Raw genomic sequence first — 53,840 nt, 5'->3', positions numbered from 1 at the left:
GTTTGAGTAGCTTATTTATGTTTGGCATGGTTCCTAAAAAGTTATGAGTGTCTTCCTATTTTAATTCCCTTTGCTACTTTTGCAAGAGGTCTATTCACTATGTGTTGTAGTCTTTTGAATGTTCCAACATGATCTGGAAGGTTAGCAGCATTACTATTATTCTTTAATAAAAGGTAGGCGTGGTTAAGAATTTCTGTCGATAGTTTTTTCGGGTGAGTGTCAGAGGTAAGTTCTTGTAGGGAATAAAACCAACGCTTTAACACTAAAAGTTCAGCAACAAGCTTTTGTGGTGAAACATTACCGTTAGCTTGGCGATAACTGTACACTAGCATGGCTTTACAAAATTCTTGATACTCTTCAGATATATTTATATTTGACAGCCCTTTTACTTTGCTTGTAGAAAAAAACCTGAGGCTTAGCTTGTTTCTTGATAGTAGCCAGCTTGAACCCACACCAGTCTTTAACCAAAAACCATCTTCCCATAAGGCATCATTTGGTTTGTATAAGTTGTTTTTAAAATATACTTTTTGCTCATCAATGAATTTACTGTAATTAGTCATCTGCATTTTTCAACTCACTATTTAACTTACAGCGCTTAATGACTGACTGTATTTCAAATTTAGTAGCTTCATTAATAGCAATAATCGGGTTTGATGAGTTATAAACAGCATCAGACATATATATGATCGATTCTAGTTCATATTGAACACATTCTAAAACCTCTTTATGATTACCATTTATATAAGGATGAAAATAGACACATCCATAGCAACTACGCACAGGTTCAAGGAAACAGTTGGCTTTATAGCTACATTTACCTATATTGATGTGGATCTTATTATTAATAAATCCTATTACATTCTTTCCATGATCTTGCTCATGAGTAATAATATCACCAGTCATTAGCATGGCTATTATTTGTTGGTAAACAGGATTTCTACCGAGTGCGATAGCTCGAATTTGAGCAAGATTGGGCGATGAAAAAATATAATGTCTAGCTGTAACTAAGGATGAATGGCCTAAAATGTAAGCAATGTCTTCAGCACTTGATCCTGACAGTGCCATTGAGTAAGCTACATGATGGCGGAACTGAGAACTTGTGTATTTAATTTGGATTAATTCACCATTTGAAACTCGTTGTTGATATTCCTGTGGTGAGAATTCAAAGAGTTGTTCATTGATAGCAGTAGTACAGTAAGTAACTGCATAATTACCTAAATCAAAAAGCTGATTGTTTGTAGGTAATTCAAACTGTTTGATATATTGTAAAATAACTGTAGCAATTTCCTCAGGTAGTTTTATAGAAACTTTAGCATGATTGAATCGCCCTTGTTTTGCATAAGGTACAACTATGCTGTAGCGCATATTTTCACCTGCTTCCGTATAAGTGTCTATCTTTATATCTTCAACAGAAAGTTTTGATAATTGAACGGGTCTCATACCAGTTACATAGATAAGACCAAGGATAGAGGCATTTTTAATGACATTGTCTGCTATTGATTGTCCCTCCAAAATTTCTAAATTCAATTTTGCAAAGCCATTTTGTATCATTGTGATCGTAGGTTTACTAATAGGATCTTCAAACTCTTGATAGAACAATTTTGAGTTAAAAGATTTTGGTCTTTCTAGTATTTCAAGATCAAGTTCATCTTCTTCACTAAATCCTTCAAAACCTTCAGCTATCAATAATCTGACAAAGTTCTTTAGTGTATAGTATTCTCTATGTTTAGATTCATCTACGGCTAAATCTAAAAGCACTTCTTTGAAACTTAGATAACTAAAAGAGTTGTTGCTTTTTATTAACTTATGAAATTCAGACCTGACTTGTTTAAAGTATCTTGATAAATAAGCAGGGCTATTAATTTGGGAGTAGTAAGCTAAAAAGAACTTTAATAACTTAATCTCATGCTTATCTAGATAATTTTCTTCAGTAAAGTCTATGTACTCTTTTCTACCGGAGTAGAAAAACTCCCAAGTACTTGAGGTAGAATTGATAAATTTCGTTTCATATCTATCAGCAAGCATAAATCGAATTATAGTAGGAATATGTAGACTTTCAATTTTACTTATCTGAGCCTCAGAAAATAAACGATGACTCGAGTAGTTAGGAAACTCTAGTGCTAAATTATTATTAGTCATAGTGTGCACCCACTTTTGTAATTCGATGTATATTAGATAAGTTAGCATTTTCCGAGATAAATCGGCTAGCATATAAGTATGGCATAGTACTGTTGAGTGACCACCCTGCCATCTTTCTTAAACTTTCAATAGCATTCTCCATTGCCTGCGCCTTGTTGTAACTGTCCAAATATGATTGATAACTATGTTTAAGCATCATATACGCCCATGTATGACGAAGAATATGAGCTGAAATTTTATCAATTGAATCTACATAATTTTTGTCAAAAAATTGAGGATGCTTGCTTTTTATCTTCTCATTTATCGTAGCTATGAGCTTTTTAAGACCTGATTTACTAAGAGGTGCGTAGGGTGCTTGTAACGATAGAAATAGCATGTGACTTTTAGAATCTCGAGATCTGATATTGTTGATATACATGTGAATAAATTGAGCATCACGTTTTTCTAATAATATGGTTCGAACGGATTGAACGTTTTTCATCTGCGGCTTCGATATACGGTTATCTGTTCTATCTTGTGTATCAGTTATAACGAGATAAGTATTACATGTTTTTAAATCAGTCTTAATTGAGTTAAGAGTTAAAAGTAACAGCTCGCCAGTCCTCAAACCGTAGTTTAAGAGCAGATGTACAATGAGAAAGTTTCTTAACTGCGCTTCCTTACTCTTAAATAAAGGTTCTAGTGCTTTTGGCGAAATAATAGAATATAGAGCTTCTTTTATTTCCTCTGTAAGGCTTTTAAAGTTTGTCCCATTTTTATGGGCTTTATGGTGATTAGAGGACAAGTTTTTGACAAGATCAGACTTTTGGGAAAGTGTAGATTTATATCTAACTATTTGAGGGCTTATAGATTTACCGTGTACTTGACTAAAGGTATCTAATAAATAGTTTAAATAGCTGAGGATAGCCCGCAAACGATGTGCAAGCGTATTGTAATTAATTGAAGGATTGCTCCCTAATCTAATTAGCTTTTGGTCAACTACCCGCATATTTTCCAAATATAATATAAAGCTGTCTATTTCTTTAATCATCAAATTAGGGTTAGATTTATGTTCACGGAAATACTTGCAGAATGACTGATTATGTTTTTCTTCCCAGAACTCGTACCACTGCTTAATGCCCTGCAAGTAAGCTCGTTGTGTTGATTCACTTTTAAACTTCAATGAGCTATTAATATAAAGCATAGGATATAAGCAGGGAAGTGTAGTAGTGCTATCAAACAATAGACTAAGCTGAGCTGAGTTGTTTAGAGTAATAGATTTTATTTTCAGCATTTGAATCAAATCCTACGAATATATGAACTTTTATATAGGTGTCTCTTATGATTTAATATTATATTAATACTCTCTACAAAGCAATGAAAATTGAATGATATAATCAGCTTAAAGTAGTTTTCATACAGAGTCTCGCAGCTTATCTATATAGTCAGCCCAATCTTGCATCATGAGTATTCGAGTATCGATTTCATCCAATCGGTTATAAGCGCCACCATGCGTATCCTTTATTCGATGTCCTAATTGCAGCTCAGTCACAATATCTGAGTAACGTAGTTCAGATTGTTCCATAAGCAATGTTTTGGCCGATGCTCGAAATCCATGAGCACACTGAACATCTTTGTATCCAAGCCTATGGAATATCTGTACTAGAGTCGCTTTACTAATATAGCTATTGCTTGAGGCACGCATCGATGCAAACACATATTCTTTATGACCTGTAATTGCTTTTATTCTTCGTAAGCGTTCAATAACCTGAGTGGCTAGAGGTACAACTAAGTGCGATACCATATCCTCACGACCTTCGCCTTTAGTAGGAGAAAACTCCCATAGCTTGTTATCCCAATCTATATCTTGCCATCGCATAGACCGCAAATCGATACTACGCACAAAAACATATGGTAATAAGTTCATTGCTTCCAATGTAATCTTACTTGCACCTTCAAAATTAGACATATCGTTTAGGAGAGTGGCAAACTGATCAGGCTTAGTGATGGCTGGTAAATGGTTGCCTGAGCTGGCAGGTGCGAGCTCGCCACGCGTATCAATAGCTATGTTTCTATCGCATAATCCTCTTGCAACAGCGAATGAGAAGACTTTTTCAGTATAAAGCCGAGTGCTTGCACCAACGAAGGTTGCTTGATTTTCATTATTCTGAATCGCCTCACACACACTTAATATCATCTCGCTCGTGATATCGTTCATTCTTAAGTCGCCAATCTCGCGACACATATATCCTAGACATAAATCCCAAAATTTAAGGGTAGATTCACTAAACGCACGCTTTCTAGAATTGCTACGATTACGACTTGATGTTTTGTGGTCTCGCCACGCTTGTGTAATTTCAGAAAATGTGGCGTTCTTTAGATGAGCATACTTATTGACTTGTTCTTTTTTATGGATAGCTTTAGGGTCAGAGCCTTGTGCGACCATCTTAAGTATACTTTCTGCTTTATGCTTAGCTTCATATAGACTGATTTCTTCGACCTTACCTAGCATCATTCTAGGACGCTTACCATCGATATGCGGATGAGCGTACCTCAAGTAATATTCTTTTTTACCATTTGGATAAATACGAATACTTAGGCCCGCAATACCTGAGACACTAACCGAGTAATCTTTATCTCGGCATTCAAGTATATTAATATCATTTAAATTGTCGACAGCCATAATGCACATCCGTAAGTTTTATAAGCAAGGTAAATTGTGAATGTTAATCTATTAACTCTATACTGAGATTTAGAATAATCTTTGCACATACTTTATAAATTCTGAAAAAGTATCTTTTGGAAAATATAGATAGTTATTGGACACTGAAATGGACACGGTTATTAATCTATTAAGACATAAAACCCTTTAAAATTAAGTATTTTAGGTACAATTATCCCCAAGTGAAGGTTGGGGATAATTATAGTATAGTGGAGAAAGAGGGAGTAAGCTATTTTTTTTGTTGATATATATGGCGTTTGAAGGAATAAACTTCATATAGATTAAAAGTAAGAGTGCTGTTTGCTATTGGCAATAGAGTCCTTCGACATATTTGCACGAAAAACCGTGCTCCTGTACTCGCACAGAATACCTTAATCAGGGTGATAGTACTGTTCTGTGCAAATTTGGAAGGTATCAACTCAATGCTTTAGATTAAGATATCTCAGTAAGAACGAGAGATGTTAGAAAAGACCAATGAATGTTTCACTAATCAGGAAGGCTGTTTTGGTGACTCTAAATGGAAACGTAGTTAGCTATGATAATAGCAGCTATAAGGTGTATATAGACTTGGACTTACTGAGATGCCAAGTAGGAGTATTATCAGAGCTTGTATACGTTCTTATCAATGATATAGAGTAATAGGCATTCAGAAGGGTTATTGCTTTTACTTTGAGCTGATTGTCACTTGGTGGCTAATACTTCTGTACCTAACGTAGTTCAAGCACATTCGCATTAATCAGGAAGTCGGCTAAGCTACCAACAATCGATTGATGAGTGATTTGTTTATTAGGTGATGATTAGGAGTGACAGATTATTCAGAGGGCTTATTGTGCAGTATGAAGGTAGTAAACTTAGCAATGATGAGTAGAACAAGTTTATCAAACAGGTTAACTAGCGACATGGTTTAATACGTTAAGCTCGATTACAAATACAATAGGATTAATGATAGCTCTGTACATTAACTCCTTAAGACAGCTCAGCTAGTAACTGTATTAGTGGTGATGAAGATGACTTTATGAATAGGTAATACGTATGAGAATTAATCAATCATCAACCAATCTTTATAGGGATTTATCATATAATTATAATCCCATGAACTTATTGTATGGTACCCTTAGTTTAACATAATATACATTATGCGAAAACATACCGGCGGTTTCAGTATAAGAGTAAATATCAATCTGCGTCATATCGTTTCTATATTTAACTGCGTATTTTTAAATTTAAAATAGCTTGGCGCTGACATTTTTAATATCAATTCAGTTTTCTACTAACGACAAGTTTCAAGCAAATGCTTACTCAAAGTTCCACCATCTTCATTTAAGCTAACATCTGCGATTTGGCAATCTTTATCATTGCATGTCAAATCATAATAAATATTGCTACCTTGCGCCAAGCTGACTTTAACCAATCCTTTATCAGTCATCGAAAACTTCTTGTCTTGAGTATAATCAGGGTCTTGAGAATCCCACAGCACATCATAATCAACATTGCAGGACGTTTGATTTTTATCAAAGTAATCTTGTTCTAGCTGCATGGCTGCTTGTAAATCAGCATTGGCATATTGCTGTAGCACTATAGGATTACTCATACCTTGGTCATCGATATCTTGTTGGTACATTTTTGTGATGGTCGTGATTTTCATATCAGCCACAGCAGCTTGTTTCTGAAATGCTTTTGTCACATCTGCTGTGGCAGTACCGACAGTTGTCAGTGCTATGGTTGATAGTAATATCAGCGATTTGTATGTTGGCATGTCGTTCTCTACGAGCTTTTATCTTATAAGTGTTACGGTCTATTACATCATAGCCATATAACGACTCTGCTGTATTATCGTATCATTCAGGTTCACTCATCAAAATTCCGATTACATAGCGCTTTTATGCTCTTTTATCTATTGTGATGACAACTTTTAGTGGCTTATCGTGACGTTTATTTCACTAATAACTGTGGTAAGGATGCTTTTATGATAATACTACCTACCTTTTTCAAGGAGAAATCTGCGGCATTGGCCTCTAGTAGCCTTTTATTGCTTGCTTTGACCGCGACTGGCTGCCAGTCCGCTTCTGAGTCCAGCGAAGCGATTGTCGCTCAACCTACCAGCACCTCAGCAACGGCTATAAGTACTGATATCAGTCAACAAACCCTAAAGCAGCAAGCGTTGCGTATACAGCGGGCACTCGCCAATAAGGATTTTGCTAGAATTACTGATGATATTCATCCCACACGTGGCGTCCGTTTTTCGATGTATGCCTACGTGCGCCCTGAGTCAGACAAGGTTTTTAGCCGCGCGCAATATGCACAGTATTTGCAGCAGTCCAAAATCCGCTTTACTTGGGGTGAACGTGACGGCTCTGGTGAGCCATTAATCATACCGCTACCAGAGTACCTAGACACTTGGGTAAAGGCCAAAACCTTTAATGACGCTACCCTTAGCGTCAATGAGTTTCAAAAAAGTGGCAATAGCATCAATAACCTAAATAAAATATATCAAAACTCTGATGTCGTTGAGTTTTACTATAAAGGTAGTGATGAATACAGCGGTTTAGACTGGCGGGTGTTGCGCTTGGTGTTTGATGAGTATCAGGGTAAGCGTTATCTCGTCGCTGTCGTTAACGATCAGTGGACGGTTTAAATAACAGCGTAAGCATCTTTATGGTCAGATAAATTATATTAAACAAGGGCAATGCGTCATATATGAAGCACTGCCCTTTTTGTCTCTTTATCATATTGAATTATATTTAATTTTTGATATATATTTTACTTTATGCTTTTGGCTGAAGTGGACTTTGCTTAAAAAACTTCACCATAATATCGTAAATGTCAGGATAAGCATCCACTAGCTTTTGCGGCGTCTCAAAAAATACTTCGCTCAATACCGCAAAAAACTCGGCAGGATTGGTCGCACCATAACGATCTAAACCTGACTTACGATGCGTTTGAAAGTCTTCGAAATCTCGCGACATGATTTGTGTCCAACGTGCAGGATCCATGTCAGGCTGCATCGGTGGAAAGCCATTAGCGCGGCCATTCATCATATCAAGCTTATGCACAAACTCGTGAATCACCACATTGTGTCCGTCACGCTCACCTGAGTGCTTGGCATCCTTCCATGAGAGAATGACAGGACCTCGCTGCCATGCTTCCCCACTACGGTGCTGACTGCCCTCATGGACGATACCAAATTCATCTACCGTTGTACTCTCACTTTTGTACGAACCTTGATAAATAATAATAGATGACCAACCGCTATACCACTCAAGGCTGAGGTTTAAGATAGGCAAGCACGCCTGTAGTGCAATGGATTGTCTGACCGCATTAGTAATCTCAAAACCTTGTGCACCCACAATCGACTTATCATCCAAAAACAAAGTCGCCAAGTCAAACAAGCGGCTTAGCTCGTCTTCAGTCAACCTATCCAATATCATGATACACTCAGCCGCCCGCGCCCAGTCTTCATGCGTGAACTTGCTGTTGTCCAATATACGCTGCTCACGCCAGTCTTTTATGATGTCAAACATACACTTTATCCCTATTCTTCTTAGTATATAGGCCAGCCGTTCTACGTATATTATAGCGATAACCAGTAGCACGCCATGATAATTACTATATTAAAATGTATAAAAACGCCGCTCATAAATACATTACTGAGCGGCGCAGACTGTCATCCATACATTATGTTTTAAAATTGATATTGTAAGCCTAACTGTAATGACAGTTTAATCTTACCCAAAGGTCGCCGTATTGATGAGGGTGATGAGTACTTTAATACCATCCGTCATCAATGGTCAGATGCGTTGCGTCGCACGTTAGTTGAATTGCCCAAATGCCCTGATAATTATTGGGGATACCCTTCACTCTTAGACCCAATTTGAAAACTGGTCGTCACATCAATAAAATCACACCAATAAAAACGGTGCGGTGCGACTGTCTTCTGATTGGGCCACGTCTTCTGGCGTACCTTGAGCGACAATTAACCCGCCCTCATCACCTGCCCCTGGCCCCATATCAATCACCCAGTCGCTATTGCTGGCCACTTGCATATCATGCTCAACCATGATGACGGTGTTCCCCGCATCGACCAAACCGTTTAATTGCGTCATCAGCATGGATACATCAGCAGGATGTAAACCTGTGGTTGGCTCATCTAAGATATAGAGCGTATCGCCTCGTTGCGTGCGTTGTAGTTCAGTGGCAAGCTTAATACGCTGTGCTTCACCCCCTGACAACTCAGTGGCGGGCTGCCCCAAACGTAAGTAGCCAAGCCCCACTTGCAGCAACGCATCCAATGCGCGCAAGATAGGCGCTTCATCAACAAAGAACTCATGAGCCGCTTCAACGGTTAAATTTAATACTTCAGCAATGTTTTTATCTCGATACGTGATGGTAAGTGTTTCTTCATCATAGCGTTGCCCGTGACAGACCTGGCAAGGTGCATAGACACTTGGTAAAAATAGCAGCTCCACACTGACAAAACCCAAACCTTCACAATTTGGACAGCGGCCTTTTTTGGTGTTAAACGAGAAACGTCCAGCGTCATAGCCATGTGCTTTTGCTTGCTTAGTTGCGGCAAACAGCTTACGCACATCATCGAACAATCCTGTATAGGTTGCTAGGTTTGAGCGCGGTGTCCGCCCAATCGCCTTTTGATTGATATTAATAAGACGACGGACTTGCTCCATGCCAGCGACGATTTCACCACCAGTGACTGTCTCAAGCTCTTGCTCAAGCAAATCTGCCTCACCTACAGGCGCTTCAGTAACCGTCTTTTGCCCCAATACTTCACTGATAAGCTCTACCAATGCTTGGCTGATAAGACTCGACTTACCTGACCCTGAGACACCCGTGACACTAGTCATCACCCCAAGCGGAAACTCAACATCCAAGCCGATTATATTATTGCGCTCGATATTTGCGAGTTTCAGCCACGCTGTCGGTTGCCTTGTGTCAGATTTTGACTGATGATTCGCCGTGTCGTTAGCAAAGAGATATTGACCCGTATGCGACTGCGCAACCTCACGTAGCCCTTCTACAGGCCCACTATAGACAATCTCGCCGCCATGCGTGCCAGCCTGTGGCCCGACATCGACCACCCAATCAGCATGCCCAATCACACTCACGTCGTGCTCAACCACAAACACCGAGTTACCAGATGCGATCAACTCATCTAGCGCCCCAAGTAGCGCCTGCGTGTCAGCAGGGTGCAGACCTGCTGATGGCTCATCAAGGACATAAACCACGCCAAACAGTTGCGAGCGAATCTGGGTCGCTAATCGCAATCGCTGTAGCTCACCAGGCGATAGTGTTGGTGTGGTACGCTCAAGTGACAGATAACCGAGCCCAAGCCTTGTTAGTGCCTCAATACGAGAGAGAATATCACTGGCAATACGCTGGGCAACGATGGCTTTTTCGCGGTTTGGTGTATCATCAGCTATCTTGGTATGCGCTGTTTTCTCAAGTTTTTGGGCCATGTCCGTCAATGTAAGCTGTGACAGCTCACCGATATCGAGTCCTGCAAATTTAACCGACAGTGATTCTTTCTTAAGTTTTTTGCCGTGACATTCTGGACACTCGGATATCTGCATAAATTGCGACACGCGTTTCTTGGTGCGCGGGCTTTGAGTGGTGGCAAAAGAATGCAAAACAAAGTTTTTGGCACTGGTAAACGTACCCATATAGTTTGGCTTTTCCCCTTTCTCAATGGCCTCCCGTGTCTGTTCTATATCATACTCAGGATAAACAGGCACTGTTGGTGTCTCATCGGTAAACAAGATCCAGTCGCGGGTCTTCTTTGGCAGGGTGTGCCAAGGTTTATCAATATCATAGCCGAGCGTGGTCAATATACGGCTCAGGTTTTGACCTTGCCATGCCGGTGGCCATGCGGCAATAGCTCGCTCGCGAATGCTTTTGGTATTATCTGGTACCAGCAGATCCTCGGTGACCTCAAATACACGGCCGATACCTGAACACGTGGGACAGGCACCATCTGGCGTATTGGGCGAGAACGCATCGGCATACAGCATCTCTTGGCCGGCGGGATACTCTCCGGCTCGTGAGTACAACATACGAAGACCATTAGATATGGTTGTTACACTACCGACGGACGAGCGTACTGACGGCGTACCCCGCTGCTGCTGTAAGGCAACTGCTGGCGGTAACCCTTCTATAGTATCGACATCGGGTTCATCAACCTGATCGATGAGCCTTCTGGCATAAGGCGATACTGAATCAAGATAGCGCCGCTGTGACTCGGCAAATAGCGTACCAAATGCCAGTGATGATTTTCCCGATCCAGATATACCCGTAAAGACCACTAAGGCATTGCGCGGTAAATCCACATCGACGTTCTTTAAATTATGAACACGCGCACCTCTGACCTGAATATTTTCTTGATTAGGGTTGTATAGAGCGTTCTTGACGATACTTGTCTTATTTTCTGTTGCTTCTAATTGTTTTGGATTGGCCATGACGCTATTTTTCCTATTGAGACACTATTTATTGCTAATGTATTTATTATTATTCATCTGAGTAGCAGGAAGGTTAACACGTACTCATGCAGGGGTGTGGCAAAGCTTACGTATCAATAGCATCGATAGACAAAACGACAACTTAAGTCATTAGGCACCTTATAATAAAAAAACCCGCAATCATTGCAGGTTTTTTGAGGAAAAAATGCTATCAGAATATGGATAACCTAAACACTAACCCACTACCAAGCGCATCAATTGGGTACTGATATACCCGCCAAACGTACCCACCGCATAGCCCATAATACCCAAAAACACGCCAACAGGCGCAAGCGATGGATGAAAAGCCGTCGCGACGATCGGTGCCGACGATGCGCCACCTGTATTGGCATTAGAACCTACCGCCAAAAAGAAAAACGGCGCACGGATAAGTCTGGCAACCCCAAAGATAATCACCACATGGATACTCATCCATAAAAAGCCGATAAGCAATAGCCGCCACTGCGAGACAATACCTGCCAAATTAATCTGCATACCAATCGCGGCAATCAGCACGAAGATAAATACGGTACCCATTTTGGACGCGCCCACATGGTCGAGTCTGCGAATCTTAGTAAAAGAAAAAATGACGCCTAACAGAGTAATAATGACCACCATCCAAAAGAATGAACTGGCAAAACTATATTGCACCGCCCATTTATATGGGGCAAAAAAGTCAGCAATTTGTCCACCAACAAAGTGCGCCACTCCTACCATGGCAAAGCACAAGCCAAACATCACCATCAAATCATTAATGGTGGCTGGACGGGCATGATCGCGCTCATAGCTTTCGACGGCTTTAATGACTTTATCAATACTACTGGTATCAGCGCGCAAGAATCGATCGATCTTTGCGCTGTGTTTTGCCATCACCAAGATTGCGAGTAACCACAATGAGGCATTGGTGGCATCCACCAAGATCATCATGCCAAACAAATCATCACTGACCCCAAACAGCTCTTTCATTGCCGCTTGGTTAGCTGCACCGCCGATCCAACTGCCTGCCACGGCTGAAAATCCACGCCATAATGTATCATCGAGGAACATTTCAGGCGATACCCACTTAGCTATTCCTAAACTAATGGGACCGCTAATAACAATAGCGATACTGGCGGCAAAGAACATGGCAATCGCTTTCCAACCTAATCCTAGTATTTTGGGAACATCCATGGATAAGGTCATCAATAGCAAACTGGCTGGCAGCAGATACGTCGCGGTAAATCCATAAATCTGTGAACCCACCCCATCGGCGAACATCCCTAAGCTATTTAAAGTAGCAGGTATAAAGCAGCACAGCACAATACCGGGCAATACCGCATAAAACCGTCGCCAGAATTTACCCGGCAAACCTTGGGTATAGAATACTAGGCCAATGATTGCCATAATGATACCGAAAGCTAATGGCAGGCTATCAATTGCTAAAGAGGAGGTAGTAGGCATCAAGGCGCTCCGAGGCAAACAACTGGCAAAAGTGAATCAGTATAGACAAGCTAAAAAACTCGTGCAAGCAGCCATGTCAATGATCTTAATAACTGCTGAGCTCTAAACGAATCATAGTTAGTCATGCCTGCAAAAGCTTAACTATACCATCAGCGAACAATGGGTCACACACAAAAAAGCCAGATAACAAGTATCTGGCTTTTTACTACTTTAGACGATTAATGAATTAGTAATTAGTAGCTTTAATCGTTCGTTATAGCGATATTATGAGTTTTTACCACGGTTGCCACCGTTTGGACGACCTTGACCACGGCTGTCAGAACGATTTGCTGGGCGACCTTGGCTGCCACTTGGACGACCACGGCCTGTAGCTGCACGGTCACCGCGCTTGCCCTGATATGGTTTACCACCAAAACGGTCTTTTGGCTTACCTGATGAATCACGTGACTTGCCAGCACCTTGGCCTTGGTATCCACTATCATTGCTGGCGCGCTGGCCTGTTGCTGCGCGATCGTTTGAGCGACCACGGCCACCGCCAGTAGACTTGCCAGCATAACCACCGCTTGAGCGTCCGCGACCACGGCCACGCCCGCGTCCTTTGTTTTCGCTTGGTACGTAGGTTTTCTTAGGCTCCATGCCTTCGATAACGCACACTTCCATCTTGCGATCTAAGTAACGGTTGATGGCGGCCAATTGTGGACGATCGTCCATGCTGCATAGGCTGATAGCCACACCAGTACGGCCAGCACGGCCACAACGACCAATACGGTGGACGTAATCTTCAGTCTGACGTGGTAAATCATAGTTGATGACGTGCGAGATGGCTGGCACGTCAAGACCACGGGCAGCAACGTCAGTCGCTACTAAGATTTTTACCTTACCATTACGCAAATCTTGAACGATGCGGTTACGCTTGCTCTGTGGCAGGTCACCATGTAGGAAGCTTGCTTTATGACCCGCTTCTTGTAGTTGTTTTGCCAATTTTTCAGTGCTACGTTTGGTTGCAGCAAAGATAATGATTTGATCCATCTCTTGTTGGCAAACGATTTTGTCAAGCAAGCGGTTTTTGTGATCAAAATCATCACAGTAGTACACTTTTTCTTCGATGTGTGCAGATTCTACTTTGATTGATACGCGCTCAGGGTTCTTAGTGAAGCTGGCAGCGATTTTACCGACTGGGCCATCCCAAGTTGCTGAACACATGATCGTCTGACGATCGATTGGCGCGGCGCTTAAGATATCACTGATGTCATCAGCAAAACCCATGTCTAGCATACGGTCCGCTTCATCTAGTACCAACACTTCAAGGTTTGATAAATCCACACGGCCTGCTTTTATATGGTCAAGCAAACGACCAGGCGTGGCGACGATGACCTGTACACCTTTACGTAGGGCGGTGATTTGACCGTTGTAAGGCGCGCCGCCGACCAAGGGCACGCAGAACAAACCGCGCATGTCTTTTGAATACGTGCGTACGCTGTCATGCACCTGCTGAGCAAGCTCGCGCGTTGGCGTTAGGATAAGTGCTTTGGTCAGTTTATCAAAGCTGGTGGCACGGCTTAAGCGATCGAGTACTGGGATTACGAATGCTGCTGTTTTACCACTACCTGTTTGCGCTGACAATAAAAGGTCACGGCCGGCTAGTGCAAACGGAATGGCTTGTTCTTGGATAGGGGTTGGATTGGTATAACCGATGCGATCAAGCGCGGTCAAAATCGGCTTGGCAATATTAAGATCGCTAAAGGTTGTTTTGTCTTCTGAGGCCGCATCTGTTGCTGCTTGAGCAGTAGCGTCATTGTTAGAGGTGTCAGTGTTTGCAGTAGTGTCGTTGCTTTCGATGATACCGTTTTCAGCGGCAATTGCAGATAAGATGTCAGTCATAGGAATCCTTGGTAAGTATAAGCTGCTGTAAATTCAGCAAACTTGATGCATACCACTGATAACCGTTCATTACGCTGCTTTTATTAAAGGTTACCGAGCAACATAAAAGTGTCGATAATCAGAAACCAAGCCATTAGAGCTTAGCGTCTTTATAATAAATGCGTTCGTGCTGTCTGACGTATTTTGGTGGTAGTGCCGAGTGTCTTATCCATGCTTGATATACGCGCATTATCAATGCTTTGTCCAAAGCAGATAATCGCAAACAGCAACCAATCTAGACCCTATATAGGTCAGTAGATAAGATATGAGTCAAAAATAACTGATATGTTTAAGACGTTATTTAAGTACACAAAATCATCGGCAACAATTACTTATGGTCATCCTAGACCCAAAATCGCAGGCGATGTTATCAATCTCATAATTCACGAAAGCCTAAGCTTGCGTGGCGACGCAGTATAGCACAATAAAAAATTATGTGTAGCCATTTATTCAATTACTAAGTAAATAGCCCGAATAAGTCCTCTATTGAGCATGCTAAACGTCTCATTCAACAAAAAATCGGTGATTATTTGACTACTTTAACATCCGTGACATAAGTCGGCAGCTGCCATGCCCCGCCCGCTTCAATAAGACGGCACAGTCCAGTGGTGCTTTCATGGCTTTTCTCAAACGCGCGGCCCGTCCACACCCAATCGACTTGACTCATACAGTCGCCAATACCGCGACCTTTTTGTACTGAGCTAAGCTTACCTTTGTCGTAATTGGTGGCGCTAGTCGTGACCAATGTCGGCTTGTAAGGTTTGCTATCATTGATCACCCACACCCCACTACCCACATTGTAAGCAGCTGTCCAACAATCATGCTGTGCCAGCAGCTGTGAATCATTTAGGCGACTGACACGCCAAGGTGACTTGTCTGATAGATTTGGGCAGTCAGCATCGGCATCTTTCATCGTTCCTTTCATCAATGAGGCCAATTGAGAGGATCTCATGACAAACTTTTTATCGCTAGCAGCAGACTTACCACTAGGCTCTACAAAACGTAGTACAGGTACTGCTTTAGGGGGTAAGACATTACTATTAGATTTGGTCGCATTATCATGGTTCATCAGCGCACTTGGCGTACCCACGCGTCCTTGGACATCATCGGCCTTTAACATGACCGCACTAGCTCCTCTGTCTGAGAGTTGCCAGCGCGAGTTACGTAATGCGAATGTGATTTTGCTTGATCGCTGAAGGGCGCTAACTAAGGCGGTAACTTGCGCTTGGGTTAGCTCAGCACTGCCTGCGGCTGCAGAATACGGCTTGGTTTCACCATAATTTCGATCGTTAATAAATAGTGATATCCGGTGACGGTTACCTAATTGCATTAAGGCTTTAGAGGAGCTGTCTTTGGTACCACCAAGCTTGACTTTGCCATCTACAGCGGCGTTTGCCCCTGCACGGCGGGTCAATAAGACAGAGACAGGAAATTCACTATTATTTTCTGCTTGATAGCCTGCTATCCGACAAGTACGGGTATTATCACAGACCACCTGCCAATCTTGGCTGGTAAACTCAGTTTTGGCGTTCACCATACTCGCTGTACCAAACAAAGCCATACTAACTGCTGCAAGCATAGGTAAGCGCATTTTATTATTGTGTTTCATAATCCATTACTCATCAATCAAATAAGTATAAACACCTGTCTGTCACGGTGATAAGCGGTTATCTTAACGCTTTAATGTTTCTATCTGTTGTTCTAATGTACCATTATGTAAATACAAAAGAAAGTGGTCATCAATTTTATATTTATTATTTTAAATATAATAAAAATAAGCCGATAAGTGCGTAACTTAAACTTACCAGCCTAAATGTCATTGAAAATAATTAAATGATGCTCGTGCTAATAATTAATCGATTGGTTTTAACTCTAGCTCCACAGCACGCTTGACGGCAGGTCTCTCAGCAATTTTTTTCGCCCAGCGCTGTATGTGTTTGTAGTCTTGTACTTGCAAAAACTCTGCCGCATCATATAGCTTACCGAGTACCAACTGTCCATACCATGCCCAAATAATCATATCGGCAATATTATAATCAGCTTCATCATTACCGCATAAATACTCACTGTCTTTTAGATGGGTATCTAATACATCAAGCTGACGTTTAGTCTCCATGGTGTAACGATTAATTGGATATTCTAACGGCTCTGGTGCATAGGCATAGAAATGTCCGAAGCCGCCACCTAAAAAAGGCGCACTACCCATTTGCCACATCACCCACGACAGACAGTCTGCTCTCGCTTTTCCTAGCGATAAAGGTAGGAATCTATCAAATTTTTCTGCCAGATACATCAAGATAGCGCCCGACTCAAAAAGAGCAATCGGCTCGCCAGCGGTACCAGCAGAATGATCGACCAACGCTGGAATTTTTGAGTTAGGGTTAATCGCTACAAACCCTGAGCCAAACTGTTCACCTTGCGAGATATCAATTTTATAAGCATCGTACTCAGCACCGCTAATACCAAGCTCTGCCAGCTCTTCTAATAAGATATTAACTTTAACACCATTGGGTGTGTTCAGTGAGTATAGCTGTAGCGGAGCATCGCCTACTGGTAGCTCTTTATCATAACGAGCGCCAGAGGTTGGGCGATTGATGCTTGCGAACTTACCGCCGTTGTCTTTGTCTTGTGTCCAAACTTTAGGCGGTACATATTTATCGTTTTGTGTGTCACTGGTTGATGCATTACTCATAAAATATCCTTAGTTATTATTGCCATTATTTTTGGTTATATTAGCTTTTACTTATCTTAGTACTGTTTTTCTTGATATAGTCAATCCTAAATAAAACAGATACATTATATATCAAGGTGGGACTGGTCTAAATTTTCCTTGCGTGCTGTGCCTAGGCTGCTCGATGCTGCGAAAAATTTATCCCAGTCCCACTGTATCGTTTTTATACTGAATTCACTATAGCCATGCTAATTTCTCTATTAATTACCATGCTATTTATTAGCTAGGCTTTACTATAACGATAACCTCTGCTGATATTAAAGTCTTCTCTTGTAATCAATGTTACGATTTTACTGTGATTAATGACATACCACTCAATGACCCAAGCCCGCCATAATGCTTCGTTACCTTGAGGCACTTTAATTACCCTCTAAGCTTTCTTATACTACTCAACTTATATCGCGCAATCTGTTCGTAAAGACGCGAACCTCACGATTTTATAATAAGATATCCAATGGGATTGACATGCTGACGCTCACCCCAGCTCAAAATAAATACCTACCCTATGTGTTAGCAGTGGCGCTATTCATGCAAATTCTGGATGCCACTATCCTGAACACCGCACTGCCGCAGATGGCCTTGGCATTAGATGAGTCACCGTTAAAAATGCAGTGGGCCGTTATCAGCTATGCATTGACCTTGGCAATTTTTATTCCAATTAGTGGGTTTTTGGCAGACAAATACGGTACGCGCCGCGTTTTTCTCTCTGCTATTGTGATATTTTGCATCGGCTCACTGCTGTGCGCGATGGCCTCTACTTTAAATTTTTTGGTCGCATCACGGGTGATACAAGGTATTGGCGGCGCTATGATGACCCCAGTTGGGCGTTTGATTTTAGTAAAGTCCTACCCACGTAATCAGTTATTGACGGTAATGAATTTTGCAGTGATTCCTGCCTTGGTCGCGCCGCTGGTTGGACCCTTGCTTGGCGGGTATTTGGTCCAATATGCCAGTTGGCACTGGATATTTTTGATCAATATTCCGATGGGTGTGGTGGGGTTTGTCATTGGCAAAAAACTCATACCTGCGCTGTTTGGGGATAAGCAGTCTTTAGACTGGGTCGGTTTTGGGCTGTTTGCATTGGGTGCGTGCGCCTTAACCTTGGCAGTTGAGATGGGTTCAAAAGTGGGTCACGGTTACAATGCGCTATTGCTAGCTGCCGCATCGATTGGTTTTTTACTGGCCTATGTATGGCATGCCAAACGCCATGTTGCGCCGCTATTTTCTTTGACACTCTTTAATGTGCCCACTTTTCGTATTGGTATTACTGGCAATCTATCCACGCGTATTGGCATCAGTGCCGTGCCTTTTTTATTACCATTACTATTACAAGTCGTTTTTGAATACACGCCTTCGCAGGCAGGCTGGTTATTAGCACCCATTGCAGTTGGTGCACTTGGGATAAAACCCTTTGTCAGCAAAATTATCCAGCGTTACAGCTATCGCGTGGTATTGGTATACAACACCCTTATTTTGGGTTTACTGATTATTGTACTAGGACAGTTCTCAGATGCGGCGCAGTGGCCATGGATGATTCCGGTGCTGATTGTGATTGGTGTTTGTAACTCAATCCAGTTCAGTGCCATGAATACCATCACTATCGGCGATCTACAAGGGGCACAGACCAGTAGTGGCAACAGCTTAATGGCCGTCAATCAGCAAATGGCAATCGGATTGGGTATTGCCTTTGGTGCCGCACTGCTCAACTTGTTACGTGATCGGTTTCAAGTAGATACCTTACTTGCTTTTCAGGTCACTTATTGGATACTGGGCGGCTTTACTATTCTCTCAGGATTGGGCTTTTTACGGTTAAAACCAGAAGATGGGCGTGGTTTGTACTAACTACCTCGGTAAATACTTAAAAGCTGATTGCCGCATATAAGCCTTTAGTGGTTTCTAAACGTAAAAAGCCAGCGTGTATTTTGGTTAAAAACCAATCACACGCTGGCAAGTTTGTTTCATTGCTGATTGAGACGAATGCTAATTAAGACAAATTACTTATGGCTCGTCATCATCACTGATTTGTGATTGAATATAGCGTTCTGCACCCATACTTTCTATCAAATCTTCTTGCGTCTCTAGCCAATCCTGGTATTCTTCATTACCATCTTTTATCGTAACCAGTAGGTGACGAGACACATAGTCAGACTTTGTCTCGCATAGGGTAATCGCATCCGTAATGATACTGAATTTTTGTTTTTCTAAACGCAAGTTGCAATCAATCACTTCTGGCACATCCTCGCCGACCAATACCTTACCCAATTCCTGTAAGTTAGGTAAACCACCTAACAGCAAGATACGCGCAATCAAATCATCTGACCATTTCATCTCAGCGATAGACTGCTTATAAAGTGAGTCGTTAAGCGCTTCTAAGCCCCAATGACGGACGATACGTGCGTGCAAGAAATACTGGTTAATCGCAATTAATGATTGACCAAGTACCTTGTTTAATGCACGAATGACCTCTTTATCCCCTTTCATAATCTCTCTCCCTTTCTTATTTATATTAAATACTATAGTTTTTATTCGTATCTATGATGATATCAAACAAGATTAGGAGTGACTTCAGCCATCTGGGTCTGTAGATAATTAGGCAGACCAATCATGTCAATTAAGCGTAACTGTTGTTCAAGCCAATGCGCATGGTCTTCTTCCGTATCTTTTAGCTGCTCAACAAGCATCTCACGTGTGACATAGTCGTGCTCTGCTTCACAAAGCGCAATGCCTTCTTTTAGATGTTTTTGTACTTTATATTCTAAATCAAGATCAATCTGTAGCATCTCAGGAACCGTGCTGCCGATATTGACCTGATCGATCGTCATGTTAGGTGTACCACTCAGCATGAGAATGCGACGAATAATTGCTTGTGCGTGTAGTGTTTCGTCTTCCATTTCATGATGGATACGATCGTACAATTTGCCATAATGCCATTCAGCATACATCTCTGAGTGAATAAAATACTGGTCACGTGCCGCCAGCTCGCCGCCTAACAAGAAATTTAAATAATCAATAACTTTTTGACTGCCTTTCATAATGCACACTCCTCTATATGTTTTTGCCGATCTATATATTCATATTTTTATATATAAAGATACCTAAATACGTAAACTGATCAGTAAAGGGTCAAATCAATAAAACGTCTTACAATCTTTGACAGATATAGTAGCATACAGTCGTCACCTGGCATGTAATGTTGTGAACTAAGAATAAGATGCTAATTGAGAATTGTAATTAGCTACAGTTGTCAGTTACGATACTTGATACATATTGATAGCAGCGATGTTGGCATATCTATGAGGTTATATGGACGCCTGCTATTTACTCCTTATGTATAATAAAAGAATAGATGCAATATATTGAATATATTTGGTTGGATTAGAGATAAGATCGACTAAGCTAAAAGTAGTTATACTGCATACGCTAAGACATCGAGTGCTGCGTGATGTTCGTCTAAGTAATCATTGACCATAGGCTCACAGCATCCACAGCAAGTTGCAACGTCGAGAGTGTCTTTTAGACCATCAAGGGTATCTACACCAGAAGCAATGGCTGCTTGGATTTGCTTTTCTTTGACGTTATTACAGATACATACGTACATGGATTGGCTCCTCTGATTACCACTATTTGATAGCGACTACTTGCTTAGCATCACGCTGATTACATGCAGTATAATAACGATAATTGTTATCATTTTCAATAACATTCGGAACTTTTTTGGTCGTGATGGTACAGTTGTATTTCGCACCATTCACCTATGTAAGTGGCTATAAGCGTCCATGTAACCGAATATTATAGAAGGTAGTAAATTAACGACGAACTGTAATTTTGCTTATTTTTTAATCGATTTTCTAGATAACTGCTATTATATTGAACCCCTATAAACGAAGTCCATTGGAATTTTCCTATGTCTGATAATAATTTTACGATACGACCTATCGATTTGTTCAAAGTCCTATCTGATCAAACACGCCTAAAAATATTTCAAATTCTTTTTAAAAAAGAAGCACGTTGCGTGGGTGATTTGGTAGACATGCTTGATCAACCGCAACCAACGATATCGCGTCATTTGAACCATTTGAAAAAACTGGGTATCTTAAGCTGTGTACGTGACGGTACATGGATGTGGTATGAAGTCGCTGATGACTTACCAGAATGGTGTCAAGACATCTTGAATATCACTTATGATCAACTCTCTCCAAGTGATTCAGATAAAGATGAATCGAGACTTGCTTAAATGTTATAGATAGACAAGTGTAGTTAATTGCATTCTGTATGATTCAACAAGCCAAAAAAAAATCCTACCTAAGTAGGATTTTTTTGTCTCATCAGTTATGAATGACAGTGAGATAAAAGCTGAGCCGCTAAGCCAAATCTAAGAAGTCGCTGATAAAGGCATTAGCTGGCTGGTGTATCAGCTCCTCTGACGTTCCTACCTGCTCTACTCTACCTTGATTCATGACGACGATCTCGTCAGAGACGGCGCGGGCTTCTTCTTGATCATGGGTCACCATAATACTTGTGATACCAAGCTCGTGGTGGATATTCTTTAGCCAAGTGCGCAGCTCTTTACGTACTTTGGCATCTAACGCACCAAATGGCTCATCCAGCAATAGTAGCTTTGGCTTGACCGCAAGTGCCCGTGCTAGTGCAATACGCTGACGCTGACCGCCTGACAGTTGGTGCGGATACGCATTGGCAACTTGTGGGAGCTGTACCAGATCTAACAGCTCTGCCACGCGCTTATCGATATCCGCTTTGCTAGGACGTTCATTCTTTGGTAGTAACGTCAATCCAAAGGCAACGTTATCTGCGATGTTCTTATGACGGAACAACGCATAATGCTGAAACATAAAGCCAATATGACGCTTCTGTACTGGCGTATTGGTGACATCCATCTCATCAAACAGTACCTGTCCAGAGTCGGCATATTCCAGACCCGCAATGATACGTAGCAATGTGGTCTTACCGCAGCCTGATGGACCTAGCAAGGTCGTCAGCTTGCCAGTTGGCACAGTAATATTGATATTGTCTAAAGCCGTAAAGTCACCAAATTTTTTATTAACGTTGCGAATCTCAATGCTCATAATGGTATCTCTTATAATATCTTTTGTCGTATTGAGACTGATGTCTTAACGACTGTGTCAATATGATTGAACAATCCTGAATACTTACCCAAACAACTTATAGCTTACTAGCACTCTCAGCCGTTGACGTCGTCGCATTGGCACTCACTGGTAGCTCAGGGGCAGCCGCCAAACGTTCAGACTTAGCAAATTTTCGCTCTTGTACTTTGGTCATGACTTGCTGAATCAGTAGCGTCACTAAGGCAAGTGCGGCAAGTAAGCTCGATAAGGCAAATGCAGCGGTAAAGTTATAATCATTATAGGCAATCTCAACCAATAGCGGCATGGTATTAGTCTCACCGCGAATGTGACCAGATACCACACTGACCGCACCAAACTCGCCCATCGCACGTGCATTGGTCAAAATTAAACCATACAGCAGCGCCCATTTAATATTAGGCAATGTCACATGCCAAAAAGTCTGCCAGCCAGTCGCACCCAAGGTTAATGCGGCTTGCTCTTCAGAGTCGCCTTGGGTCTGCATCAATGGTATCAGCTCACGTGCCACAAACGGAAAGGTCACAAATAGCGTCGCCAGAATAATACCAGGTACTGCATAGATCACCTGAAAACCCATGCTCTCAAGCCAGCCACCAATCGTAGAGTTCATTCCGAATAGCAGCACAAACATCAAACCGGCAACGACAGGTGATACGGAAAATGGTAAATCAAGTAAGGTGGTGACCAGCTGCTTACCTTTAAACTGATAGCGTGTGACCAACCACGCAATCGCAATACCCATGACCATGTTGATCGGTAAAACAATCGCCGCTGTGATCAATGTCAGTTTGATCGCTTGTAATGCCTCAGGGTCAACCAATGACGCAAGATATAACTGCCAGCCGTTTTTAAAAGCCTCATAAAACACAGCCAATAATGGCACCACCAGCATTAAGACCATAAACAGCACAGCGATCACAATAAAGGTACGGCGTATCCATGGCGTGTCTTTGGTCGCAGCGTTACTTTGGTAGTCGTAGCTATTAGATATTTGCATATTAGCGAGCTCCTACGCGGCGTGACAGTTTCCACTGCATGATATTGATGGTCAATAAAATCACAAATGAGATGAGTAGCATAAACAGTGCAACCGCAGAAGCGCCTTGAACATCGAACTGCTCAAGTTTACTGATAATGATGAGCGGCAAAATCTCAGACTGCATCGGAATATTACCCGCGATAAAAATAACGGAGCCATACTCGCCAGTAGCACGGGCAAACATCATACCTGCGCCCATTAGTAGTGCAGGCAGTAGTTCTGGCAAAATCACTTTACGAAAAGTGGTTAAGCGATTGGCACCCAATACAGCTGCGGCTTCTTCAAACTCAACCGATAGCTCTGCGAGTACTGGTTGTACTGCACGGACGATAAAGGGAAAGCTCACCACAACCAATGCTAGCCAAATACCTATCGGCGTAAAGGCGACCTGAATATCGAACTTGGCAAACCATTGACCAATCAAGCCATTAGGCGCGTATAGCGTCGCAAGCGAGATACCTGTAACGGCGGTTGGTAGTGCAAATGGCAAATCAACCAAGGCATTAATTAACGACTTACCCCAAAACTCATAGCGGACAAGTACCCACGCAACCAGTGTACCAAAGACCATATTGGTCAGCATCGCCAAAAATGACATCCATAAGCTGAGCTTAATTGCAGCAGTGACTTGCGGCTGGGTGATGGTTTCCCAAAAACCCGTCCAACCCATCTGAGTTGTGGTATAGGCCATCATGGCAAACGGTAGCACCACTAGTAATGACAAACTAAAGACAGTGATGCCCATGCTCAGACCAAACCCAGGTAGCACATTGCGCTGACGCAAGCGTGTCAACCACCCTTTTTTGTTGGTGGGTTTGCTGGCAGAAGAAGATGTTGCACTCATAGTGATGTCCTATTGCCTAACTGATGGTACTTAGCGAGGGTGCTCACCGTAAGACCATTATTATCACAACTGTTATTAAAATTATTATTGGTCGGCTTACAATATAAAGGACATAGTGCATACGACCATGTCCTTTATGGGGTGCTTAATGACTGACTGTACGATTAACTGCTTCAACCAGTTTTAGTGGTTAGCGCACTAGCAGTTCTTATATACGTAGCAGGCGATTACTGCGGCGCATTAACAGCCAACTGATCAAACACACCGCCATCACTGAAGTAGGTGCTCATGATCTCATCCCATGTGCCAAAGGCATCGTTCGGGCGGAAAGTTTCAACAGGTGGCAATTTGTCACTGTTTTTGTCAAGAACGCTCTTAACGCTAGGACGTAAGTATAAATCGGCTGCTAGTTGCTGAGCAGGCTCACTCCACAAGTAATCAAGATACGCTTTGGCCGCGTCTGTGGTACCTTTTTTGTCTGTTACCGTCTTCACAACTGCCACAGGGCTTTCTGATTTGATTGAGTATTTTGGATAAACGATATCTACTTGACCCGCACCAAAATCAGTCGCTGCAAGGTTGGCCTCGTTTTCAAAAGTGACCAATACATCACCGATACCGCGCTGTACGAAAGTCGTTGTCGCGGCACGTCCGCCGTTTTCATAGACTTTGACATTTTTTAGCATGTCTTTGACGTAGCCTTGAGCTTTTGTTTCATCTTGATTAAAAGCATGTAGACCATAACCGTAAGCGCCTAAGAATGCATAACGACCGTTACCTGTGACCTTTGGATTGGCCATGACAATCTCAACACCGTCTTTGGTCAAATCTTCCCAGTCTTTGATATTTTCTGGATTGTCTTTACGTACCAAAAATACGATCGTACTGGTAAACGGCACTGCGTTATCAGGGAATTTGCTTTCCCAATCTGACTCAACCAAGCCTTTTTTCTCAAGTAGCTCGATATCAGAGCCTTGGTTCATGGTGGCAACATCGGCTTGTAGACCATTTGCGACAGACAATGCCTGTTTGCTTGAGCCGCCATGTGACTGCTTGATTAGAATCTTGCTGTCTGGATGCTCAGCTTTATAGTGCTCAACAAACAAAGGGTTGTAGTCTTTATAGAAGTCACGTGCCACATCGTATGAGACATTGAGTAGCTCAATATTCTGCCCTTCTGTCGTCGCTGAACCGTCAGCTGCCGCCTCAGTAGTCTCACTGTTGCTACAGCCAGCTAGACCCAATGTCAGAGCAACGCCAGCAATGCTCAAGGCACTAAGGGTTTTACTCTTTTGTTGATAACGAGCTACGTCTGTCATAAATACCTCAAAGATGTCTGTTGTGTAATGCAAGTATGCTAACAGCGCCATCTTATTATGTTTAATGATGAATATGCGTATGTTATTGCCAAAAGGGAATAACAAGCAGGCAAAGCCAATCATATCAATAATTTATGAAAATTATATACGCATAACCAACTGTTTTCTGATTTTAACATTGGATACGTCTTATCTATCTTGTCCGTGTTTCACTGATAACGGCCAAGACAGATCATTCTACAAGCCAGAAATTAACGACTACTTAGTACTTGCCAGCTGATCGAAACGACCACCGTCTACAAAGAAAGTATCCATAATCTCTGCCCATGGGCCAAAGACGGCGACAGGCTCAAACGTTTCAATATCAGGTAATGTGTCCTTGTGGGCAGCAAGTATTTGCTCATCACTCGGACGCATATACATTTTTGCCATCAGCTCTTGTGCAGGCTTGTCCCATAATCCTTTTAGATAGGCACTTGCCGCTTCGGTCTTGCCCGCTTGATCAGTCACTGCCGTAACGACTGCTACTGGGTTGGCAATCGTAATCGAGTAACTGGGATAGACAATATCGACCTGACCCATGGCAAATTGCTGAGCGGCCAAATTCGCCTCATTTTCGGTGGTGATGAGTACGTCACCTAGGCCGCGCTGGGTAAAACTGGTCGTCGCAGCACGTGCGCCATTGTCATAAGTGACCACGTTTGCCAACAGCTTTTTAATAAAGTCATTGGTTTTAACAGGGTTGTCGCTACTGTTTTCTTTGAATTGGTGCAAGCCATAGCCGTAAGCCCCCAAAAAGGCATAACGCGCTGTACCACTGGTCTTGGGATTGGGCGTGACCACATCGATATCGTTACGGGCTAAATCTGACCAATCCTGAATGTTTTTTGGATTACCTGCACGAACCAGTAGCACCATAGTGCTGGTGTACGGCACAGCATTATTGGGTAGTGCCTGCTGCCAATCAGAATCGACTAGACCTTTTTCCACCAACAGATTCATATCGCTCTCTTGGTTAAAGGTGACCACATCTGCTTGTAGTCCATTGGCAACAGAGAGCGCCTGCTTGCTTGAACCGCCATGCGACTGATTGATATTTACTTTGCTGTTTGGATGGGCTTTTTGATAGTCAGTGCTAAATAGCGCGTTATATTCTTTATAAAAGTCGCGAGATACATCATAGGAGACATTGAGTAGATTGACATCCTGCGTCTCACCATTAGCGTTGTTTGCTGCCTTGTTTTGCGCCTCTTCGGTTGGGCTACAGCCTGTCATCATGATCGCTGCTGCGAGCATGCTGCTAGTGGTAAGTACCCGCGCTTTTATATGTTTATTATTGGTTGGCTGGATGCTAGCCATGCGGAATTTTTGGAATTTTTTTTGCATGATGCTCTCGATAAAGGTGGTAGAAGCGTGTTGTTAAAATTCTGATCATCATAGGGCTTACAATCATTTGAGCTTGGTTTTTTTGACTTTTACTCTGTTGATTTCGGCTTTCGGATGATGAAAGCTATGCTAGCAGCATAAATAGCAAACGCTTAGTGACGAATCCGCTTATCAAGTCTTGATGTTGGCATAAGCACTTAGCATGTGCTTTTAGGAAATTATGGGAAACGTGAGGTAAATCATTGCAGGCAGGCTTATTAAATAGGCTATAATTTAGCTAGGCTGTACCCTCATTCTATATGGTAGGGCCCATGCGCCAATGCTATATCCATTTTACCGTCTTATTTAACCAAAGGCCTTTTTATGACTCTTTCGTCCCATCGCTTTCATTCTATTGCAGCATTAACATTGATAGCCACTACCTTAGCTGCCGTAACGGGTTGTCATAATGTGACGCCCGCGGTGAAGAGTTCTGCGAGCAATGCTGTAGCGGTTTATTCAATTCCAGTGGATGTTATGAAAGACTATATTTCTGGTGATTATGCTTCTGCAGATTATGACAAACGCGCACAAGGCTATGACTGGGTTGGCGTCATGGTGCGTGCAGAGAGTGACCAACAAGTCGATATAAAAGTTCGCTCACGTAGCGATATCAAAAAACAGACTTGTCAGTTTGATGGTAAGGCGATATTAATGGGGCAAGACGCGGCACACGGTACAATTTTTCAGGCACAGGCAAATGACAGCACCGTCTTTTTTCAATTTAAAGACAATATGCTGACGATTGATAGCCCAAATAAATATGCGCTGAATTACTTTTGCTCAGGCGGTGCCTCACTTGCGGGAGAATATCAAAAACTGACAGAAGATTTAGCGATTTGATAGCTCACGCTAACTGCGGTGAGAGATGCTAAAAATGACAAAAACAAAAGGTGCCAGACCATAAGTCTGACACCTTTTTTATGCTTGAAGATTTTAAAACTATCTTAAACTGCAGAAGCGCCAGTCAGCTTAACCTCAGCGCGTTCTTCTTTAGCAATACCGGCATAGTAATTACGCAAAATCTCTAGCACTTCTGGACGGCTAAAGTTGTCGGGTACCTCCAGATCTTCTGATAGCGCTTTACGCAGTTTAGTGCCTGAGACTTTGACGTGCTCGCTTGCATCGTGCGGGCAAGTTTTATCAGAGGCCATCGCTTGACACGCATTACACCAAAAGGTCCAGCCAATTTTTAGCGGCTGGGTGATGAGATCGTCTTTGCCAACCTGTTCAAAAATGGTTTGTGCATCAAACGCGCCATAGTAATCGCCCACACCAGCATGATCGCGACCAACGATCAGATGACTACAGCCATAGTTTTGGCGGAATAACGCATGTAATAAGGCTTCACGTGGACCAGCATAGCGCATATCTAATGGATAACCCGCTTGAATGACTGTGTCTTGTTTGAAGTAATTATCAATCAAGGTTTTGATGGCTTCTTGACGCACTTCTGCTGGAATATCACCTGGTTTTAGTGCGCCGAGCAATGAATGAATCATCACGCCATCGCAGATCTCAATTGCGATTTTGGCCAGATATTCATGTGAGCGGTGCATCGGGTTACGCGTTTGGAAAGCCGCCACAGTCTTCCAGTTTTTCTCTTCAAAGATTTGACGCGTTTGCGCGGGCGTTTTATAGATACCAGGATAACGCGTTGGGAACTCGCCCTCGCTCAGTACTTCTACGCTACCTGCAATATTGACCTCATCTTGATCCAACACTTGCTGGACGCCTGGATGCTCTGGATCTGTGGTGGTAAATACTTGCTGACACTCGTGTTCTTTATCAATGGTATAGGTCTCTTCTACTGTTAAGATGCCCATAACTTCACCATCTTGTGCGACCAATGCCACTTTGTCGCCTTGACTCAAACTATCCGCCGTCGCTTTTGGTGCAGACAAGGTGATCGGAATGGGCCAAAACAAACCTTTATTATCCCCACTTTGCAAGCGCATGTTGTCAACCACACCTTGCCAATCAGCTTTATTCATAAAGCCATTTAATGGTGTAAAGCCGCCAATACCGAACATGATCAGATCACCACGCTCGCGTGAGCTTAAGGTAATGGTTGGTAAGGTGCTGGCAAGCTCTAGGGCTTGCTTGCGTGCTTCGCCTTCTAACAACAGTGGCTTTAGCTCGGCACTGCCATGTGGTGGAACCAACTTTGATTGAGTTTGGCTTTGGGTCTGAATCTGGGTCTGAGACATATCGTTATTAAAACCTCTTATTAGAAAGAATGGTTGGAAGAGATGAGCAAAAATACGAAAGTGATTAAATATACAAAACTGAGAAGAAAGCCGTCGATAGATAAGAAGTAGCGTACTAGTGATCAGGCGTTAAATTTGATAAGCATAGGCTACCTAACTTTCGTTATGAAAATTTATGCTGTGTTTGGATATGGATATGTCTGAAAGGAATTTATGTTTATAGATAGAAGCTTATATGATGTGACCCTGAATTGTTTAAATTGCGATTTGTGGTAAAGTCTATCACCTACGAGCACAGATATTAGATTGCTGCCATCGCTGCTTTTAAGACTAAAAACAAAACTGAGATTACGTCATGTATCAATATAATTACGCTGACCAGACGTTAGTAGACGAACGAGTTGCCCAATTTCGCGACCAAACTGAGCGATTTTTGGCAGGTGAGCTGCCAGAAGAGCAGTACTTACCACTGCGATTGCAAAACGGCTTGTATATCCAGCGTTATGCACCGATGCTCCGTATTGCCATTCCTTACGGCTTGCTTGCCAGCTATCAGCTACGCAAATTGGCTGAGATTACCCGCAAATACGACAAAGGCTACGGGCATTTCACGACTCGTACCAATATTCAGTTGAACTGGCCAAAACTAGAAGAAGTGCCAGACATTTTGGCAGAATTGGCAACGGTACAGATGCATGCCATCCAAACCTCAGGCAACTGTATTCGTAACACCACAACCGATCCTTATGCGGGTATCTATAAGGAAGAAATCGCTGATCCACGTCCTTATTGCGAAATCATTCGTCAGTGGTCAACCTTCCACCCTGAGTTTGCCTTTTTACCGCGTAAATTTAAAATTGCAGTGATCGGTACCGAAGCGGATCGTGCGGCAACGCAAGTACATGATGTGGGTCTGCACGTCGTTACCAATGACGCAGGCGAGCTTGGCTTTGAAGTGATCGTTGGTGGTGGCTTAGGACGTACGCCTATTATTGGTAAAACGATTCGTAAGTTTTTACCTCGTGAGCATTTACTCAGCTATCTCGATGCCATTTTGCGCGTTTATAACCTGCACGGTCGCCGTGATAACAAGTACAAAGCCCGTATTAAAATTTTGGTCGACAGCTTAGGCGGCGATCAGTTTGCCAAACTGGTAGAAGCTGAGTGGGAAGCACACACCAAAGACGGTCCGCTGACCTTGACGGATGACAATTTTGACACCGCTGCTAGCTACTTTAGCATGCCTGATTATCAGTCATTTGATGCGCTCGCAGTACAGTCTGAGCTACAACAACAACTAAACGCTGATAAAGACTTTGCCAACTGGTATAACCAGAATACTGTGGCACATAAGGTGGACGGTTACCGTGCGGTCGTGATCTCTTTAAAAGCCGGACTGGTGGACGGTCGTTATGTGCCATCAGGTGACTTGAGTGATGCGCAAATGGATGCGCTTGCCGATTTGTCTGATCGTTATAGCTTTGGTGAGTTGCGCGGTACGTATCAGCAAAATCTGGTATTCGCTGATGTGCAAACCAATGAGCTTTATGAATTGTGGCAGCAGCTATCAGATTTGCATTTAGCACGCGCCAATATCAACACCTTAACCGACATGATTGTCTGCCCAGGTTGGGATTACTGCTCACTGGCCAATGCGACTACGCATAATATTGCTGAGCAAATCGAAAAGCAGTTCGATGATTTGGATTACTTGTATGATCTTGGTGATATTCGCCTAAACATGTCAGGCTGCATGAATGCCTGCGCTCACCATCACACAGGTGATATCGGTATCTTGGGTGTGGACAAAAAAGGCGAGCACTGGTATCAGATTAGCCTTGGCGGTAACTCTAGTAATGACGCCAAATTGGGCAAAATCTTAGGAAAAGCGGTGCCAGCGGATGATGTGGCCAGCACCTTACAAACCATTTTAGATGTGTATCTCGATATACGCGGCACTAACGAACAAGATGTTGAGGGTTTTGGTGACGTGATTGACCGCGTTGGTATCGCCCCCTTTAAGGAGAAGGTCTATGGCTAATCATCATGTGCTCGATAGCCATGGCGCAGACATCAGTGGCGAAGATACTTGGCAAGCACTAGCGACAGCGCAGCTGCCTGACGGTATCGCGTTATCAAACCTGACCTTACTTGAGCTGTTACACAAACAAGAAAAAGTTGATGTACTTGTTCCATTAGCAGATTTATTAAATGCTGATGGAAAACTGGCAAACGGTTTGCTCGCGCAAGTATTGGATATCCTCAAGCAGCACAGCAGCCGATTGGGTGTGTGGATCACGTCCAACACCGATGCTGATGATCTGTCTGATGTAAAAGACTTTTTATTGACGCAAGACTTGATCGTCATTCATGTCCCAAGTTTTGTGGACGGTCGCGGTTTTAGTTTTGCACAGACCCTGCGTCAGCTTGGTTATGAAGGTGATATTCGCATGGCAGGCGCGTTTGGTCGTGATCAAATCGCTTATTTGCTGCGCGCTGGTGCGACCAGCTTTGTACTCAATGAGCATGATGCTAAATCTGATATTAGCCAAGCCTTCACTGCCCTAGCCAGTAGCTATGATGGTCGAGACGCTTCAGCATTACCGATGTTCTCAAAAAACTGATTTTATTATTCACTATCAAATCGCTATTTTTATATTAACAATTATTAAGGAATGTATTATGAGCCAATTACACCCAAACCTAGATATAGACCAAGCAAACCAAGATTTGCAAGGTAAATCACCTGAGCAAATCGTTGAGTGGGCATTGACGCAAGCCAAAAACCCAATCATCACCACCAACTTCCGTCCTTATGAGTCAGCGATCTTGCATTTGGTTGCCAAGCAGCGCCCTGACATCACGGTATTGTGGGTAGATTCAGGCTATAACACCGATGCGACCTATCAATTTGCCAACAAATTGATTCGTGATCTTGATCTCAACGTTGTGACTTATATCCCAAAACAAACCGCTGCACACCGTGATTCAACCATGAATGGTATCCCAGGCATTGACAACCCGCAACATGGCGAGTTCACTGAACAAGTGAAACTTGAGCCATTCCGCCGCGCCCTTGCTGAGCTAAAGCCTGACGTATGGTTTAACGCGATTCGTAAAGACCAAACTGAGTTCCGTCAAGGGCTTGATGTACTTAGCTTATCAAAAGACGGTGTATTGAAAGTAGCGCCATTGTTTGAAAAAACCGATGCAGATTTGGATGTGTACTTAGATGAGCACAACTTGCCAAACGAGCATGACTACTTTGATCCAACTAAAGTAGAAGAAAGCCGTGAGTGCGGTCTGCATACTCAGCTTTAATTTTAGTGTTTTCTGAATGAAAAAAGCCCTTTCTTTAATTTAAGAGAGGGCTTTTTTTATGATTGACGATCATATTTGCAACTACTAAAGCTATTTGCGACCTAAATAATAGCACCGACACCTTGCTTGATAAATGCGGAATCACCATTTTTGAAGCCAGATAAGGCGCTTTGATATTAATCGCCATCAATTTATCGTAAAAATCTTCTTCTAGCTCAACAGCATTGTCATAACCATCATGAATATCAGCACCATTGTACAAAATATCAATTTTATCGTAAGTCGTTAATGCGCTATCAACTACGGCTTGAATATCACTCTTTTGTGTTACATCAGCTTTTACGAAGATGGCATCTTGATTGTTATCTGTAATGTCTTTGACGATTCGATTGCCATCTTCTGCCATCTTCCTCATCGCGTCCTGTGACGACGACTTTAGCATCTTCATTAGCAAACGCCTTTGCCGTCGCCTCGCCCAACCCTGAAGCGCCACCAAATATAATCGCCACTCTGTCTTATAGTTTCATAGTATGCTTACTCTTTTTAAATATTGTGAATTATTGATATACGATTAATTACCTTAAGACATGCTAGCACACCCTAATTTTGGGATATGTTAGCGTGTATTAGAGAATTTATTGATTTGAGAAAATCATTTAATCTATTCCTATTAGCAAGAAAAATATCAATTAATATTCAAAAAACAAATATACTAATGCCAATTCATTAGGTGAGAGTGTGTCTGTGATACCTCATAATGGCGGCATTCCTTATATCTTTTCTACTTTTATAGTCAATCAATATTAAAAGTGGTACAAGGCAGACGAGTGCAAGTACTACAGTAGTAGGCTAAACGAGTCTAACGCTGTAACACTTTAATAGTGGTTCGACTATATAATAAATAATTCAATATATGGTGACACTATGAACACCTTCCCGCTATTTTTTAAATTAGAAGGCCGTAAAGTGCTCATCGTGGGCGGCGGCGAAGTGGCACTGCGTAAAGCGGACTTGCTCAGCCGTGCGGGTGCGTGCATTACGATTCTTGCGCCTAATATCAGCCACGAAATACGAGAGTTACTGAGTGACAATAAGCACGAGTTGATTGAAAAAAACTATCACAAATCCTATATGTCAGGCGCTCGCGTGATCATTGCCGCGACTGACGATGAAGCGCTTAACCATGAGATTCACGCAGATGCGACTGAGCTAAATATCCCGGTCAATGTGGTCGATACGCCGCCATTGTGCGATTTTATCTTTCCAGCCATTATTGATCGTAACCCTATTGTCATCGGCATTTCATCAAATGGTAAAGCGCCTGTATTGGCACGGCTATTACGGGCACGCCTTGAGACCTTAATCCCGCAAGGCTATGGTAAATTGGCCAAGTTGGCAGGGGATTTTCGCAGTGAGGTAAAGTCCAAAATACCAACGCTGACTGGACGCCGCCAATTTTGGGAGCGCGCGTTTGAAGGTCAAGTCAGCCAGTTGATGTTTGCTGGTAATGAAACCGAAGCGGCTGCTCAGTTGCAAGCGGATTTAGATAGTACTGCCGCTGCTATTCATGATAAAGCCCATGCTGCGGAAAATACAACGCCTACGCTATCAGACGAGTCAGAAAAAAAATCACCCCCCGTCGGCGAAGTCTATATCGTTGGCGCAGGCCCTGGTGACCCAGAGCTTTTGACATTTAAAGCGCTGCGTTTGATGCAGCAAGCCGATATTGTCTACTATGACGCATTGGTATCTCCACAAGTGCTGGATCTTTGCCGCCGTGATGCAGACAAAGTGTTTGTCGGTAAAAAACGCAGTAACCATACTGTCGCGCAGCTTGGCATCAATGAGTTATTGGTCAATAGCGCCAAAGAAGGTCGGCGTGTGGTTCGATTAAAAGGTGGCGATCCATTTATCTTTGGTCGTGGCGGTGAAGAAATTGAAAGCCTGCGCGCTCATGGTGTGCCGTATCAGGTCGTACCAGGGATCACCGCTGCCAATGCCGCTGCTAGCTATGCTGGCATACCCTTAACTCACCGTGACCACTCACAGTCCGTACGTTTTGTGACAGGATTCTTGAAGGCAGGTGCACCCAACAACAACTTTAAAAACTTCTTGAACACCGATGAGACGGTGGTATTTTATATGGGTCTGCATTCGCTGGCGCGCTTGACTGAAGGCTTGGTTGACGCTGGTCGTAGCGCTGATACGCCAATTGCCATTGTCTCTAATGCCAGTATGCCCAATCAGCAAGTCCTAACAGGTACGCTTGCCAGCATCGTCAGTCAGCAAGAAACCGCTCAGCTGCCGACGCCTGCCCTGCTTATTATGGGCGACGTGGTCAGCTTGCATCATGATTTGGCTTGGTACAATTTACAAAATCAGCAGCACAACCAAAGCAGCGATGACATAGCTAAAAACTGGTTACGTGAAGGCTCAAGAGGTGAAGCAGTCAAACAGCCCATAGATCAACAAGCTCATGCGCTATCGATGATTGCAAATCTTGCGACAAATTCAGGGGACGATCTAGAGCAGCTCATCATCGATTAATCTTCTGTGTTTTATTATTACCTGTACCGCAAAGCGACCCTGTCAATTATCTATTGGTAGGGTTTTCTTTTGGCAACAGAGAAAATCTCAACGATTCTTGCTAGAATGGAAGCTACCTAATTAATGTTCTGACGTTTAATGATAAGCCAAACTATGCCCCTATCTATTGCTTCTAAATATATCTCTGTTAGACCTTTAAAAATATTGCACACGTCCGATTGGCACTTGGGGCGCAGGCTTTATGGTCGTCTGCGTTATGAAGAGTTTGAGGCATTTTTGCAGTGGCTAAAAGACACCATTAGCGCACAGCAAGTAGATATATTGATTGTCGCAGGTGACATCTTTGATACCATGACGCCCAGCAATAAAGCCCAAGCGCTATATTATGAGTTTTTGGGTAAGGTCTCACGTTCCTGCTGTCAGCATGTGGTCATTGTCGCAGGCAATCATGACTCACCGACGTTTTTGGATGCGCCAAGCAATGTGCTCAAATTTTTGAATGTCCATGTGATTGGGACTGCTTGTGATGATTTAGAAGATGAGGTATTGGTCTTAGGTGATGATGATAACAATCCTCATTGCATTATCGCCGCTGTACCCTACCTGCGCGACCGTGATGTACGTAGCAGTAGCGCTGGCGAGTCTGCGGATAGCAAAGACGCCAATGTTATCAAAGGTATTCGCGCCCACTATGATGAAGTAGCAGCGATTGCTAGAGAACAGCAGGCCAAATTAATCGAGGTACATCAACGGCATATCCCTATCATTGCCACAGGTCACCTATTTGCAGCTAATGGCAAAACAACCGATGATGACGGCGTGCGCGATCTCTATGTTGGCTCACTTGGCAAAATCTCCGCTGATATGTTTGATGAGGGTTTTGACTATGTCGCCCTTGGGCATTTGCACGTACCACAGCGCGTTGGCGGCCGTGAGACCATTCGCTATTCAGGCTCACCCATTGCAATGGGCTTTGGTGAGGCGCGCCAGCAAAAACAAGTGTTGCTCATACAGTTTGGCGCAGTAAAAAACGAGTTTAGTGATAAAAAACCAATGTCAAACAATACCGCTGCTCGTACCATTGCAAGCAATGCGCCTCAGATCACCCGTACAGTTGCTACAATTGAAACATCGGTAGAAAAAGCGGCTAAAAAAGTAGCCAATCAGACGAGTGGTTTTATGGATGATTTGTTTGGCTTTGATGATTCAGTAAACAATGAGGGCCGCGACAAAAGCAATGTAGACGAACACCATGTAAAGCAAGAAAGCAAGGTTGATGACCTCAATTCAAATGATGTTGACTCAAAAATGACCTCTCCACCGCAGCGACTACATTTTGACAAATCATGTCAGATGCAGATCGCTTCCTTACCTATTCCCACGTTTCAAAAACTGGCACAAGTCTCAGGTGATCTACAGTCTATCCAACAGAAAATTGATAGTACTGCTCAGTCTTTAGATGACACGGAGTCTGTTTGGCTCGAAGTGATTTACACAGGTGACGAGCTGGTCAGCGAGTTACGTGAGCATATCCAGGCGATGGTAGATGGCTTGCGGTGTGAGGTACTAAAAATAAAAAATACCCGCACTTATAATAAAGTGCTAAACCAGCAGCAAACCTCTGAGACACTACAAGACTTGGATGAGGAAGAGGTGTTTGAGCGCTGTCTGCTTCTGAACAAGGTCGCAGATGAACAAAAAAACGCCCTGCGAGAAGCCTATCAGCAAATCATATATAACTTGCGTCATGAAGACACTCAGGCGGAATAACAGCCGCTCATGTCAACTACTTTGATAACCACTCTATAGACCTATCTAAAAATAAGACCTGCTCATGCGACTGATTGAACTGCGACTAAAAAATCTCAACTCCCTAAAAGGCGAATGGCACATTGACTTTAGTGATCCTGCTTTTTTGAATGAAGGCATCTTTGCCATTACTGGGCAAACAGGCGCTGGCAAGACCACCATCTTAGATGCGATTTGTTTAGCACTCTATAGCCAAACACCACGATTGGGCGATATTACCGGCTCAACTAACGAGATCATGACCCAAGGTACGGGTGAATGCTCAGCAGAAGTCATCATCGAGATCGACTCTACACGTTATCAATGCTACTGGTACCAGCACCGCGCGCATAAAAAAGCCAAGGGTAACTTATTACCGATTAGACATGAGATCAGTGAGGTTAAAACTGGCAAGATTTTAGAAGAAAAAAAGTCCAAGACATCCGCCTATATCCAAGACCTTATCGGTATGGATTTTAATCAGTTCACCCGCTCCATCATGCTGGCTCAAGGCAGTTTTGCCGCATTTTTGAAGTCGGATATTGGTGATAGAGCAGCTATACTGGAAAAAATCACCGGCACTGCCATCTATGCCAAAATATCGCTCAATGTCCATGAAAGACACCGTACTGAAAAAGAAGCGCTTGGCAAACTACAGGCAGGCGTGGACAGCCTATCTTTACTGAGTCCTGAGGATGAAAAACGACTGGCAGCAGAGCTTGAGACGCTTAACCAGCAACAAAGTAAGCAGCGCCAACGCTTTAAAACCGTAAGTGAGCAGCTGCAGTGGCTGGAGCAGGTTGAGCAGCTACAGCAGAGCCTTGCGAGTTATCAAAAAGATTTTTCCGCAGCGCAGCATGCACAGATAGAATTTACTCCAGAGGCCAAGCGCTTGGAGCTAGCCAGTAAAGCTTTAGAGATTGACAGCCAGTTTCATAAGCTTGGCTATAGCCGAGAGACGGTCAATCGGCTTAGCAGTGAACAACATCAGTTACTCAGTAATACTCCATCTCAGCAAGCAGTGCTTGCACAAGTTACGACCCATTTAAACGATATCACTACCATTGAAAAACAAGCAACAGATAATCTGCAAACTACTCTGCCTGTTATTTCAAAAACACGCGAATTGGATGCTGAGATAAAACAGCAACTTCACTCTTTGGCAAATGACAAGCAACGTAAAGCCGACTTAGTCAATAATACGAAACGATTACATCAAGAAATAGCCAGACACAGCCAAACAGAGCAAGAGACGAAGACTCAGCTTGGCAGTCTAGAAAAGTATTTTGATGATTATAAAGAGCTAAACGACCTCGATACAGACATGGCGACCTTTGATAGCAGCTGTGGCCGATTAAAGACGCTGCTAACAGATAATGTCGGCTTGACTACGGATAAACTTGCGTATGACCATCGAGCCGGTCAGCTACAAGCTGATTTCGATAAGCTGTCTAAGCAACAAGATTCAGATCGTTTATTAATAACCAAGAAACGCGAGCAACTTGCCAGCGTACAACAGCAGCAAGCGGCACTTATCGAAAAACAGTCGCTTGCGAGTATGCGTCATGAGCAAGAGCAAGTCGACCAAATCAACACTCAGATTGCACAAGCCAGCTATAAGTTACAGCAGCTGTCCGATCTTGCTCACCAAATCGAAAATACCAAACGTTCACTACCGACGCTCAATGAAGAGTTAACGGCCTTAGAAGGACTCATTGCTGATCATCGATCAGACATTCAAGATGCCAAACTCAAGCGGCAAGAGAAGCAAGAGCATCTGAATCTACTACAAAAGGTCGCTAAGCTTGAAGACTACATAGCAGAGCTTGAAAATGGATCGCCCTGTCCGCTTTGCGGCGCCACTGAGCATCCTTATGGTAAGCATCATCCATTATTAGACCGCAGTCACCAGGATACCAGCCAACACCAACCCTCTAAGACGCAACAAACACAGCAGCAAATAGCGGAACTAGAGACCGTTATTGATAACCTTGAACAAGCTTTATCAAAACACAATATCGAATATGCCACCAAAAAACAGACGCTGAATAACCAGCAGCAACAACTGGCGCCACTACAGCAGCAAGCCGAAACCTTACATAGTGATGTTCAGGCTTACCTTTCCTCGCTATTTGAGGCTAAAAACAATCACTCTGAAGCAATCGCAGCAATTATCGACCCACTTACGCAGATAAACGATAACATTGATGCGGCTACTGCGAACCTAGAGCCTAACTTATCCTTATTAGATACCGCCAAACACGATCTAACTGAACATAAACAGTCTCTTAAAACCATAGTAATCGAATATGACAATTTAACTGAAACTGCTGCACAGCTCAGTACTGCGATTGAAGTCGATGAAAAGCAGCTACAGGCAGTGAGTCTCAACATCAGTAACCTCACGACTGACATTAAGCTTAACTCACAAAAAATTGTTGGGATAAAAGATAAGATCACTGCTAATTTCTCAGAATTAACGCCTCTGCTGAGCACCATTTCAGCTCTGGTAAATAAGTATCCCATGGACCAACATAAAGCATACTTAACCACAGCGCTCAATACGGCAGACTTATCTGACGCACTTACGCAGTTGGGTCATAGTTTTGATAAGCAAACCGTAATAGACAGCGCAGAATGTGACCATCATATTGAAAAACTGCGGCAACAGCGCAGCGCTTTAAGTCAGTTAAAACAACAATTCAATGAGCAAAAAAACAGCCAACAGCAGCTGACCAACACCTTAAGTAGCCTGACTGCGCAGATTGAAACCAAGCAAGCACAGCTGCACAGTGATGAAACAACGCTCAACGAGCTAGAGCGCTTAATTGCTCATAAGGTCAAGACTATCGAACAATCAAAACAAGATAGAACAGAGATTTTTGCAGATAAAGATACAGATGATGAAGAAAATAAATTACGCAATGCTGTCGATGCTGCTAAAGATAAGCAAAGAGTAGCGCAAAGGCAGCTAGATACCGTACAACAGTCATTAGAACAATTAAAGAGTAGAGAGCAGCAGCTAGCAACAGAGCTACAATCGGCGACGACCACACTGAACACTCAGCAAAGTATCTTTACAGACTTACTCACAGCGTCCGATTTTGTCAATGAAGCCGCTTTTGTCAAAGCCCGCTTGCCCAAAGAGGAGCGTGACGCCCTACATAGACGTAAAGTAGCGATTGATACTGCGCTGCATCAAGCTCAGCTGCAGCTGGACAGTACGCAGCAAGCACTGACGCAAAGTCTTGCTGCGCCTATGACGAATGCAAGCCGAGAGCTCCTTGCTGAGCAATATCAGCAGATACAAACAGACATCGACGAGTTAAATCAAAAAATTGGTGCCATTGATCAAAAGCTTAAAGACAACGAGCAGCAAAAAAATACACAAGCGGCGCAGCTGATCGCTATTGATGAGCAAAGACAAAAGCTACAAGTATGGCAGCAGCTGCATATGTTAATTGGCTCGGCTGATGGCAAAAAGTATCGTACCTTTGCCCAAGGCCTAACGTTTGAAGTCATGATTGGCCATGCCAATACGCAATTGCAAAAAATGAGTGACCGTTATTTGCTGATTCACGATGACAGCAACCCGCTTGAGCTGAATGTCATTGACAACTACCAAGGCGGCGAGATTCGTAGTACCAAAAACCTCTCCGGCGGCGAAGGCTTTATCATCAGCCTAGCACTGGCACTTGGGCTGTCGCAAATGGCCAGTCATAATATCCGTGTCGATTCGTTATTTTTAGATGAAGGTTTTGGTACGCTTGATGAAGACTCACTTGATATCGCACTCGATACTTTGACCAGCTTACAACAAGAAGGCAAGCTGATTGGGGTTATCTCCCACGTACAAGCCCTAAAAGATCGTATCTTAACCCAAATCAAGGTCGAAAAACTCTCAGGCGGCTTTAGCCGAATTAGTGGTCAAGGATGTCACAAAGTTGTCAGTGAAAAAGCCTCGTAATTTAAGCTATTCAGTTTGCTACTTTCTACTCTACTTTCGATTAAACGATTTTGTTTAGACAATAAAGAACCACCGAACATTAAGAACGGTGGTTTTTTTGAACTTACAGATATCTATTTCTTAATGAGTAACTGATTATTTAGTGACTAAACCACTCAGCTCACTCATCAATACTGACAGCGTTGACAGACCAATTTGACCTTCTTCATCGTTGCTATGCAGCTCATCTAACTTATTCATCTCTGTCGTGACTGCTGCAAGCTGATCGACGTGTCTTGCTTTCCATTCACTAAAGGCTTGCTTGGCATCTGGTTTTGAGAGTATCGCGTCCATCAGCATACGCAAGCTGCGTGACAGCTCATTGACTAACGCATGACGCGCGCGGCGATCCCAATAGTCTTGCTGTGGTAAGGTGGCGATATTATCCATCATCCAATCGAGCTGCAAGACATGATACGCTTCAAAGTACAATGTGGCGATTTCATCGACAGGGCGATCATATTGCTCAGCGAGCAATGCTGCATCTAGCGCATCCACGTGATATGGCAACATCGCAAACATCGTCGCATCATTTTCGGCCAAATCCTCTTGCATCAAGCTTGTGGCATCTTCTTGCAAATACTCGGCAAATTGCTGCTCAATAAACCCGCCAGATTTGGTCAGTTTTTCCACACTGTCGCTAAATCGGCCAATCATATCAGCGACTTGTAAGTCCTGACCAAAGGCATTGATAAACCAGACCACGCCATGCTCTAGTGCATCACGCAGACGCAGCTCAAGGTTCAGCAGTAGTGTTGCTTCAACTTGGTTATCTAGTGCTTCTAATGCTTGCCAAGCGCGCGATACGTTGAATACATCACGGCTAATCGCATAACCACGCACGATAGTCGCTAGTGATTGATCGGTTTCCTCAAACAGACGGAATAGCGCTTCAATACCTAAGCGGTTGACCACACTGTTGGTCAAGTAAGTGCTGATGATTTCACGATGCAAGCGGTGCTCAGTCATCTCATCAAAAAAGCGTGACGCAAGCTCATCTGGGAAGTACTTACGTAGCTCGTTAATGAAGTACGGATCATCTGGTAAATCAGATGATAACAGACTGTCATAGACCCACATTTTGCCATAAGCCAAGACGACTGCGAGCTCAGGGTTGGTCAGACCAGTATCTGCTTTTTGACGCTTCGTAATCTCTTCGTTTGATGGTAGATACTCAATCGCACGATCCAGGCGCCCTTCACTCTCTAACATTTGGATGAAGCGATGATGATCGCTTAGATTGGCTGCGGCGCGAATATGACTCAGTTCAATGGCTTGTGGTTGCAAGTAGTTCTGACGTAGTACCAATTCTGCTACGGTGTCAGTCATACTCTCAAGCAATTCATTACGCTGCTTCAGCGTCATATCGCCTTGCTCGACCACTTTGCCAAGTAAGATTTTGATATTGACTTCATGATCCGAGCAGTTTACACCGCCTGAATTATCGATGGCATCTGTATATATGCGTCCGCCCGTTTGAGCGTATTCGATACGACCTTGCTGGGTTAGACCTAAGTTACCACCTTCACCAACGACGGCTGCGCGCAGCTCATTACCATCGATACGTAGCGAATCATTGGCACGATCGCCAACATCGGCATGCGTCTCATTTGCACTTTTGACATAAGTACCGATACCACCATTCCAGATGAGATCGACAGGCGCACGTAATAACGCACTGATCAAATCGTTCGGTGCAAGGCTGTCTGCACTGATATCAAAGAGCGATTTCATCTCAGGACTGATAGCGATAGTCTTGTCTTGGCGTGAGAATATCCCACCACCTTGACTGATTAAGGAGTCGTTATAATCTGCCCATGATGAGCGCGGTAGCTCAAACAAGCGTGCGCGTTCCGCGTATGAGGCCGCCGTGTCTGGATTAGGATCAATAAAGATATGCAGGTGGTTAAAGGCAGCAACGAGCTTAGTATGCGTTGAGAGCAGCATACCATTACCGAATACATCCCCACTCATGTCACCAATACCGACCACGGTAAAGTCATCACGGTTTTGGATATCCATACCGCGCATACGGAAGTGACGTTTGACCGACTCCCAACCACCGCGCGCTGTAATACCCATTGCTTTATGGTCATAACCTACTGAACCACCTGAAGCAAAGGCATCATCCAGCCAGAAGTTGTACTCTGCTGCGAGCGCATTGGCGATATCAGAGAAAGTCGCTGTGCCTTTGTCCGCTGCGACAACCAAGTACGGATCATCTTCATCATGACGTACTGTGTTGGCTGGCGGGACGATGTTGCCATCAACGATATTGTCAGTCACATCGAGCATACCGCGTAGGAATGTCTGATAGCAGGCAATGCCTTCTGCTTGGAACGCTTCACGGCCATCAGCCATGCTTTTGGTTTTGACAATAAAGCCGCCCTTAGAGCCAACAGGGACGATGACGGCATTTTTGACCATCTGTGCTTTGACGAGGCCAAGCACTTCGGTACGGAAATCTTCCATACGATCTGACCAGCGCAAACCACCACGGGCGACTTTGCCACCACGTAGATGCACCGCTTCAACGCGCGGTGAATAGACAAATATCTCGAACATGGGCTTTGGCTTGGGCAGATTTGGAATGTCTGCTGCCAAGAACTTAAACGACAAACGATCTTTGCGTTGACCGTCGCTATCTACTTGATAGAAGTTGGTACGAACCATGGCATTGATCAAATCTAAGTACCAGCGCAAGATACGATCTTCGTCTAGGCTATCGACATCTGCTAACGCAGCGGTGATTTTCTCTTGAATTTTCGTTGTTTTTTCTTGGCGCGTCTCATCACTATATTCAGGGTTCATGCGCGCATCAAACAAGCTGCCCAATGCCACACTGATATCACTGTTTTTAACGACAGTTTGTTGGATATAGGCGCTAGAGAATGGCGCACGAGCTTGTAGCATATAGCGAGACAGCGCACGTAATACGACGACATCGTAAGTGTCGAGCTTGGTCGTTAGTACCAACTCATTGAACGAATCGCTCTCAACACGGCCTGCCCAAATTTGCTTGAGGCTGTCTTCGAACTGACCACGCACGACTTGCATATTGACCGTATCGACATGCTCTAGCGTCAGCTCGTACTCTTGCATCCAGATAGGCTGCTCTGGCAAATCAAACTCATAAGTTTGTGCTGAGATAACCGATACACCAAAGTTTTCAAGTATTGGTAGCACTTTTGATAGGATAACAGGCTGCTCGCGACCGTATAGCTTTAGGTGAAGTTGGTTACGTGCATCGCCTGTCGAGTGGTATAAATGCCAAATCATTGGGTTTTCTGCGGTCAGTCCCGCCAGACGCTTCGTATCTTCGACTGCGGTACGAGCATCAAAACGCTCTTGGTACGCAGCAGGAATATAGTCTAAAAAGCGACGAGTCAAAGCGTTGGCTTGTTGCTCACCCACATTATCGAGTAGCATTTTTTGATAATTATCATCCCATGACTGCATAAGTGCTGACAATTTGGCTTCAAGTGTCGCGATATTAACGTCATTCACTTGACCTGGCACTGTGCGCACATGGACATGGACGCGGGCGTGCGCAGATTCATTGAATTCAGTGGTAAAACCTGAAGACAGACCGTTATAAGCATCTTTTAGAACGTTTTGTACTTTGATGCGTAGCTCAGTGTTGAACTTATCACGTGGAATATAAACTAAGCACGAGACAAAACGTTGGTAATGGTCGATACGGCTAAATAAGCGTAAGCTCTTTTTGTCTTGTAATTGGCTAATACCTGAGACAATTGGGTACAGCTCTTCGACGCTGGCTTGGAACAGATCATCACGTGGCAAGGTATTAATCACATGCATCAATTTATGATGAGCATGACCATCACGTGGCAATTCTGCCATGGCCATAATCTGGTTGGCCTTTTCGCGTAGTAGCGGTATTTGCTGTACGGTAAGCTGATACGCTTGTGATGTCAGCAAACCGATAAAGCGATACTCACCAATCAATTTACCATTATCATCGAACTTATGGATACCCAAAAAGTCCATATATACCGAGCGATGTATCGGAGATACACGGCTTGATTTAGACAGCATCAACACGCGCGGCTCAGTTAATAATTGTTTTAGCCCTTTAGGCAGTTGATTGAAGCTTTCTGATATTTTGTCTTCTTCTGAACCGCGCAATAGACCAAGACCGCTATTACCAATGGCAAATAAATCCAAATTAGTAGGTTCGGTGACTTCGTTTTCGTGACCGCCTTCTAAACGGTACTCGCGATAACCTAAGAAGATAAAGTGGTCATCTAATATCCAATCTAAAAATGCTTGGATTTCTTGTTGTGAGTAGAACACTTCTGGCAGTGGTTTGCTAGACAGTTCAGCTTTAATGTCATTTAACTGCGCACGCATTTGTTTCCAGTCGCCAACGACGGTATCAAGCGTGTCAATTTTAGACATAAGCATTTGTTGTAATGCTTCCAAGCTTTCATTATCTTGATAAGCAATTTCACAATGAATCAACGACATATGAGAAGTGGCACTTTCATGTGCGCCTTCAACATAAGTAATCTGGCCGTCCTCATCGCGTTTAACACTTACGATGATATTGTAAGTACGATGCACATCGATACCTTCAGCTTCAAGGCTCATCAAGATCGTATCGACTAAAAATGGTCTATCATATGCCACGATCTGAATGACCGTGTGCGAGCTATGAAAGTGCTGCTCTTCTGCTAAGGGATTCAATACTGCCAGTTGTGGTTTGCTGCAATCATAGGCTTTGAGCAATGTAAAGTGATGTAGCGCCATGCCCGCCAAATCAGCATTACTGATCGCCTCTGCAGTTTCTTCATGCAGCGGCTCATAGTAGCTATGGATAAAATGATCAAATAGCGATTTGTCTTTTTGGACATAACTGGTAGCAATATCGCTTATCTGGCTAATGCGCTCTTTTGCGATACTGAGGGAGTTTGGCATTGTCCTTCGTCCTTTTTATAGGTTTGGTTTATCTATTTATGTTTATCAATCTGTGTTAATTACCGTCATTGCATATAGGGCTTTATATAGTCAATCAATATTAAAAGTGGTATAAGGCAGACGAGTGCAAGTACTACGGTAGTAGGCTAAACGAGTCTAACGCTGTAACACTTTAATAGTGGTTCGACTATAACTTGTGATGCAATGGCAATATATCCAGTCACGCGACTTATTCTTTTATTATGACGTCTAAAGACTTTCTCCTTTTTTACTCTTATTTTTATGAATATGTAGCCATCAGGATTTAATGCCATCAATATAGTGAAGTTTAACGCACCTGCGGCGCGAGCTAAAGCGTACAACATCATTTCATGAATCAACGACATGTCGATAACCTTTGCTAATGAGACAATGATGTTCAATGCCATAGCATTAGCATTAGCATTAGCATTAGCATTAGCATTCGAGATTAGGTGCTGGCAAGTGGATACTCATAGTAATCAATACTGTTTTTTTGTTAGAATATGCCGATATATCTACGAGCGTACGAATAGCTCATTATTAACTTTAATGCTAAGGGCAAGAGGTATGATGAATATTTTGGTGATTGGTTCAGGTGGTCGTGAACACGCGCTGGCATGGCAGTGTGCAAAAGATGACAATGTCGAAAATGTCTATATCGCTCCTGGTAATGCTGGCACGGCCCTTGAACCTAAATGCCAAAACGTTGTCTTAACGTCTACTGATGCCAGTGAGCACAGCGCTGTTATCGAATTTTGCCAAAACAATGATATTGACATGGTCATCGTCGGACCAGAAGCACCTTTGGTCACTGGTATCGTTGATGCGTGCCGTGATGCTGGTATCAAAGCATGGGGTCCAACAGCCTACTGCGCTCAATTAGAAGGTTCGAAAACCTTTGCTAAAGAATTCATGGAACAAAACAATATTCCAACGGCTGCTTATCAAGGATTTACAGACGCTACTGCTGCCAAAGCTTACGTTGATGAGCAAGGCGCGCCTATTGTTATCAAAGCTGACGGGCTTGCTGCTGGTAAAGGCGTCATTGTTGCTGAGACTATTGAGCAAGCGCATGAAGCGATTGACGATATGCTAGCGGACAACAAATTCGGTGATGCTGGTAGTCGTGTGGTCATCGAGCAGTTCTTGCAAGGTGAAGAAGCCAGCTTTATTTGCATGATTGATGGTGACAATATCTTGCCAATGGCGACCAGCCAAGATCACAAACGTGCTTTTGAAGGGGATACGGGTCCCAACACTGGCGGTATGGGTGCTTATTCACCTGCGCCAGTCGTGACCAAAGACGTTCATGACAAAGTGATGTCACAAGTCATTCAGCCAGTCGTCGATGCGATGAAAGACGCAGGACACCCTTATACTGGATTTTTATATGCTGGTCTTATGATTGATAAAGCAGGCGATCCTTATGTCATTGAATTCAATTGCCGATTTGGTGATCCAGAGACGCAGCCTATTTTGATGCGCCTGCAGTCATCAATGGTAGACTTGGTTGCACAAGGGTTGGCAGGTCAACTGCCTAGCGAAGCCAAATGGGACAACCGCCCTGCTCTAGGTATCGTAGTTGCATCGAAAGGCTATCCTGAAACATCATCGAAAGGCGATGTGATTGCTGGCTTGCCAGAGCTGGACACTACGAACGATAATGCTGTTAAAGTATTTCATGCTGGTACGGCATTCTCGAATGACAATGAGAACGAAGTTGTGACTAACGGTGGTCGTGTATTGTGCGTGACTGCTTTAGCAAATAATATTTCTGAAGCTCAGCAAGCAGCACTAGCAGTCACTGCTGCGATTAGCTTTGATGGTGCGCAATATCGCCGTGATATCGGGCATCATGCCATTGCTCGTGAAAATGCTTGATGAGTTAATCCTTGTCAGATAACGTGAGTTTTTCACTCCATATGTCTGATTAAGCAAATATGACTGATACGCTATACATTATTTGACCTAGCATCATGCATGCTAGGTCTTATTTTTTGACAGTCATTTTTAGGTCTATTTTTGATGAAATGCTCATAAAAAATGAGATAGCGGCTTAACGATAGACCAAACATGAGCACAACTCTCAACATTAAATCGGTAAAATATCACGCAATTATTTTGACTTACAAAGTAACTATCAACAGCCTGTGTGCGCTCATAAAACCCATGCACTTTATATGATACAATTTTATACCCGTGCATCACATCTCCCTTGTATTGTAGGTCTCGAACCCGCAAATCAATACCAACTGGATGAATGATTATATTTATGGCAAATGATACGTCTAAACCTTCTAACAATAAGCAATCAATCGATAGTCTAAAAACCTCAGGGTTTGATCGCCGCATGTCGATTGCTAAAACCTCCTTAAATATTGGTCGTCGTTGGGCGGGTAATAGTGTGTCTGGCATGTTTTTGAATAAAGAAGCACGGACCGCACGTAACCAAGCATTTATGGAAGCTCAAGCGAGTTATCTGGCATCAGAGCTTGGTAAATTGAAAGGTTCAGTTGTCAAAATTGGTCAAATGCTAGCCATCTATGGTGAACATATATTGCCACCAGAGATTACGCGTGCCTTGCAAACGCTCAATGATGATACGGCGACGCTTACCTGGCCGACAATTGAGCAAACATTGCGCCAGCTATTGGGTGAAAAACTAAATGAGCTTGATGTTGACCCTGTTCCTATTGGAACGGCTTCTCTTGCCCAAGTCCATCGGGCGACAGTATTAGCAACTGGTGAACAAGTCGTGTTGAAAATTCAGTATCCGGGGGTGGCCGATGCCATCAACTCTGATCTCGCCCTATTTAAGCGACTACTAAAGGTAAGTAACATCGTCCCCCAAACGCGCGCGCTCGATGCTTGGTTTGAGGAAATACGGGACCTACTCCACCATGAAGTCGATTATGAAGCAGAAGCAGCAACAACAGAGCGTTTCTACGATCGTCTAAGCAATGATCCACGTTATATCGTGCCTAAAATTAATCGTAATTACTCAAAAAAACGTCTGCTATGTATGTCATATGAGCCAGGTATCACTGTCGTGTCTGAAGCACTACAGCTATTGCCTCACGAGCGCCGCAGTGCAATTGGTCAAGCTGCCATCGAAATTATGATGCAAGAGATTTTTGTCTGGGGTGAAATGCAGACGGACCCTAATTTTGGTAACTATTTAGTTCGAGTTAGTGAAAGTACAGATGATATGGATAAACTTGTTTTGCTAGATTTTGGTGCTATTCGCCAATTTGACAGTAATTTGCTTACGATTGCCCGTGGACTATTGAGGGCAGGATATCACCACAACCATCAGGCGATGATTCTAGCGATGACGGGTTATGATTTCTTCGATAGTATGAGTGATAAAGTACGCTCTGATATTGCCTCATTGTTCCTATTGGCTACCGAGCCATTCAGTGATCCTGAGAAAAACGATGACATCCCTACAGATTGTTTGGATGAGCAAAATCGCTATATTTGGGCCAATAGCAAATTGCATTCACGCTTATCCACTAAAGCTACTCGTGCGATGCAATCTTTTGAATTTAACCTTCCTCCAAAAGAATTTATGTTTATTAGCCGCAAATTTATTGGTGCATATACTTTTTTAACAGTGCTTGACGCACATACCAACCCTAATACCTTGGTCAAACCTTATTTATAGTTTTTAGTAGTGCGAAATTTTGGCCGTCCTTTAGTGACGGCTTTTCTGATTTATATTTTTCTGCTTAGGCTATTTTTCGCCTATTATTAAGCTTGCCAATTATCAAACCGGGTTTTATACCATTTTGGCTTACGGATGCTTAACTCCCAGCATACCTCCTGCCGCGCTAGGTACTTCACTTCAAAATGCGTACGCTGGCTGTCGACAGGCACTCGGTAGCGATTATTTGGTAGGCACCAAAGCTTAGCTGCTTGATGCTCTGCATTGTCCATATAAGATTGAATATTGGTGGCCAGTATTATCTCTCCCCCTACTTGCAAGCGAGATAGTAGAAACTCAAAAAAGGGCATATTTAGCCATTGCTGATTGGGATTATGCTGTTCAGGATTGGGATAAAGAATAAATATTTTAGCCACACTATTGGGTTTTAGCGCATGCACCGTCCAAGCAATCGCATCTGCATGGATCGCATCTAGGTTCGATAGGTCTTGCAGTGTAGCCAGCTTTGAGAAAGCATCAAACTTATTGCGTGTGCGCTCAATGGCGATCAAATGCTTATCAGGATTTTGCAGGGCAAAGCTAAGTGCATGCTTGCCCTTCCCTGCTCCAATCTCCAAGATTAACGGCTTTTCGTCTTTATTATCACTGATGATTTTTGGAATCATAAAGTCGCGCGGTGCGGAGAGTCGTTGTGGTTGAAAGGCACGCGCTTGCTGATGTGTGAACTCGATATTGTCTATCATCTACTATCCTTAAAGCATTTGTCTTTTGTCATTATTCTGCCCCATGCTATTATATAGCCAATCTAATTGAATAGTAATATAACGACAACTAGTACTCCTCAATTCATCACAATTTATATGATAATAAATAACTATCGTGCGCAAATGATACTAATAACATCAAGGATACTCCCACCTTTATTATGACTGACTCTAATACCAACACTGCACCCAAAACCTACCCTTGCCCACGTTGTGGCACTCAAACTGCTTGGCAAGACAACAAATATAAGCCATTTTGTAGTGGTCGCTGTAAGCTGATCGACTTAGGTGCTTGGGCAAATGAAGAATACACGTTACCTGCAGAAACCACACCTTTTTCTGACGAGCTATAACCTACCTCTTTACTCAATTTATTATACCAAGGATGTTTTACATGTCTGCTACTTACCTAATGCCCACTTATAATCGTCAACCGATCAGCTTTACCCGCGGTGCAGGCAGTTGGCTCTATACAAAAGACGATACGCCATACTTAGATGCCTTAACTGGTATCGCGGTATGTGGATTAGGACATTGCCATCCACAAGTGACCGACGCTATTCAACAGCAGGCAGCGACCTTGGTTCATACCAGCAATCTGTTCGGTATCGACTGGCAAGAGCGCGCAGGAGAGAAACTATGTACGTCAGCTCAAATGGATAGTGTGTTTTTTGCCAATAGTGGCGCTGAAGCAAATGAAGCGGCACTAAAGCTTGCACGCCTGTATGCGTCGCAACAAGGCTTTGCACGCCCAAAAGTCATCGTGATGGAGCAGTCATTCCACGGCCGTACATTACTATCACTATCGGCCACTGCTAACCCAAAAGCCCGCGAAGGGTTTTATACTCTAGATGACGACTTTATCCGTGTGCCATTTGGTGACATTGCCGCGATAAAGCAAGCGGCGTTAGACCATGAGGACATCTGCGCCATTTTTGTAGAGCCGATCCAAGGTGAAGGTGGTCTTAATACTGCGGCCAATGGCTTTACCTATTTAGAAGAGCTACAAGCAGAGTGTGATGCTTATAACTGGTTATTCATGCTTGATGAGGTGCAAACCGGCAATGGTCGTACTGGTAAATATTTTGCCTATCAGCATAGCAATGCGCGCCCTGATGTATTGACGACTGCCAAAGGCTTGGGAAATGGATTTCCAGTCGGCGCTTGTATGGTACGTGGGCGTGCCAATGGATTATTTGGTGCAGGGAGTCATGGCTCTACTTACGGTGGTACGCCATTAGCCAGTCGCGTGGTACATAGCGTGTACGATGTACTTGCAAATAGCGACATCATGGAGAATGCGGTGACGGAAGGATTGTTTATCCGAGAAAGTCTCGTCAATGCACTAGGACAACACGGCGTAAGTAGCCGCGGTGCCGGTATGATGATTGGTATTGCGCTACCTGAAGACATGGATTGTAGCCAATTGGTAGATCGTGCCCGTGACGAGCAAAAACTTATCATCAATGTGACAGGTGGCCATGTGGTACGTTTGCTACCACCGCTCAATATGAGCCGTGATGAAAGCACACAAGTCGCTGAACGATTGATCAACTTATTAAAGCCAACATTCTAAAGCTTGCTTGAATATGTAGCATGTAATAAAAAAGCCTATGGACAACTCTATCCATAGGCTTTTTGCTGACCGATTATTGAAACAACCAATATTTAGTCTGCATAACACTTAGTTTGCATGAAAATATTTCTTCAGTACTTCTAGGCAACGAGTGATTTTAGCTGGTTGTTGGTCGCGGTTTAAGGTAACGGCATATAGTACAAAGCTCGGCAACTGATAACCAGTCAATACCTCTACCAACTCTCCACTCTCAAGCTCTTTTTTGATGTCCATTTCCATCATTCTCACCAAGCCATGACCTTCTTTAGCTAAGGTTGTCGCCATGAAGACATTGTTGGTGTAGATACGTGAGTTCATTTTTACACGCGTTTTTTTGTTGGTCTCTGTCTGAATCATATCAATCTGATTGGCATCTTTCATGATTTCAATACAAATTAATTGATGATCAGCCAAATCTTTTGGTGTATTAATCTTAGGATGCTGACGCAGATATTGGGGTGAAGCCACGAGTAACTGGCGCACATCGGTGAGCGGATAGCTACTTAGACTCGAGTCATTAATCGATGGACTCATGCGAATCGCGATGTCGATACGTTCATCAATCATATCGATATAATGATTGTCTGCGAGATAAGTGACACTCAGATCATCATGCGCAGCCATCCATGTAGAAAGCGCTGGCAATATATGATTTACGCCAAGCTCAGGCGTCGTCGACACCCGTAGACTACCTGCTAGCTCATCACGCAATTGATTAACTTTGATTCGACCTTGCTCAGCCGCGCTGACCACATCTTTTGCCGACTCATAAAAGCTCTCACCAGCTTCCGTTAAGCTGAGCTTACGAGTCGAGCGATGCAATAGCACAACGCCAAGCTCATTCTCTAGTGAACGAATTTGCTGACTGACTGCACTAGTAGTAATACCAAGCTCGCGAGCAGAACCACTAAAAGAGCCGTGTCCGACCACACTGGCGAACACAGCCATACCGCGTAAATTATCCAACATATTCTCACCTAAACTTCATTTCAGTTTTTAATATAACTTAACCATTATAACGAATTTTAATTTATATTATCGTTATTAAATATTTTTCATTTTTTAAGAAGGCAAATTGCTTATTCAAAAAAAACAAAAAAATATCAAGGCGATAGCACAATATCACCTTGATATTTTATATAAAACCATTGCTAAAACATATCTATATTTTTAAATGATGTTAATAACAGCTTTTTTTGAAACTTAATATAGCTGTACCTTACCCATTTTTCCTTCACCGCGCTCAGTCAAATATTGCATGACGGGTGTATGTCGCAACTTCATCTCAGCAACCGTTTTGGCTTGCTCCAAACGTTTTTGCTGGCGACGCTCTGGTGTTTTGTTATCGCTTTGCATAATACTACTATCAATTTTTAAATCAATCTCTGCACTTGTGAACTGTTGCTGCAGCTTAGCAGCTAACTGCTGGAAAGTCGCTTGTAAATGTCTACTATCGACACTGGTCAAAAAAGTGGCTGTGCCATTACATTGACCTACCATCGTACCTTGACGGGCAAGTGCCAGCTCGTCCTGTGCCAACACTTCTGCCTCACGAGCTGTCTGTAGCCAGTAATCCCATTTTTCCGAGTTCCACTCCCCTGTCAGCTCTTGAGGGGCGCAGCGTAATAAAGTACGAGGATCTTCATCTGATGGTACTGCTAACTGAGAATCATTTGCGTCAGGCTCAACAATTGGTTCAGGCTCAACAATTGGTTCAGGCTCAACAATTGGTTCAGGCTCAACAATTGGTTCAGGCTCAACAATTGGTTCAGG

39 protein-coding genes and 1 pseudogene are annotated in these 53,840 nt (G+C 43.2%); 15 read left to right on the top strand and 25 right to left on the bottom strand.

Translation table 11 applies throughout. The features are described 5' to 3' along the window. Nucleotides 1–41: 41 nt before the first annotated feature. From BLR43_RS10950 to BLR43_RS10930, 5 genes are all read right to left on the bottom strand, one after another. The gene (locus BLR43_RS10950; protein WP_093071051.1) at nucleotides 42–566 is read right to left on the bottom strand and encodes a hypothetical protein; all 525 of its coding nucleotides are present in this window, start codon (nucleotides 564–566) and stop codon (nucleotides 42–44) included. Beyond that, the gene (locus BLR43_RS10945; protein ID WP_093071049.1) at nucleotides 553–2,139 is read right to left on the bottom strand and encodes a site-specific integrase; all 1,587 of its coding nucleotides are present in this window, start codon (nucleotides 2,137–2,139) and stop codon (nucleotides 553–555) included. Before BLR43_RS10945 ends, BLR43_RS10950 begins: the two co-directional genes overlap by 14 nt. Next, entirely contained in the window at nucleotides 2,132–3,412 is a 1,281-nt protein-coding gene (locus tag BLR43_RS10940) for a site-specific integrase (protein WP_093071046.1), read from the bottom strand. The genes BLR43_RS10945 and BLR43_RS10940 overlap by 8 nt, the downstream gene beginning before the upstream one ends. 120 nt (nucleotides 3,413–3,532) lie before the next feature. Then, nucleotides 3,533–4,801 carry a tyrosine-type recombinase/integrase gene (locus BLR43_RS10935; RefSeq protein WP_045455641.1) on the bottom strand — a complete coding sequence of 423 codons (1,269 nt, stop codon included), beginning with the start codon at nucleotides 4,799–4,801 and terminating at the stop codon, nucleotides 3,533–3,535. A gap of 1,309 nt (nucleotides 4,802–6,110) precedes the next feature. Beyond that, nucleotides 6,111–6,596, bottom strand: coding sequence for a hypothetical protein (locus BLR43_RS10930; RefSeq protein WP_071001566.1), 486 nt, complete (start codon nucleotides 6,594–6,596; stop codon nucleotides 6,111–6,113). Between the two features lie 210 nt (nucleotides 6,597–6,806). Here BLR43_RS10930 and BLR43_RS10925 point away from each other — a divergent pair, with 210 nt between their 5' ends. Further along, nucleotides 6,807–7,475 (top strand): hypothetical protein, encoded by a 669-nt coding sequence (locus BLR43_RS10925; protein ID WP_071001567.1) that lies wholly within the window; start codon nucleotides 6,807–6,809, stop codon nucleotides 7,473–7,475. Nucleotides 7,476–7,605: 130 nt separating this feature from the next. Here the strand turns inward: BLR43_RS10925 and BLR43_RS10920 are convergent, their stop codons facing one another. The 6 genes from BLR43_RS10920 to yghU all read right to left on the bottom strand — a co-directional run bounded on the left by BLR43_RS10920 (nucleotide 7,606) and on the right by yghU (nucleotide 17,398). Then, nucleotides 7,606–8,361, bottom strand: a complete 756-nt coding sequence (locus BLR43_RS10920) for a M90 family metallopeptidase (RefSeq protein ID WP_071001568.1) — start codon at nucleotides 8,359–8,361, stop codon at nucleotides 7,606–7,608. A 378-nt stretch (nucleotides 8,362–8,739) separates the two neighbouring features. After that, a complete protein-coding gene (gene uvrA, locus BLR43_RS10915) occupies nucleotides 8,740–11,307 on the bottom strand; it encodes an excinuclease ABC subunit UvrA (RefSeq protein WP_071001569.1) in 2,568 nt (855 codons plus the stop codon). Between the two features lie 234 nt (nucleotides 11,308–11,541). Further along, nucleotides 11,542–12,786 (bottom strand): DUF819 family protein, encoded by a 1,245-nt coding sequence (locus BLR43_RS10910; protein WP_071001570.1) that lies wholly within the window; start codon nucleotides 12,784–12,786, stop codon nucleotides 11,542–11,544. 264 nt (nucleotides 12,787–13,050) lie between these two features. After that, the gene (locus BLR43_RS10905; RefSeq protein WP_093071043.1) at nucleotides 13,051–14,667 is read right to left on the bottom strand and encodes a DEAD/DEAH box helicase; all 1,617 of its coding nucleotides are present in this window, start codon (nucleotides 14,665–14,667) and stop codon (nucleotides 13,051–13,053) included. 565 nt (nucleotides 14,668–15,232) lie between these two features. Further along, a complete protein-coding gene (locus BLR43_RS10900; protein WP_093071040.1) occupies nucleotides 15,233–16,315 on the bottom strand; it encodes a DUF1176 domain-containing protein in 1,083 nt (360 codons plus the stop codon). Between the two features lie 243 nt (nucleotides 16,316–16,558). Then, on the bottom strand, nucleotides 16,559–17,398 hold the full coding sequence (gene yghU / locus BLR43_RS10895; protein ID WP_093071037.1) for a glutathione-dependent disulfide-bond oxidoreductase: 840 nt from the start codon (nucleotides 17,396–17,398) through the stop codon (nucleotides 16,559–16,561). Nucleotides 17,399–17,902: 504 nt separating this feature from the next. Between yghU and BLR43_RS10890 the strand changes: the two genes are divergently transcribed. After that, nucleotides 17,903–19,279, top strand: a complete 1,377-nt coding sequence (locus BLR43_RS10890) for a DHA2 family efflux MFS transporter permease subunit (protein ID WP_093071035.1) — start codon at nucleotides 17,903–17,905, stop codon at nucleotides 19,277–19,279. 156 nt (nucleotides 19,280–19,435) lie between these two features. Here BLR43_RS10890 and bfr (BLR43_RS10885) read toward each other — a convergent pair whose 3' ends face one another. The 3 genes from bfr (BLR43_RS10885) to BLR43_RS10875 all read right to left on the bottom strand — a co-directional run bounded on the left by bfr (BLR43_RS10885) (nucleotide 19,436) and on the right by BLR43_RS10875 (nucleotide 21,035). Next, nucleotides 19,436–19,918, bottom strand: coding sequence for a bacterioferritin (gene bfr / locus BLR43_RS10885; RefSeq protein WP_071001574.1), 483 nt, complete (start codon nucleotides 19,916–19,918; stop codon nucleotides 19,436–19,438). Between the two features lie 62 nt (nucleotides 19,919–19,980). Further along, nucleotides 19,981–20,469, bottom strand: coding sequence for a bacterioferritin (gene bfr, locus BLR43_RS10880; RefSeq protein WP_093071032.1), 489 nt, complete (start codon nucleotides 20,467–20,469; stop codon nucleotides 19,981–19,983). A 374-nt stretch (nucleotides 20,470–20,843) separates the two neighbouring features. Then, nucleotides 20,844–21,035 carry a (2Fe-2S)-binding protein gene (locus tag BLR43_RS10875; RefSeq protein WP_058025142.1) on the bottom strand — a complete coding sequence of 64 codons (192 nt, stop codon included), beginning with the start codon at nucleotides 21,033–21,035 and terminating at the stop codon, nucleotides 20,844–20,846. 306 nt (nucleotides 21,036–21,341) lie between these two features. Between BLR43_RS10875 and BLR43_RS10870 the strand changes: the two genes are divergently transcribed. Next, complete coding sequence (locus BLR43_RS10870) at nucleotides 21,342–21,671, top strand: ArsR/SmtB family transcription factor (RefSeq protein WP_071001576.1); 330 nt, start codon at nucleotides 21,342–21,344, stop codon at nucleotides 21,669–21,671. A gap of 130 nt (nucleotides 21,672–21,801) precedes the next feature. Here BLR43_RS10870 and BLR43_RS10865 read toward each other — a convergent pair. From BLR43_RS10865 to BLR43_RS10845, 5 genes and pseudogenes are all read right to left on the bottom strand, one after another. Further along, nucleotides 21,802–22,521, bottom strand: a pseudogene (locus BLR43_RS10865) (sulfate/molybdate ABC transporter ATP-binding protein); the annotation flags it as partial. Nucleotides 22,522–22,618: 97 nt separating this feature from the next. Further along, on the bottom strand, nucleotides 22,619–23,557 hold the full coding sequence (cysW, locus tag BLR43_RS10860; RefSeq protein ID WP_093071030.1) for a sulfate ABC transporter permease subunit CysW: 939 nt from the start codon (nucleotides 23,555–23,557) through the stop codon (nucleotides 22,619–22,621). Nucleotide 23,558: 1 nt separating this feature from the next. Continuing rightward, nucleotides 23,559–24,443 carry a sulfate ABC transporter permease subunit CysT gene (gene cysT / locus BLR43_RS10855; RefSeq protein WP_071001578.1) on the bottom strand — a complete coding sequence of 295 codons (885 nt, stop codon included), beginning with the start codon at nucleotides 24,441–24,443 and terminating at the stop codon, nucleotides 23,559–23,561. A 227-nt stretch (nucleotides 24,444–24,670) separates the two neighbouring features. Beyond that, nucleotides 24,671–25,762 carry a sulfate ABC transporter substrate-binding protein gene (locus BLR43_RS10850; RefSeq protein ID WP_093071053.1) on the bottom strand — a complete coding sequence of 364 codons (1,092 nt, stop codon included), beginning with the start codon at nucleotides 25,760–25,762 and terminating at the stop codon, nucleotides 24,671–24,673. A 258-nt stretch (nucleotides 25,763–26,020) separates the two neighbouring features. After that, nucleotides 26,021–27,148 carry a sulfate ABC transporter substrate-binding protein gene (locus tag BLR43_RS10845; RefSeq protein ID WP_093071027.1) on the bottom strand — a complete coding sequence of 376 codons (1,128 nt, stop codon included), beginning with the start codon at nucleotides 27,146–27,148 and terminating at the stop codon, nucleotides 26,021–26,023. Nucleotides 27,149–27,511: 363 nt separating this feature from the next. Here BLR43_RS10845 and BLR43_RS10840 point away from each other — a divergent pair, with 363 nt between their 5' ends. Continuing rightward, nucleotides 27,512–28,030 (top strand): hypothetical protein, encoded by a 519-nt coding sequence (locus BLR43_RS10840; RefSeq protein ID WP_093071024.1) that lies wholly within the window; start codon nucleotides 27,512–27,514, stop codon nucleotides 28,028–28,030. A 104-nt stretch (nucleotides 28,031–28,134) separates the two neighbouring features. Here BLR43_RS10840 and sat read toward each other — a convergent pair whose 3' ends face one another. Next, complete coding sequence (sat, locus tag BLR43_RS10835) at nucleotides 28,135–29,397, bottom strand: sulfate adenylyltransferase (protein WP_071001581.1); 1,263 nt, start codon at nucleotides 29,395–29,397, stop codon at nucleotides 28,135–28,137. A 355-nt stretch (nucleotides 29,398–29,752) separates the two neighbouring features. Here sat and BLR43_RS10830 point away from each other — a divergent pair, with 355 nt between their 5' ends. The 3 genes from BLR43_RS10830 to BLR43_RS10820 are packed head-to-tail and all read left to right on the top strand — an operon-like array spanning nucleotide 29,753 to nucleotide 32,718. Beyond that, nucleotides 29,753–31,438 (top strand): nitrite/sulfite reductase, encoded by a 1,686-nt coding sequence (locus BLR43_RS10830; RefSeq protein WP_093071021.1) that lies wholly within the window; start codon nucleotides 29,753–29,755, stop codon nucleotides 31,436–31,438. Then, the gene (locus BLR43_RS10825) at nucleotides 31,431–32,021 is read left to right on the top strand and encodes a DUF934 domain-containing protein (protein ID WP_071001583.1); all 591 of its coding nucleotides are present in this window, start codon (nucleotides 31,431–31,433) and stop codon (nucleotides 32,019–32,021) included. Before BLR43_RS10830 ends, BLR43_RS10825 begins: the two co-directional genes overlap by 8 nt. Before the next feature lie 58 nt (nucleotides 32,022–32,079). Then, nucleotides 32,080–32,718 (top strand): phosphoadenosine phosphosulfate reductase domain-containing protein, encoded by a 639-nt coding sequence (locus tag BLR43_RS10820; RefSeq protein ID WP_058025150.1) that lies wholly within the window; start codon nucleotides 32,080–32,082, stop codon nucleotides 32,716–32,718. 34 nt (nucleotides 32,719–32,752) lie between these two features. On the opposite strand, the gene BLR43_RS10815 is transcribed toward BLR43_RS10820, so the two are convergent. Beyond that, nucleotides 32,753–33,124 carry an SDR family NAD(P)-dependent oxidoreductase gene (locus BLR43_RS10815; RefSeq protein WP_071001584.1) on the bottom strand — a complete coding sequence of 124 codons (372 nt, stop codon included), beginning with the start codon at nucleotides 33,122–33,124 and terminating at the stop codon, nucleotides 32,753–32,755. Next, the gene (locus BLR43_RS13935; protein ID WP_083328815.1) at nucleotides 33,081–33,227 is read right to left on the bottom strand and encodes an SDR family NAD(P)-dependent oxidoreductase; all 147 of its coding nucleotides are present in this window, start codon (nucleotides 33,225–33,227) and stop codon (nucleotides 33,081–33,083) included. The genes BLR43_RS10815 and BLR43_RS13935 overlap by 44 nt, the downstream gene beginning before the upstream one ends. Nucleotides 33,228–33,642: 415 nt before the next feature. On the opposite strand from BLR43_RS13935, the gene cysG reads away from it, so the two are divergent. The 3 genes from cysG (at nucleotide 33,643) to BLR43_RS10795 (ending at nucleotide 41,020) form a co-directional block, all read left to right on the top strand. Beyond that, nucleotides 33,643–35,265: a siroheme synthase CysG gene (gene cysG / locus BLR43_RS10805; protein ID WP_093071019.1), complete on the top strand. Its 1,623-nt coding sequence runs from the start codon at nucleotides 33,643–33,645 to the stop codon at nucleotides 35,263–35,265. Nucleotides 35,266–35,418: 153 nt separating this feature from the next. Further along, on the top strand, nucleotides 35,419–37,035 hold the full coding sequence (locus tag BLR43_RS10800) for an exonuclease SbcCD subunit D C-terminal domain-containing protein (RefSeq protein WP_093071017.1): 1,617 nt from the start codon (nucleotides 35,419–35,421) through the stop codon (nucleotides 37,033–37,035). A 64-nt stretch (nucleotides 37,036–37,099) separates the two neighbouring features. After that, nucleotides 37,100–41,020 carry an AAA family ATPase gene (locus BLR43_RS10795; RefSeq protein WP_093071014.1) on the top strand — a complete coding sequence of 1,307 codons (3,921 nt, stop codon included), beginning with the start codon at nucleotides 37,100–37,102 and terminating at the stop codon, nucleotides 41,018–41,020. 135 nt (nucleotides 41,021–41,155) lie between these two features. Here BLR43_RS10795 and BLR43_RS10790 read toward each other — a convergent pair whose 3' ends face one another. After that, the gene (locus BLR43_RS10790; protein ID WP_093071012.1) at nucleotides 41,156–46,000 is read right to left on the bottom strand and encodes an NAD-glutamate dehydrogenase; all 4,845 of its coding nucleotides are present in this window, start codon (nucleotides 45,998–46,000) and stop codon (nucleotides 41,156–41,158) included. Between the two features lie 591 nt (nucleotides 46,001–46,591). Here BLR43_RS10790 and purD point away from each other — a divergent pair. Continuing rightward, complete coding sequence (gene purD, locus BLR43_RS10780) at nucleotides 46,592–47,902, top strand: phosphoribosylamine--glycine ligase (protein ID WP_093071009.1); 1,311 nt, start codon at nucleotides 46,592–46,594, stop codon at nucleotides 47,900–47,902. 391 nt (nucleotides 47,903–48,293) lie between these two features. Continuing rightward, on the top strand, nucleotides 48,294–49,688 hold the full coding sequence (locus BLR43_RS10775) for an ABC1 kinase family protein (protein ID WP_093071007.1): 1,395 nt from the start codon (nucleotides 48,294–48,296) through the stop codon (nucleotides 49,686–49,688). An 86-nt stretch (nucleotides 49,689–49,774) separates the two neighbouring features. Here BLR43_RS10775 and BLR43_RS10770 read toward each other — a convergent pair whose 3' ends face one another. After that, nucleotides 49,775–50,431, bottom strand: a complete 657-nt coding sequence (locus tag BLR43_RS10770) for a class I SAM-dependent methyltransferase (protein WP_093071005.1) — start codon at nucleotides 50,429–50,431, stop codon at nucleotides 49,775–49,777. Between the two features lie 182 nt (nucleotides 50,432–50,613). Here BLR43_RS10770 and BLR43_RS10765 point away from each other — a divergent pair, with 182 nt between their 5' ends. Together BLR43_RS10765 and BLR43_RS10760 are read left to right on the top strand one after the other, a co-directional pair. Further along, nucleotides 50,614–50,805, top strand: a complete 192-nt coding sequence (locus tag BLR43_RS10765) for a DNA gyrase inhibitor YacG (protein WP_093071003.1) — start codon at nucleotides 50,614–50,616, stop codon at nucleotides 50,803–50,805. Nucleotides 50,806–50,846: 41 nt separating this feature from the next. Further along, a complete protein-coding gene (locus BLR43_RS10760; protein WP_093071001.1) occupies nucleotides 50,847–52,028 on the top strand; it encodes an aspartate aminotransferase family protein in 1,182 nt (393 codons plus the stop codon). A gap of 108 nt (nucleotides 52,029–52,136) precedes the next feature. Here the strand turns inward: BLR43_RS10760 and BLR43_RS10755 are convergent, their stop codons facing one another. Then, nucleotides 52,137–53,036 (bottom strand): LysR family transcriptional regulator, encoded by a 900-nt coding sequence (locus BLR43_RS10755; RefSeq protein WP_071001594.1) that lies wholly within the window; start codon nucleotides 53,034–53,036, stop codon nucleotides 52,137–52,139. A 721-nt stretch (nucleotides 53,037–53,757) separates the two neighbouring features. Here BLR43_RS10755 and BLR43_RS14060 point away from each other — a divergent pair. Next, on the top strand, nucleotides 53,758–53,840 hold an 83-nt coding region (locus BLR43_RS14060; protein WP_201637757.1), incomplete at its 3' end, for a hypothetical protein.

The sequence above is a fragment of the Psychrobacter pacificensis genome (assembly GCF_900101915.1).
Lineage (GTDB): Bacteria > Pseudomonadota > Gammaproteobacteria > Pseudomonadales > Moraxellaceae > Psychrobacter > Psychrobacter pacificensis.
Note: the sequence above shows the minus strand (reverse complement) of the source record. Positions and strands in the feature narration are given on the sequence as shown.

What these genes read in the sequence shown, in the direction of transcription:
- BLR43_RS10950 (WP_093071051.1), bottom strand. Translation starts at nt 566, where the DNA reads ATGCAGATGACTAATTACAGTAAATTCATTGATGAGCAAAAAGTATAT.
- BLR43_RS10945 (WP_093071049.1), bottom strand. Translation starts at nt 2,139, where the DNA reads ATGACTAATAATAATTTAGCACTAGAGTTTCCTAACTACTCGAGTCAT.
- BLR43_RS10940 (WP_093071046.1), bottom strand. Translation starts at nt 3,412, where the DNA reads ATGCTGAAAATAAAATCTATTACTCTAAACAACTCAGCTCAGCTTAGT.
- BLR43_RS10935 (WP_045455641.1), bottom strand. Translation starts at nt 4,801, where the DNA reads ATGGCTGTCGACAATTTAAATGATATTAATATACTTGAATGCCGAGAT.
- BLR43_RS10930 (WP_071001566.1), bottom strand. Translation starts at nt 6,596, where the DNA reads ATGCCAACATACAAATCGCTGATATTACTATCAACCATAGCACTGACA.
- BLR43_RS10925 (WP_071001567.1), top strand. Translation starts at nt 6,807, where the DNA reads ATGATAATACTACCTACCTTTTTCAAGGAGAAATCTGCGGCATTGGCC.
- BLR43_RS10920 (WP_071001568.1), bottom strand. Translation starts at nt 8,361, where the DNA reads ATGTTTGACATCATAAAAGACTGGCGTGAGCAGCGTATATTGGACAAC.
- uvrA (WP_071001569.1), bottom strand. Translation starts at nt 11,307, where the DNA reads ATGGCCAATCCAAAACAATTAGAAGCAACAGAAAATAAGACAAGTATC.
- BLR43_RS10910 (WP_071001570.1), bottom strand. Translation starts at nt 12,786, where the DNA reads ATGCCTACTACCTCCTCTTTAGCAATTGATAGCCTGCCATTAGCTTTC.
- BLR43_RS10905 (WP_093071043.1), bottom strand. Translation starts at nt 14,667, where the DNA reads ATGACTGACATCTTATCTGCAATTGCCGCTGAAAACGGTATCATCGAA.
- BLR43_RS10900 (WP_093071040.1), bottom strand. Translation starts at nt 16,315, where the DNA reads ATGAAACACAATAATAAAATGCGCTTACCTATGCTTGCAGCAGTTAGT.
- yghU (WP_093071037.1), bottom strand. Translation starts at nt 17,398, where the DNA reads ATGAGTAATGCATCAACCAGTGACACACAAAACGATAAATATGTACCG.
- BLR43_RS10890 (WP_093071035.1), top strand. Translation starts at nt 17,903, where the DNA reads ATGCTGACGCTCACCCCAGCTCAAAATAAATACCTACCCTATGTGTTA.
- bfr (WP_071001574.1), bottom strand. Translation starts at nt 19,918, where the DNA reads ATGAAAGGGGATAAAGAGGTCATTCGTGCATTAAACAAGGTACTTGGT.
- bfr (WP_093071032.1), bottom strand. Translation starts at nt 20,469, where the DNA reads ATGAAAGGCAGTCAAAAAGTTATTGATTATTTAAATTTCTTGTTAGGC.
- BLR43_RS10875 (WP_058025142.1), bottom strand. Translation starts at nt 21,035, where the DNA reads ATGTACGTATGTATCTGTAATAACGTCAAAGAAAAGCAAATCCAAGCA.
- BLR43_RS10870 (WP_071001576.1), top strand. Translation starts at nt 21,342, where the DNA reads ATGTCTGATAATAATTTTACGATACGACCTATCGATTTGTTCAAAGTC.
- cysW (WP_093071030.1), bottom strand. Translation starts at nt 23,557, where the DNA reads ATGCAAATATCTAATAGCTACGACTACCAAAGTAACGCTGCGACCAAA.
- cysT (WP_071001578.1), bottom strand. Translation starts at nt 24,443, where the DNA reads ATGAGTGCAACATCTTCTTCTGCCAGCAAACCCACCAACAAAAAAGGG.
- BLR43_RS10850 (WP_093071053.1), bottom strand. Translation starts at nt 25,762, where the DNA reads ATGACAGACGTAGCTCGTTATCAACAAAAGAGTAAAACCCTTAGTGCC.
- BLR43_RS10845 (WP_093071027.1), bottom strand. Translation starts at nt 27,148, where the DNA reads ATGCAAAAAAAATTCCAAAAATTCCGCATGGCTAGCATCCAGCCAACC.
- BLR43_RS10840 (WP_093071024.1), top strand. Translation starts at nt 27,512, where the DNA reads ATGACTCTTTCGTCCCATCGCTTTCATTCTATTGCAGCATTAACATTG.
- sat (WP_071001581.1), bottom strand. Translation starts at nt 29,397, where the DNA reads ATGTCTCAGACCCAGATTCAGACCCAAAGCCAAACTCAATCAAAGTTG.
- BLR43_RS10830 (WP_093071021.1), top strand. Translation starts at nt 29,753, where the DNA reads ATGTATCAATATAATTACGCTGACCAGACGTTAGTAGACGAACGAGTT.
- BLR43_RS10825 (WP_071001583.1), top strand. Translation starts at nt 31,431, where the DNA reads ATGGCTAATCATCATGTGCTCGATAGCCATGGCGCAGACATCAGTGGC.
- BLR43_RS10820 (WP_058025150.1), top strand. Translation starts at nt 32,080, where the DNA reads ATGAGCCAATTACACCCAAACCTAGATATAGACCAAGCAAACCAAGAT.
- BLR43_RS10815 (WP_071001584.1), bottom strand. Translation starts at nt 33,124, where the DNA reads ATGGCAGAAGATGGCAATCGAATCGTCAAAGACATTACAGATAACAAT.
- cysG (WP_093071019.1), top strand. Translation starts at nt 33,643, where the DNA reads ATGAACACCTTCCCGCTATTTTTTAAATTAGAAGGCCGTAAAGTGCTC.
- BLR43_RS10800 (WP_093071017.1), top strand. Translation starts at nt 35,419, where the DNA reads ATGCCCCTATCTATTGCTTCTAAATATATCTCTGTTAGACCTTTAAAA.
- BLR43_RS10795 (WP_093071014.1), top strand. Translation starts at nt 37,100, where the DNA reads ATGCGACTGATTGAACTGCGACTAAAAAATCTCAACTCCCTAAAAGGC.
- BLR43_RS10790 (WP_093071012.1), bottom strand. Translation starts at nt 46,000, where the DNA reads ATGCCAAACTCCCTCAGTATCGCAAAAGAGCGCATTAGCCAGATAAGC.
- purD (WP_093071009.1), top strand. Translation starts at nt 46,592, where the DNA reads ATGAATATTTTGGTGATTGGTTCAGGTGGTCGTGAACACGCGCTGGCA.
- BLR43_RS10775 (WP_093071007.1), top strand. Translation starts at nt 48,294, where the DNA reads ATGGCAAATGATACGTCTAAACCTTCTAACAATAAGCAATCAATCGAT.
- BLR43_RS10770 (WP_093071005.1), bottom strand. Translation starts at nt 50,431, where the DNA reads ATGATAGACAATATCGAGTTCACACATCAGCAAGCGCGTGCCTTTCAA.
- BLR43_RS10765 (WP_093071003.1), top strand. Translation starts at nt 50,614, where the DNA reads ATGACTGACTCTAATACCAACACTGCACCCAAAACCTACCCTTGCCCA.
- BLR43_RS10760 (WP_093071001.1), top strand. Translation starts at nt 50,847, where the DNA reads ATGTCTGCTACTTACCTAATGCCCACTTATAATCGTCAACCGATCAGC.
- BLR43_RS10755 (WP_071001594.1), bottom strand. Translation starts at nt 53,036, where the DNA reads ATGTTGGATAATTTACGCGGTATGGCTGTGTTCGCCAGTGTGGTCGGA.